This window comes from Escherichia sp. WS1118, assembly GCF_046487695.1.
GTDB classification, from domain to species: Bacteria; Pseudomonadota; Gammaproteobacteria; order Enterobacterales; family Enterobacteriaceae; genus Escherichia; species Escherichia coli.
Window position 1 is genome coordinate 1 of the sequence record NZ_JBJQIZ010000016.1, and the last position, 57,671, is coordinate 57,671.

A 57,671-nucleotide genomic window follows, 5' to 3' on the forward strand; every position below is an offset into this window, starting at 1 on the left:
CTGTATTTTGAGAAAGCTGTGTGAGTGGAAAAGTGTACGGATTCTGGAAGCTGAATGCTGTGCAGATCATATCCATATGCTTGTGGAGATCCCGCCCAAAATGAGCGTATCAGGCTTTATGGGATATCTGAAAGGGAAAAGCAGTCTGATGCCTTACGAGCAGTTTGGTGATTTGAAATTCAAATACAGGAACAGGGAGTTCTGGTGCAGAGGGTATTACGTCGATACGGTGGGTAAGAACACGGCGAAGATACAGGATTACATAAAGCACCAGCTTGAAGAGGATAAAATGGGAGAGCAGTTATCGATTCCCTATCCGGGCAGCCCGTTTACGGGCCGTAAGTAACGAAGTTGGATGCAAATGTCAGATCGTGTGCGCCTGTTAGGGCGCGGCTGGTAAGAGAGCCTTATAGGCGCATTTGAAAAACCTCCGGCTATGCCGGAGGATATTTATTTGCCCATTAAGTAAATCTTTTGGGGAATCGATATTTTTGATGACATAAGCAGGATTTAGCTCACACTTATCGACGGTGAAGTTGCATACTATCGATATATCCACAATTTTAATATGGCCTTGTTTAATTGCTGCAAAACGAGTCATAGCCAGTCTTTTAATTTGTGAAACTGGAGTTCGTATGTGTGAAGGATGTGTTGAAAAACCACTCTATTTGTTAATCGCCGAATGGATGATGGCTGAAAACCGGTGGGTGATAGCAAGAGAGATCTCTATTCATTTCGATATTGAACACAGCAAGGCGGTTAATACCCTGACTTATATTCTGTCGGAAGTCACAGAAATAAGCTGCGAAGTTAAGATGATCCCTAATAAGCTGGAAGGGCGGGGATGCCAGTGCCAGCGACTGGTAAAAGTGGTTGATATCGATGAGCAAATTTACGCGCGCCTGCGCAATAACAGCCGGGATAAATTAGTCGGCGTAAGAAAGACGCCGCGTATTCCTGCCGTTCCGCTCACGGAACTTAACCGCGAGCAGAAGTGGCAGATGATGTTGTCAAAGAGTATGCGTCGTTAATGTCATTTCGTTGATACCGTGCGACCTGGTCGCTGGATGCGATGCTGGCGCATCTTATCCGGCCTACGGTTGCTTTCCAGCCAGGTCGGATAAGGCGTTTACGCCGCATCCGGAAAGATCACCGTTTCGGCGTCACATCCGTCGTCCCCTGCAAACGGGGGCGATTTTCCTCCATTTGCCTCAGTGGCTGCGTTTCATGTAACGATGCATGACAGCGCCCGACAAGATCCTGATACTCTTTGGTATTCAACCGTTTCCAGTGTAACTCGTCGTCACTCACACTGCGTACAGCGCGGGCTGGCGTACCCATCAACAACTGGCGTTTCTCGCCGCGAAAGCCCGCTTTGACAAAGCTCATAGCGGCAACAATGCTCTCTTCGCCAATGACCGCGCCATCCATAATCACGCTGTTCATACCGACCAGTGCATCGCGACCAATTACACAACCATGCAGGATCGCTCCGTGCCCGATATGACCGTTTTCCCCAACGATGGTGTCAGTGTCGCAGTAGCCATGCATAATGCAGCCATCCTGAATATTGGCTCCCGCTTGCACGATCAACCGCCCGTAGTCACCACGCAGTGAGGCGAGTGGGCCGATGTAGACACCGGCTCCCACAATCACATCGCCAATCAATACTGCACTGGGATGGACAAACGCCGTCGGGTGAACAACCGGAATTAACCCCTCAAAGGCGTAATAGCTCACGGTTGTTAACGTCCTTTCCACACTGGATCGCGCTTCTCGGCAAACGCCAGCGGCCCTTCAATGGCATCCTCCGAATGCAGAACCGATGGATAGTGTTTCAACACGCCGCTGCGAATATAGCGATACGCTTCTTCTACCGGCATTTCACTGGTGGTGCGGTAGATCTCTTTCAGCGCCGCAATCGCCAGCGGAGCGCTGTTAACCAGCTGCTGCGCCAGTTCGCGGGCGTTATCCATCAGTTCCGCCTGGCTAACCACGCGGTTGACTACCCCCCAACGCAGCGCCTCTTCTGCGCCCATTCGTCTGCCGGTCATCACCATTTCATTGACGATGGCAGGCGGCAGGATCTTCGGCAGACGCAGCACGCCGCCGCTGTCAGGAACGATGCCCAGTTTGGCTTCCGGTAGGGCGAAGCTGGCGTTATCGGCACAAACAATAAAATCTGCCGCCAGCGCCAGTTCAAAGCCGCCGCCAAAGGCATAGCCGTTCACAGCGGCGATGACCGGTTTGTCGAGATTGAAAATTTCGGTTAATCCCGCAAAACCTCCCGGGCCAAAGTCAGCATCCGGTGCTTCGCCTTCTGCTGCCGCTTTTAAATCCCAGCCCGCGGAAAAGAATTTCTCTCCGGCACCGGTAATAATGGCGATACGTAATTGCGGATCGTCACGGAAATTTAGAAATACTTCGCCCATTTCAAAGCTGGTTTTTGCATCAATAGCATTCGCTTTTGGACGATCAAGGGTAATTTCCAGAATTGATCCATTGCGGGTCAGATGTAATGATTCACTCATTCCTTTTCTCCATTTTTGCTTTTTCAGGGACGACAACATCCCTGCAAAAAATGCATATTGTTTTAGAGCGTGATTATTAGCTGACAGGGTAGTTCCCTGCCGTTTCATTTATTTCAGATTCTTTCTAATTATTTTCCCCGAGCAATTACGTGGCAGATCTTTTCTGATCTCCAGATAAGAGGGCACTTTAAATTTCGCCATATTCTGTTCACAGAAGCAGAAGAATTCCTCTTCGCTCAATGTTTCACCTTCATTCAGCACCACAAATGCTTTGATGGCTTCATCGCGAATCGAATCTTTAATACCCACAACCACGATATCCTGAATTTTTGGATGGGTGGCGATGATATTTTCGAGCTCCACGCAGGAGACATTCTCGCCACCGCGTTTGATCATATTGCAGCGGCGATCGACGAAATAAAAAAAGCCCTCTTCGTCGCGGTATCCGGTATCGCCGGTATGTAGCCAGCCATCGGCTTCCAGCACTTTCGCAGTGGCTTTCGGGTTGAGAAAATACTCTTTGAAGATGGTTTTCCCTGGTACGCCTTTAATACAGATTTCACCGAGCTCACCAGCCGGGAGGGGACGATTGTGATCGTCGCGGATCTCCGCTTCGTAGCAAAAGCCCGCCCGACCAATCGACGGCCAGCGCCGTTTATCGCCAGGGCGATCGCCGATAATGCCCACAATGGTTTCCGTCATCCCATAAGACGTCAGCAAGCGAACGCTGAAGCGTTCACAAAACGCGTCTTTTTCCTGCTCCGACAGGTTGAGATAAAACATCACTTCCCGCAGGCGGTGTTGCTGATCGTTCGCTGAAGGCGGCTGCACCATCAACGTACGAATCATCATCGGAATACATTCGGTAATGGTGGCGCGGTACTTCTGCACCTGTCCCCAGAAGGCGCGGGCGCTGTATTTCTCGACCAGCACAAAGGTGGCCCCGGCAGAAAACGCCGCCATCGCCGCAGTACACTGGCAATCGATATGAAACGCAGGCATTACCGTCAGGTAGACGTCATCGTCACGCAGTGCACACTGCCAGGCGGAGTAATATCCAGCGAAGCGCAGGTTGTAATGAGTTATCACCACCCCTTTCGGTCGGGAGGTGGTGCCGGAGGTGAAGAGAATTTCCGCCGTATCGTCAGTCGATAGCGGCGGTGCATAGCACAAGGTGGCAGGTTGTTGATTTTTCAGTTGAGTAAACGAACTCACGCCATCATCAGCGGGAAGTGCCATATCTGTCAGGCAAATGTGCCGCAACTCAGAGGCATCTTCCTGCTGAATCTGTTGATACATAGGATAAAATTGCGCACTGGTCACCAGCAGGCACGCCTGGCTATTTTGCAGGATCCACGTGCTTTCTTCGCGCAACAGGCGGGCGTTAATCGGCACCATAATCGCGCCAATTTTTGCCAACCCGAACCAGCAAAAGATAAATTCCGGGCAGTTGTCGAGATGTAGAGCAACCTTGTCGCCTTTGCGAATCCCCAGCACATAAAACAGGTTTGCCGTGCGGTTAATCTCCTGATTTAACTCAAGATAACTATACCGGTTAACGACTCCGCTGCTGGATTCACAAATCAGCGCCGTTTTATGACCGTAAACGTCCGCCAGATCGTCCCACATTTGACGTAGATGTTGTCCGCCAATGATATCCATTGCACCTCTATCCATTTTGTTCGTTTGTTATTGAGCGGGCGCTAGTCAGGCAAGCTGACTGACGCCACGCGTTTAGTCCTCAACTTTGGCCAGACCTTTGCTGACCAACTCCTGAATGTCGTTTTCGCTGTAGCCGATATTTTTCAAAATGGCAGCCGTGTCCATGCCATGTGAGGGCATTCCGCGCCAGATTTGTCCGGGGTTATTTTTGAATTTCGGCATGATATTCGGCCCTTTGCAGGTGCGACCATCCATCGTTTGCCACTGAGTGATTGATTCGCGAGCCACATACTGTGGATTGCTTTCCAGTTCCGGCACGGTCAGTACTTTGGCACAGGCGATATTCAGTTCGGCAAAGCGTTCTTTAACTTCTGCGATGGTACGTGCCGCCAGCCAGGCATCGAGTTTCTCTTCTACCAGTGGGCCGTAAGGGCATTCGATACGGTGGATAAGCTGAGTGCCTTCCGGGATTTCCGGCGTACCGAGCAGGTGTGCGAGGCCAATATCTTTAAAGCACTCTGCAATTTGAGTAATGCCCACCAGTTCCATCACGATGTAGCCGTCGGCGCATTTATACAGACCGCAACCGGCGTAGTAGGGATCTTTACCTTTGGTCATGCGCGGGCACATTTCGCCGCCGTTGAAGTAATCCATCATGAAGTACTGGCCCATACGCAGCATCACTTCATACATGGCGATGTCGATGCTTTCGCCTTTGCCGGTTTCACGCACTTTATGCAGTGCTGCAAGCGCCGCCGTGGTGGCGGTCAGGCCAGAAAAGTAATCGGCGGTATACGGGAAGGCAGGCATTGGCTGGTCAACATCACCGTTCTGAATCAGGTAACCACTGAAGGCCTGGGCGATAGTGTTATAGGCCGGAAGATTGGTGTACTCCTCGGTGCCATACTGACCAAAACCGGAAAGGTGAGCGATAACCAGTTTTGGGTTGTGCTGCCACAGGACTTCATCGGTAATGCCACGACGGGCAAAGGCCGGACCTTTACTGGCTTCGATGAAGATATCGGTGGTTTCCATTAATTTCAGAAACGCTTCGCGCCCTTCATCTTTGAAAATATTTAACGACAGCGCATGCAAATTGCGGCGGGAGAGCTGCGGGTAGTTCGGTTGTACGCGAATGGTGTCGGCCCAGGCGACGTTCTCGATCCAGATAACTTCCGCCCCCCATTCTGCGAACATTTGTCCGGCGAACGGCCCGGCGATTTCGATACCGGAGAAGACAACGCGTAATCCGGCCAGCGGCCCGAATTTCGGCATGGGTAGATGATCCATTATTAGCTCCTGAAAAATTTATGTAGCGCATGACTGCCGGATGCGGCGTAAACGCCTTATCCGGCCATCTTCGTGCTCCCGTAGGCCTGATAAGACGCGTCAGCGTCGCATCAGGCAGCGCACGGACTTAACGGTATTGCTTCAGCACCGCGCGACCCAGCGTCAGGATCTGCATTTCGTCAGATCCTCCGGAAACGCGGTCTACACGCAGGTCACGCCAGAAGCGGCTGATGCGGTGGTTGCCCGCAATCCCGACACCGCCCAGCACCTGCATTGCGCTATCCACCACTTCAAATGCCGCATTGGCGCAGAAGTATTTGCACATCGCTGCATCGCCAGAGGTGATGGTGCCGTTGTCTGCTTTCCACGCTGCTTCATACAGCATGTTTTTCATGGAGTTTAATTTGATCGCCATGTGGGCGAATTTTTCCTGAATCAACTGGAAACGACCAATAGCCTCGCCAAACTGCACGCGCTGGTTGGCGTAGCGCGCCGCATCTTCAAAGGCGCACATCGCCGTACCGTAGTTGGTCAGGGCTACCAGGAAACGTTCATGGTCGAACTCTTCTTTGACGCGGTTAAAGCCGTTACCTTCCCGACCGAACATGTCTTTCTCGTCCAGTTCCACGTCGTCAAAAGTGATTTCACAGCAGCTATCCATACGCAGACCGAGCTTTTCAAGTTTGGTCACTTTGATGCCCGGTTTGCTCATATCAACAAACCATTCGGTGTAGACAGGTTTGTCCGGAGAAGCCCCGTCGCGTGCCATCACCACGATGTACGGGGTGTAGGCGCTACTGGTAATAAAACACTTACTACCATTAAGATAAATCTTACCATTTCTACGGGTATAAGTCGTTTTCAGGCTACCCACGTCGGAGCCTGCGCCCGGTTCGGTAATCGCTGAGTTCCACATCTGCTTACCGGTGCCGCGGAAAGCCATGATCTTGTCGATCTGCTCTTGCGTACCTTCACGCAGGAAGGTGTTAAACCCGCCCGGTAACTGATACAGCACGTAAGTTGGCGCTCCCAGACGACCCAGTTCCATCCACACGGCGGCGAGAGTAACAAACCCCGCGTCCAGACCACCGTGCTCTTCAGGGATCAGCAGACTGTCGATACCCATATCCGCCAGGGCTTTGACAAAACGTTCCGGGTAGACGCTGTCACGGTCGCACTCGGCAAAATAGGCTTCCCAGTTTTCGCTGGCCATCAGTTCGCGGATACCGGCGACAAACAGTTCCTGCTCATCATTTAAATTAAAATCCATCTTTCAACCTCTTGATATTTTGGGGGTTAATTAATCTTTCCAGTTCTGTTTCGCGTCTTTAATAAAGGAGAGCGTCACCATGATGTTGACGAAGAACAGCGGGCATCCTCCGGCGATAATGGCGGTTTGAATCGGTTTCAGGCCGCCGAGCGCCAGCAGAACAATACCGATAATGCCAACCAGAACTGACCAACCAATGCGCACCAGCAGCGGGGGTTCTTCGCCGTCACGCACTTCGCGGCAAGTGGACATCGCCAGGGTATAAGAGCAGGCGTTAACCAGCGTAACGGTGGCAATAAAGCAGAGGATGAAGAAGCCCCACATGGTGGCGGTGCTGAGTGGCAGAGCGGCCCAGGTTTCGATGATGGCGCGCGCCACACCGTACTGTTCGATCAGATTTGGAATGTTGATGATGTTTTTATCTATCAACAGCAGAGTGTTACTACCGAGTACAGTCCACAGGATCCATGTTGACGCTGTCAGCCCCAGCACCATGCCGAAGCACAGTTCACGCACGGTACGACCACGGGAGATTCGGGCGAGGAAGATACTCATCTGGATAGCGTAAATCACCCACCATGCCCAGTAGAACACGGTCCAGCCCTGCGGGAAGCCGCCTTTAGCGATGGGATCGGTATAGAACAACATGCGCGGCAGATACATCAGCAACATCCCCACCGAATCGGTGAAGTAGTTCATGATGAAGCTGGCACCGCTGACGATGAACACCCAACCCAGCATCAGGAAGCTCAGGTAACTACGCACGTCACTGGCGATACGTACCCCTTTTTGCAGACCGCAAGCGACGCAAATGGCGTTGAGGATAATCCAGCAGGTAATGATGATAGCGTCCAGTTGCAGGGTATGCGGAATGCCAAACAACCATTGCATACACTCGGTCACCAGCGGCGTGGCAAGGCCCAGACTGGTACCCATCGCGAAGATCAAGGCGACGAGATAGAAGTTGTCGACGATAGTGCCGAACAACCCTTTGGCGTGTTTTTCACCTACCAGCGGCACCAGGGTGGAGCTGGGGCGAATCACTTCCATTTTGCGGACAAAGAAGAAGTAAGCGAAGGCGACTGAAAGGAAGCTGTAAGTGGCCCACGGCAGAGGTCCCCAGTGGAACAAGCTGTAAGCCAGCCCCAACTCTTTCGCGCCTGTTGAGTTCGGTTCTAAGCCAAACGGCGGGGTGGAGATGTAGTAGTAGATCTCAATCGATCCCCAGAACAGTACGGCAGCAGACGTACAGGAGGCGAACATCATAAAGATCCAACTGGCGGTACTAAATTCTGGTGGTTCGTTACCTAAACGCTTTTTGGCATACGGGCCAAACACCAGCCAGAACCAGCCGAAAAGCATCACCACCATATACCATTCAAATGCCCATCCCCATACATTGGTGACGTAACTGAATACAGCATTAATAACGACATTCGCCGCATCCAGATCTCTGACTGTAAGCCAACAAAGTATGCCGACGATTATTAACGGCGGAAAGAAAACCTTCGGTTCTATTCCCGTTTTTCTCTTTTCATTCTTCATGAGTTAATTCCACTGTGAAAACGAACATTTATTTTGCGTTCCCGTTTGTTTTATTTTTGTTAACATTTAATATAATTATTATTAACCTCGTGGACGCGTTAATGGCTAACTCATAATGGGTATTCAATAAGCTGCATTCTGTGATTGTTATCACATTTTTGTTTCGGGTGAATAGAGGGCATTTTTTCGTTAATTTTGATTATTAATCAGTTTGTTATGTTCTGTTGTGAGTAAAAAAATAGCATCTGACTTTCAATATTGGTGATCCATAAAACAATATTGAAAATTTCTTTTTTCTACGCCATGTTTTCAATATTGGTGAGGAGCTTAACAATATTGAAAGTTGGATTTATCTGCGTGTGACATTTTCAATATTGGTGATTAAAGTTTTATTTCCAAATTAAAGGGCGTGATATCTGTAATTAACACCACCGATATGAACGACGTTTCCTTCATGATTTCTGGAGATGCAATGAAGATTATTACTTGCTATAAGTGCGTGCCTGATGAACAGGATATTGCGGTCAATAATGCTGATGGTTCGTTAGACTTCAGCAAAGCCGATGCCAAAATAAGCCAATACGATCTCAACGCTATTGAAGCGGCTTGCCAGCTAAAGCAACAGGCAGCAGAGGCGCAGGTGACGGCCTTAAGTGTGGGCGGTAAAGCCCTGACCAACGCCAAAGGGCGTAAAGATGTGCTATCGCGCGGTCCGGATGAACTGATTGTGGTGATTGATGACCAGTTCGAGCAGGCACTGCCGCAACAAACGGCGAGCGTACTGGCTGCAGCCGCTCAGAAAGCAGGCTTTGATTTGATCCTCTGTGGCGATGGTTCTTCCGACCTTTATGCCCAGCAGGTTGGTTTGCTGGTAGGCGAAATCCTTAATATTCCGGCAGTTAACGGCGTCAGCAAAATTATCTCCCTGACTGCAGATACCCTCACCGTTGAGCGCGAACTGGAAGATGAAACAGAAACCTTAAGCATTCCGCTGCCTGCGGTTGTTGCTGTTTCCACTGATATCAACTCCCCACAAATTCCTTCGATGAAAGCCATTCTCGGCGCGGCGAAAAAGCCAGTCCAGGTATGGTCGGCGGCGGATATCGGTTTTAACGCAGAGGCAGCCTGGTCAGAACAACAGGTTGCCGCGCCGAAACAGCGCGAGCGTCAGCGCATCGTGATTGAAGGCGACGGCGAAGAACAGATCGCCGCATTTGCTGAAAATCTTCGCAAAGTCATTTAATTACAGGGGATGCTATGAACACGTTTTCTCAAGTCTGGGTATTCAGCGATACCCCTTCTCGTCTGCCGGAACTGATGAACGGTGCGCAGGCTTTAGCTAATCAAATCAACACGTTCGTCCTCAATGATGCCGACGGCGCACAGGCAATCCAGCTCGGCGCTAATCATGTCTGGAAATTAAGCGGCAAACCGGACGATCGGATGATCGAAGATTACGCCGATGTCATGGCTGACACTATTCGCCAGCACGGCGCAGACGGTCTGGTGCTGTTGCCAAACACCCGTCGCGGCAAATTACTGGCGGCGAAACTGGGTTACCGCCTTAACGCGGCGGTGTCTAACGATGCCAGCGCTGTTAGCGTGCAGGACGGTAAAGCGACAGTGAAACACATGGTTTACGGCGGTCTGGCGATTGGCGAAGAACGCATTGCCACGCCGTATGCGGTACTGACCATCAGCAGCGGCACGTTCGATGTGGCTCAGCCAGACGCGTCACGCACTGGCGAAACGCACACCGTGGAGTGGCAGGCTCCGGCTGTGGCGATTACCCGCACGGCAACCCAGGCGCGTCAGAGCAACAGCGTCGATCTCGACAAAGCCCGCCTGGTGGTCAGCGTTGGTCGCGGTATTGGCAGCAAAGAGAACATTGCGCTGGCAGAACAGCTTTGCAAGGCGATAGGTGCGGAGTTGGCCTGTTCTCGTCCGGTGGCGGAAAACGAAAAATGGATGGAGCACGAACGCTATGTCGGTATCTCCAACCTGATGCTGAAACCTGAACTGTACCTGGCGGTGGGGATCTCCGGGCAGATCCAGCACATGGTTGGCGCTAATGCGTCGCAAACCATTTTCGCCATCAACAAAGATAAAAATGCGCCGATCTTCCAGTTCGCGGATTACGGCATTGTTGGCGACGCCGTGAAGATCCTTCCGGCACTGACCGCAGCTTTAGCGCGTTGATCCACTCTGGCAGGGAGCTCTTATGTCCGAAGATATCTTTGACGCCATCATCGTCGGTGCAGGGCTTGCCGGTTCGGTTGCCGCACTAGTGCTCGCCCGCGAAGGTGCGCAAGTGTTAGTTATCGAGCGAGGCAATTCCGCAGGTGCCAAGAACGTCACCGGCGGGCGTCTCTATGCCCACAGTCTGGAACACATTATTCCTGGTTTCGCTGACTCCGCCCCCGTAGAACGCCTGATCACCCATGAAAAACTCGCGTTTATGACGGAAAAGTCAGCGATGACTATGGACTACTGCAATGGCGACGAAACCTCGCCATCCCAGCGTTCTTACTCCGTTTTGCGCAGTAAATTTGATGCCTGGCTGATGGAGCAGGCTGAAGAAGCGGGCGCGCAGTTAATTACCGGGATCCGCGTCGATAACCTCGTACAGCGCGATGGCAAAGTCGTCGGTGTAGAAGCCGATGGCGATGTGATTGAAGCGAAAACGGTGATCCTTGCTGATGGGGTGAATTCCATCCTTGCCGAAAAGCTGGGGATGGCAAAACGCGTTAAACCGACGGATGTGGCGGTTGGCGTAAAGGAACTGATCGAGTTACCGAAGTCGGTTATCGAAGACCGTTTTCAGTTGCAGGGTAATCAGGGCGCGGCTTGCCTGTTTGCGGGATCACCCACCGATGGCCTGATGGGCGGTGGCTTCCTTTATACCAATGAAAATACCCTGTCGCTTGGGCTGGTTTGTGGTTTGCATCATCTGCATGACGCAAAAAAATCGGTGCCGCAAATGCTGGAAGATTTCAAACAACATCCGGCCGTTGCACCGCTGATCGCGGGCGGCAAGCTGGTGGAATATTCCGCTCACGTAGTGCCGGAAGCAGGTATCAACATGCTGCCGGAGTTGGTTGGTGACGGCGTATTGATTGCCGGTGATGCTGCCGGAATGTGTATGAACCTCGGTTTTACCATTCGCGGTATGGATCTGGCGATTGCCGCCGGGGAAGCAGCAGCAAAAACTGTGCTTTCAGCGATGAAAAGCGACGATTTCAGTAAGCAAAAACTCGCGGAATATCGTCAGCATCTTGAGAGTGGCCCGCTGCGCGATATGCGCATGTACCAGAAACTACCGGCGTTCCTTGATAACCCACGCATGTTTAGCGGCTACCCGGAACTGGCGGTGGGCGTGGCGCGTGACCTGTTCACCATTGACGGCAGTGCGCCGGAACTGATGCGCAAGAAAATCCTCCGCCACGGCAAGAAAGTGGGCTTCATCAATCTGATCAAGGATGGCATGAAAGGAGTGACCGTTTTATGACTTCTCCCGTCAATGTGGACGTCAAACTGGGCGTCAATAAATTCAATGTCGATGAAGAGCATCCGCACATCGTTGTGAAGGCCGATGCTGATAAACAGGCCCTGGAGCTGCTGGTGAAAGCGTGCCCCGCAGGTCTGTACAAGAAGCAGGATGACGGCAGTGTGCGCTTCGATTACGCCGGATGTCTGGAGTGCGGCACCTGTCGCATTCTGGGGCTGGGGTCGGCGCTGGAACAGTGGGAATACCCGCGCGGCACCTTTGGTGTGGAGTTCCGTTACGGCTGATGTTGGTTTGATACGTAATGCCGTACTGACTCTCATTGCAAAAAAACAGGAATAACCCATGCAACCGTCCAGAAACTTTGATGATCTTAAATTCTCCTCTATTCACCGCCGCATTTTGCTGTGGGGAAGCGGTGGTCCGTTTCTGGATGGTTATGTACTGGTAATGATTGGCGTGGCGCTGGAGCAACTGACTCCGGCGCTGAAACTGGACGCTGACTGGATTGGCTTGCTGGGCGCGGGAACGCTCGCCGGGCTGTTCGTTGGCACATCGCTGTTTGGCTATATCTCCGATAAAGTCGGACGGCGCAAAATGTTCCTCATTGATATCATCGCCATCGGCGTGATATCGGTGGCGACGATGTTTGTCTCATCCCCCGTCGAACTGTTGGTGATGCGGGTACTTATCGGCATTGTTATCGGTGCGGATTATCCCATCGCCACCTCAATGATCACCGAGTTCTCCAGTACCCGTCAGCGGGCGTTTTCCATCAGCTTTATCGCCGCGATGTGGTATGTCGGCGCGACCTGCGCCGATTTGGTCGGCTATTGGCTTTATGATGTGGAAGGCGGCTGGCGCTGGATGCTGGGTAGCGCAGCGATTCCCTGTTTATTGATTTTGATTGGTCGATTCGAACTGCCTGAATCTCCCCGCTGGTTGTTACGCAAAGGGCGAGTAAAAGAGTGCGAAGAGATGATGATAAAACTGTTTGGCGAACCGGTGGCTTTCGAGGAAGAGCAGCCGCAGCAAACCCGTTTTCGCGATCTGTTTAATCGCCGCCATTTTCCTTTTGTTCTGTTTGTTGCCGCCATCTGGACCTGCCAGGTGATCCCAATGTTCGCCATTTACACCTTTGGCCCGCAAATCGTTGGTTTGTTAGGATTGGGGGTTGGCAAAAACGCGGCGCTGGGGAACGTGGTGATTAGCCTGTTCTTTATGCTCGGCTGTATTCCGCCGATGCTGTGGCTAAACACTGCCGGACGGCGTCCATTGTTGATTGGCAGCTTTGCCATGATGACGCTGGCGCTGGCGGTTTTGGGGCTGATCCCGGATATGGGGATCTGGCTGGTAGTGATGGCCTTTGCGGTGTATGCCTTTTTCTCTGGCGGGCCGGGTAATTTGCAGTGGCTCTATCCTAATGAACTCTTCCCGACGGATATCCGCGCCTCTGCCGTGGGCGTGATTATGTCCTTAAGCCGTATTGGCACTATTGTATCGACCTGGGCACTGCCGATCTTTATCAATAATTACGGTATCAGTAACACGATGCTAATGGGGGCGGGTATCTCGCTGTTTGGCTTGTTGATTTCCGTAGCGTTTGCCCCGGAGACTCGAGGGATGTCACTGGCGCAGACCAGCAATATGACGATCCGCGGGCAGAGAATGGGGTAATTTGTTCAGATTTCTCTCTTTTCTGAATCAATATTATTGACTATAAGCTGCGTGAATATATGACTACACTTTGTGGGAAAACAAAGGCGTAATCACGCGGGCTACCTATGATTCTTATAATTTATGCGCATCCATATCCGCATCATTCCCATGCGAATAAACGGATGCTTGAACAGGCAAGGACGCTGGAAGGCGTCGAAATTCGCTCTCTTTATCAACTCTATCCTGACTTCAATATCGACATTGCCGCCGAACAGGAGGCGCTGTCTCGTGCCGATCTGATCGTCTGGCAGCACCCAATGCAGTGGTACAGCATTCCTCCGCTCCTCAAACTTTGGATCGATAAAGTTTTCTCGCACGGCTGGGCTTACGGTCACGGCGGCACGGCGCTGCACGGCAAACATTTGCTGTGGGCGGTGACGACCGGCGGCGGGGAAAGCCATTTTGAGATTGGTGCGCATCCGGGGTTTGATGTGCTGTCGCAGCCGCTACAGGCGACGGCAATCTACTGCGGGCTGAACTGGCTGCCACCGTTTGCCATGCACTGCACCTTTATTTGTGACGACGAAACCCTCGAAGGGCAGGCGCGGCACTATAAGCAACGTCTGCTGGAATGGCAGGAGGCACATCATGGATAGCCATACGCTTATTCAGGCGCTGATTTATCTCGGTTCGGCGGCGCTGATTGTTCCCATTGCGGTACGTCTCGGTCTGGGATCGGTTCTTGGCTACCTGATCGCCGGCTGCATTATTGGCCCGTGGGGGCTGCGACTGGTGACCGATGCCGAATCTATTCTGCACTTTGCAGAGATTGGCGTGGTGCTGATGCTGTTTATTATCGGCCTCGAACTCGATCCACAAAGGCTGTGGAAGCTGCGTGCGGCAGTGTTCGGCGGTGGCGCATTGCAGATGGTGATTTGCGGCGGCCTGCTGGGGCTGTTTTGTATGTTACTTGGGCTGCGCTGGCAGGTCGCAGAATTGATCGGCATGACGCTGGCGCTCTCCTCTACGGCGATTGCCATGCAGGCGATGAATGAACGCAATCTGATGGTGACGCAAATGGGCCGCAGTGCCTTTGCGGTGCTGCTGTTCCAGGATATCGCGGCGATCCCGCTGGTGGCGATGATCCCGCTACTGGCAGCGAGCAGTGCCTCGACGACGATGGGCGCATTTGTTCTCTCGGCGTTAAAAGTGGCGGGCGCGCTGGTGCTGGTGGTATTGCTGGGGCGCTATGTCACGCGTCCGGCACTGCGTTTTGTTGCCCGCTCTGGCTTGCGGGAAGTGTTTAGTGCCGTGGCGTTATTCCTCGTGTTTGGCTTTGGTTTGCTGCTGGAAGAGGTCGGCTTGTCGATGGCGATGGGCGCGTTTCTGGCGGGCGTACTGCTGGCAAGCTCGGAATACCGTCATGCGCTGGAAAGCGATATCGAACCATTTAAAGGTTTGCTGCTGGGGCTGTTTTTCATCGGCGTTGGCATGTCGATAGACTTTGGCACGCTGCTTGAAAATCCGTTGCGTATTGTCATTTTGCTGCTCGGTTTCCTCATCATCAAAATCGCCATGCTGTGGCTGATTGCCCGGCCGTTGCAGGTGCCAAATAAACAGCGTCGCTGGTTTGCGGTGCTATTAGGGCAGGGTAGTGAGTTTGCCTTTGTAGTATTTGGTGCGGCGCAGATGGCGAATGTGCTGGAGCCAGAGTGGGCGAAATCGCTGACCCTGGCGGTGGCACTGTCGATGGCGGCAACGCCGATTCTGCTGGTGATCCTCAATCGCCTTGAGCAATCTTCTACTGAAGAGGCGCGTGAAGCCGATGAGATCGACGAAGAACAGCCGCGGGTAATCATTGCCGGATTCGGTCGTTTTGGGCAGATAACCGGACGTTTACTGCTCTCCAGCGGGGTGAAAATGGTGGTGCTCGATCACGACCCGGACCATATCGAAACGCTGCGTAAATTCGGTATGAAAGTGTTTTATGGCGATGCCACGCGGATGGATTTACTGGAATCTGCCGGAGCGGCGAAAGCGGAAGTGCTGATTAACGCCATCGACGATCCGCAAACCAACCTGCAACTGACGGAGATGGTGAAAGAACATTTCCCACATTTGCAGATTATTGCCCGCGCCCGCGATGTCGACCACTACATTCGTTTGCGTCAGGCAGGCGTTGAAAAGCCGGAGCGTGAAACCTTCGAAGGTGCGCTGAAAACCGGGCGTCTGGCACTGGAAAGTTTAGGTCTGGGGCCGTATGAAGCGCGAGAACGCGCCGATGTGTTCCGCCGCTTTAATATTCAGATGGTGGAAGAGATGGCAATGGTTGAGAACGACACCAAAGCCCGTGCGGCGGTCTATAAACGCACCAGCGCGATGTTAAGTGAGATCATTACCGAAGACCGTGAACATCTGTCATTAATTCAACGACATGGCTGGCAGGGAACCGAAGAAGGGAAACATACTGGCAATATGGCGGATGAACCGGAAACGAAGCCCTCATCCTAATAAAGAGTGACGTAAATCACGCTTTACAGCTAACTGTTTGTTTTTGTTTCATTGTAATGCGGCGAGTCCAGGGAGAGAGCGTGGACTCGCCAGCAGAATATAAAATTTTCCTCAACATCATCCTCGCACCAGTCGACGACGGTTTACGCTTTACGTATAGTGGCGACAATTTTTTTTATCGGGAAATCTCAATGATCAGTCTGATTGCGGCGTTAGCGGTAGATCGCGTTATCGGCATGGAAAACGCCATGCCGTGGAACCTGCCTGCCGATCTCGCCTGGTTTAAACGCAACACTTTAAATAAACCCGTGATTATGGGCCGCCATACCTGGGAATCCATCGGTCGTCCGTTGCCAGGACGCAAAAATATTATCCTCAGCAGTCAACCGGGTACGGACGATCGCGTAACGTGGGTGAAGTCGGTGGATGAAGCCATTGCGGCGTGTGGTGACGTACCAGAAATCATGGTGATTGGCGGCGGTCGCGTTTATGAGCAGTTCCTGCCGAAAGCGCAAAAACTGTATCTGACGCATATCGACGCGGAAGTGGAAGGCGACACCCATTTCCCGGATTACGAGCCGGATGACTGGGAATCGGTATTCAGTGAATTCCACGACGCCGATGCGCAGAACTCTCATAGCTATTGCTTTGAGATTCTGGAGCGGCGGTAATTTTGTATATTAGAATTCCGGCATCACTGATACGTGCAGATATCCGTGTATACTAGACGCATAAATTGTACAGGAGCACGAGATCATGACTGCAAAACGTACCACACAAAGTGTGACCGTCACCGTCGACCGTGAGTTAGTCAATCGCGCTCGTGATGCAGGCTTAAATATGAGCGCCACCCTTACGGTTGCGCTCAATGCTGAACTTAAAAAACATGCAGCAACACGTTGGCGTGAAGAGAACGCAGAAGCTATCGCTGCGTTAAATCAATTGGCTGATGAAACCGGATGTTTCTCTGATGAGTACCGGAGCTTCTAGCGATGCAATTTACGGTATACCGCAGTCGCGGCAGGAACGCCGCGTTTCCCTTTGTTATTGATGTTACCAGCGACATTATTGGTGAGATTAATCGCCGTATCGTTATTCCATTAACACCTATTGAACGATTTAGCCGTATTCGCCCACCAGAACGGCTTAACCCAATCCTTTTACTGGTAGACGGCAAAGAATATGTGCTCATGACGCATGAGACTGCAACTGTTCCAGTTAACGCGCTGGGAACGAAATTTTGCGATGCCAGCGCGCACCGAACGTTGATTAAAGGAGCATTAGATTTTATGCTCGACGGGATTTAAGACGCTACCGCCTCTCCCTCACCCATATCTTTATGCCGGTTCGACGGCTGGACAAAATACTGTTTATCTTCCCAGCGCAGGCAGGTTAATGTACCACCCCAGCAGCAGCCGGTATCCAGCGCGTAAATACCTTCCGGCGTACCTTTGCCTTCCAGCGATGCCCAGTGACCAAAGGCGATGTTGTACTCTTCAGCGACGGGGCCAGGAATCGCAAACCACGGTTTCAGTGGGGCAGGGGCCTCTTCCGGCGATTCTTTGCTGTACATATCCAGTTGACCGTTCGGGAAGCAAAAACGCATACGGGTAAAGGCGTTGGTGATAAAACGCAGTCTTCCCAGCCCCCGCAATTCCGGTGACCAGTTATTTGGCATATCGCCGTACATGGCATCAAGGAAGAAGGGATAGGAGTCACTCGACAGCACCGCTTCTACATCGCGCGCGCACTCTTTGGCGGTCTGCAGATCCCACTGCGGCGTGATCCCGGCGTGGGCCATCACCAACTTTTTCTCTTCGTCGATTTGCAGCAAAGGCTGGCGACGCAGCCAGTTAAGCAGCTCGTCGGCATCCGGCGCTTCCAGCAGCGGTGTCAGGCGATCTTTCGGTTTATTGCGGCTGATCCCGGCAAATACCGCCAGCAGATGCAGATCGTGATTACCCAGCACCAGACGTACGCTGTCGCCTAAGGATTTCACATAGCGCAGAACATCCAGCGAACCCGGGCCGCGCGCGACCAGATCGCCCGTCAGCCAGAGGGTATCTTTCCCAGGGGTAAATTCTACTTTATGCAGCAATGCGATCAGTTCATCGTAACAACCATGAACGTCGCCAATAAGGTATGTCGCCATATTCTTTTAATGAATGAGTGTGGGAACGGCGAGTCGGAATACGGGAATGTCGATGCTGAAAGGGACGCCATTTTCATCGATCATTTCGTAGTGACCCTGCATGGTGCCCAGCGGGGTTTCAATGATTGCACCGCTGGTGTACTGGTACTCTTCGCCAGGCGCGATAAGTGGCTGGACGCCAACCACTCCTTCGCCCTGGACTTCGGTTTCACGGCCATTGCCATTGGTGATCAGCCAGTAACGCCCCAACAACTGCACTGGCGCTCGCCCCAGATTGCGTATGGTTACGGTATAAGCAAAAACGTAACGTTCATTATCAGGTGAAGATTGTGCCTCAATGTAGACGCTTTGAACCTGAATACACACTCGGGGCGAATTGATCATCGTTAACTCTCCTGCAAAGGCGCGTTCTCCGCCAGATAGTTCGCCATCTGGCAATATTGCGCGACAGAGATATTTTCCGCTCGCATCGCCGGGTCGATCCCCATTCCCGTTAACACCTCGACGCTAAACAGGTTGCCGAGGCTGTTACGAATGGTTTTACGACGCTGGTTAAAGGCTTCGGTGGTGATGCGGCTCAACACGCGAACATCTTTAACCGGGTGAGGCATCGTTGCATGAGGAACCAGGCGCACGACGGCGGAATCCACTTTGGGTGGTGGTGTAAAGGCTGACGGCGGTACTTCCAGCACCGGGATCACGTTGCAATAGTATTGCGCCATGACGCTTAATCGACCATACGCCTTGCTGTTCGGTCCTGCAACCAGACGATTCACCACTTCTTTTTGCAACATAAAGTGCATGTCGGCAATGGCATCAGTATAGCTAAACAGATGGAACATCAACGGCGTGGAGATGTTATAAGGCAGGTTGCCGAAAACACGCAGCGGCTGGCCCATTTTCGCGGCCAGTTCGCCAAAGTTAAAGGTCATCGCATCCTGCTGATAAATCGTCAGTTTCGGGCCTAAGAATGGATGCGTTTGCAGACGTGCCGCCAGATCGCGGTCAAGTTCGATGACCGTCAGCTGGTCCAGACGTTCGCCGACCGGTTCGGTCAATGCCGCCAGACCGGGGCCGATTTCGACCATCGCCTGGCCCTTCTGCGGGTTAATGGCAGAAACAATGCTGTCGATCACGAACTGATCGTTGAGAAAGTTTTGCCCGAAGCGTTTACGGGCTAAGTGGCCCTGGTGGACTCGATTATTCATTGGGTGTTAACAATCATTTTGATGGCGAGATTAAGCGCCGTAATAAAACTGCCGACATCGGCTTTACCACGTCCCGCCAGTTCAAGCGCGGTGCCGTGGTCCACTGATGTGCGAATAAAGGGCAGGCCCAGCGTAATGTTCACACCGCGCCCGAAGCCCTGGTATTTTAGCACGGGAAGACCCTGATCGTGGTACATCGCCAGCACGGCGTCGGCGTTATCGAGATATTTCGGCTGAAACAGGGTATCGGCAGGCAGCGGCCCGTTGAGTTTCATCCCCTGTTCCCGCAGCTCGTTGAGTACCGGAATAATGGTGTCTATCTCTTCCGTACCCATATGACCGCCTTCGCCCGCGTGCGGATTCAGCCCGCAGACCAGAATGCGCGGTTCGGCAATACCAAATTTTGTGCGCAAATCGTGATGCAAAATAGCAATCACTTCGTGCAAAAGGGCAGGGGTGATAGCATCTGCGATATCGCGCAGCGGTAAATGCGTCGTTGCCAGCGCCACGCGAAGTTCTTCGGTCGCCAGCATCATCACCACTTTTTTCGCCTGCGAACGCTCTTCGAAAAACTCGGTATGACCGGTAAACGGAATGCCTGCGTCGTTAATGACGCCTTTATGCACGGGGCCTGTGATCAGCGCAGCAAATTCACCGTTCAGACAGCCATCACACGCTCGCGCCAGCGTTTCCACCACATAGTGCCCATTTTCAACTGCTAACTGCCCCACAGTGACAGATTCACGTAGCGCGACAGGAAGTAGCGTTAATGTGCCCGCAGTTTGCGGTTGTGCAGGGGAGTTGGGGGAATAAGGGCGGAGGGTGAGCGGCAAACCGAGCATCGCTGCCCGGTCGGTAAGGAGAGTGGCATCGGCACAAACAACCAGTTCGACTGGCCACTCACGCTGTGCAAGCTGGACAATTAAGTCCGGGCCAATCCCGGCGGGCTCGCCGGGAGTGATCACAACACGTTGGGTTTTAACCATTAGTTGCTCAGGATTTTAACGTAGGCGCTGGCACGTTGTTCCTGCATCCAGCTTGCTGCTTCTTCCGAGAACTTACGGTTCATCAGCATGCGGTATGCACGATCTTTCTGTGCCGCGTCGGTTTTATCGACATTACGGGTATCCAGCAGTTCGATTAAATGCCAGCCGAATGAAGAGTGAACCGGTGCACTCATTTGACCTTTGTTCAGGCGGGTCAGGGCGTCACGGAAGGCCGGATCGAAAATATCTGGTGTAGCCCAGCCGAGATCACCGCCCTGGTTAGCAGAGCCTGGATCCTGAGAGAACTCTTTCGCTGCGGCAGCAAAAGTCGTTTTACCACTCTTGATATCGGCAGCAATCTGTTCCAGTTTCACGCGGGCCTGTTCGTCAGTCATGATCGGCGACGGTTTCAGCAGAATATGGCGAGCATGAACTTCGGTCACCGAGATATTTTTGCTTTCGCCGCGCAGGTCGTTAACTTTCAGAATATGGAAGCCAACGCCGGAACGAATCGGGCCAACAATGTCGCCTTTCTTCGCGGTGCTTAATGCCTGGGCGAAGATCCCCGGCAACTCCTGAATACGGCCCCAGCCCATCTGTCCGCCGTTCAGCGCCTGCTGGTCGGCAGAATGAGCAATCGCCAGCTTACCGAAATCAGCGCCGTTACGCGCCTGATCGACAATCGCGCGCGCCTGGCTTTCCGCTTCGTTCACCTGATCAGAGGTCGGGTTTTCCGGCAGTGGGATCAGGATGTGGCTCAGGTTCAGCTCAGTGCTGGCGTCGTTTTGGTTACCCACTTGCTGCGCCAGGGATTCGACTTCCTGCGGCAGGATGGTGATGCGACGACGCACCTCGTTGTTACGCACTTCAGAGATAATCATCTCTTTGCGGATCTGGTTACGATAGGTGTTGTAGTTCAGACCATCGTAAGCCAGACGGCTGCGCATCTGATCCAGCGTCATGTTGTTCTGTTTCGCGATGTTAGCAATCGCCTGATCCAGCTGCTCATCGGAGATTTTCACTCCCATTTTCTGCCCCATCTGCAGGATGATTTGATCCATGATCAAACGCTCCATGATTTGGTGGCGCAGCGTCGCGTCATCAGGAAGTTGTTGCCTTGCCTGAGCAGCGTTCAGTTTTACCGACTGCATTAATCCATCAACGTCGCTTTCCAGCACGACGCCGTTATTGACGACGGCTGCGACTTTATCGACTACCTGGGGGGCAGCGAAACTGGTATTCGCGATCATGGCGATACCGAGAAGCAGCGTTTTCCAGTTCTTCATACTTTTTCCATTTCAATTAACCGCACTGCGGATTACGTGGTAAATCAACAAATCACAAAGTGTTTTGATACGGCAGAATGTTCGAACGCAGCATCTCTTGCGTACCCAGACCGTAGTTGGAGCTCAGGCCGCGAAGTTCGATGTTAAAGCCGATTGCGTTGTCATATACCGCATGTTGTTTATCGTTATCCCAACCGTTCAGCTTCCGCTCGTAACCGACGCGAATCGCATAGCAGCAGGAGCTGTATTGCACACCTAACATAGAGTCGGCTTGCTTGTTCGCATTGGTGTCGTAGTAGTAGGCCCCAACAATGGACCAACGATCGGCAATTGGCCAGCTGGCGACGGCACCTACCTGCGAAATACCATTCTTATATTGCTCAGCAGTGGAATAGTACTTAGGCAGCGTTGCCTGAATATATTCCGGGCTGGCGTAACGGTAATTCAGCTGTACCAGACGGTCTTCATCCCGACGGTATTCAATGCTGGAGTTACTGGTCGCTACGTTATCCAGACGTGTATCGTACTGAATCCCGCCACGCAATCCCCAACGATCAGAGATGCGCCAGTAAGTATCGCCTGCCCATACCAGTGAGCCCGTTTTGTCGTCATTCTCCCATGTTATGTTGTCATCGCCAGTGCGAGACTCCGTGAAATAGTAGATTTGACCAACGGAAATATTAAAACGTTCAACGGCAGCATCATCATATATGCGAGATGTGACACCGGTCGTCACCTGGTTAGCGGAGGCAATACGGTCAAGACCGCCGTAAGTCCGGTCCCGGAACAGGCCGGAGTAGTCAGATTGCAGCAGCGAAGAGTCGTAGTTATAGATTTTGCTCTGATCGCGATATGGCACATACAGATACTGCGCGCGTGGTTCCAGTGTCTGGGTATAGCCCGGCGCCAGCATTTCCATATCACGCTCGAAGACCATTCTACCGTCTACCTTGAACTGCGGCATTACACGGTTAGCGGACTCTGCCAGCTTGGTCGTGTTTCTGGAGTTATACCAGTCAAGATTGGTTTGCTGATAATGGGTTGCCAGCAACTTCGCTTCAGTATTGATGCTGCCCCAGTTATTAGAGAGCGGCAGATTGATGGTCGGTTCCAGGTGAACACGAGTCGCCTCTGGCATGTCATCTCTGGTGTTAACAAAGTGCACCGCCTGGCCGTAAATTCGCGTATCGAAAGGACCGACATCGTTTTGATAGTAGTTAACGTCTAACTGCGGCTCTGCCGAGTAGCTACTGGTGTTCTGCTCGCTGAAGACCTGGAACTGCTTGGTTGAAACGGTGGCATTGAAGTTTTGCACCGCATAGCCAACGCTGAATTTTTGCGTTGCGTAGCCGTCGGTACTGGAACCGTATTTGTTATCGAAGTCATTGAAGTAGCTAGGATCGCTGACTTTGGTGTAGTCGACGTTGAAACGCCACACCTGATCCATGACCCCGGAGTGTTTCCAGTAGAACAACCAACGACGTGAACTGTCATCGTTCGGGTGTTCATCTTTATAGACTTTATCTGAAGGCAGATAGTCCAGTTCCATCAAGCCAGCGCCCGCCTGGGAGAGATAGCGGAATTCGTTCTCCCACATGATGTTGCCACGACGATGCATATAATGCGGCGTGATGGTGGCATCCATATTTGGCGCGATGTTCCAGTAATATGGCAGGTAGAACTCAAAGTAGTTGGTGGTGGTGTACTTGGCGTTCGGGATCAAGAAACCAGAGCGACGTTTGTCACCCACCGGCAACTGCAAATACGGGCTATAAAAGATCGGTACCGGACCCACCTTAAAGCGGGCGTTCCAGATCTCCGCAACTTGTTCTTCGCGGTCATGAATAATTTCGCTACCTACCACGCTCCAGGTGTCAGAACCCGGCAGACAGGAGGTAAAGCTACCGTTATCCAGAATGGTATAGCGGTTTTCGCCACGTTGTTTCATCAGGTCCGCTTTACCGCGACCCTGGCGACCTACCATCTGGTAATCACCTTCCCAGACGTTGGTATCTTTGGTGTTCAGATTCGCCCAGCCTTTCGGCCCTTTGAGGATCACCTGGTTATCGTCGTAATGGACATTACCGAGCGCATCAACGGTACGTACCGGCTCCGGTTGTCCTGGTGCCTCTTTTTGATGGAGCTGCACTTCGTCGGCCTGCAGACGGCTGTTACCCTGCATGATATCCACGCTGCCAGTAAACACGGCGTCATCCGGGTAGTCCCCTTTCGCGTGGTCAGCATTGATAGTCACGGGTAAGTCATTGGTATCGCCCTGTACCAGAGGACGGTCATAGCTTGGCACGCCCAACATGCACTGTGAGGCGAGGTCGGCTGCCAGTCCCTGTTGACTATAAAGGGCGGTGGCAATCATGGTGGCCAGGAGAGTGGGGATACGTTTTTTCATACGTTGATTTTATTGTTCCATCATCGGTAACGTTGCGCGTGACAAACGGTCAGAGACTAACGTACTCGTCATCTCTACGCTAGTGTTAATCCTGTCCGAATAGCGTCTGTGGTGTTAGGCACGGCATTGAATGACAGGTATGATAATGCAAATTATAGGCGATGTCTCACAATAGACCGCAGCCAGAAATGGGTAAAAGCGCCTTTATATTGTGGGAGATAGCCCTGATATCCGTGTGTCGATTTGGGGAATATATGCAGTATTGGGGAAAAATCATTGGCGTGGCCGTGGCCTTAATAATGGGCGGCGGCTTTTGGGGCGTAGTATTGGGCCTGTTAATTGGCCATATGTTTGATAAAGCCCGTAGCCGTAAAATGGCGTGGTTCGCCAACCAGCGTGAGCGTCAGGCGCTGTTTTTTGCCACCACTTTTGAAGTGATGGGGCATTTAACCAAATCCAAAGGTCGCGTCACGGAAGCTGATATTCATATCGCCAGCCAGTTGATGGACCGAATGAACCTTCATGGCGCTTCCCGTACTGCGGCGCAAAATGCGTTCCGGGTGGGAAAATCAGACAATTACCCGCTGCGCGAAAAGATGCGCCAGTTTCGCAGTGTCTGCTTTGGTCGTTTTGACTTAATTCGTATGTTTCTGGAGATCCAGATTCAGGCGGCGTTTGCTGATGGTTCACTGCACCCGAATGAACGGGCGGTGCTGTATGTCATTGCTGAAGAATTAGGGATCTCCCGCGCTCAGTTTGACCAGTTTTTGCGCATGATGCAGGGCGGTGCACAGTTTGGCGGCGGTTATCAGCAGCAATCTGGCGGTGGTAACTGGCAGCAAGCGCAGCGTGGCCCGACGCTGGAAGATGCCTGTAATGTGCTGGGCGTGAAGCCGACGGATGATGCGACCACCATCAAACGTGCCTACCGTAAGCTGATGAGTGAACACCATCCCGATAAGTTGGTGGCGAAAGGTTTGCCGCCAGAGATGATGGAGATGGCGAAGCAGAAAGCGCAGGAAATTCAGCAGGCCTATGAGCTGATAAAGCAGCAGAAAGGGTTTAAATAAGTTTCAACGTGTAGGCCTGATAAGACGCGGTAGGCCGGATAAGACGCGCCAGCGTCGCATCCGGCGAGCAGCATCAGACAATCGGCGCAAAATTGCCGGATGCGGCGTGAACGCCTTCTCCGGCCTACCGAACTTCGCCAGCGTGACTATTAAAAATCCGCTGGTGCTTTAAACGTCATACTATTGCCATACGCCGGATGGGTAATCGTCAGCATCTCTGCATGTAGCAACAAACGCGGTGCCATTGCTCTCGCTTCTGGTGATGCATAAAAACGATCGCCGAGAATCGGATGACCCAGCGCCAGCATATGCACACGCAGCTGATGCGAACGCCCGGTAATCGGTTTTAACACCACTCTTGCCGTGTTATCCGCCGCATATTCCACCACTTCATACTCCGTCTGCGCAGGTTTACCTGTTTCGTAACAGACTTTCTGTTTCGGGCGGTTTGGCCAGTCGCAAATCAGCGGCAGATCCACCAGACCTTCCGCAGGGGATGGATGCCCCCAGACGCGGGCCACATACTGTTTTTTCGGCTCGCGCTCGCGGAACTGGCGTTTTAACTCCCGCTCCGCGGCTTTGGTCAGCGCCACTACAATCACGCCGCTGGTAGCCATATCCAGACGATGCACCGATTCTGCCTGCGGATAATCACGCTGAATGCGCGTCATCACGCTGTCTTTGTGCTCTTCCAGACGCCCCGGCACAGACAACAAACCGCTCGGCTTGTTGACCACCATAATGTGGTCATCCTGATACAGGATAACCAGCCAGGGTTCCTGCGGCGGATTGTAGTTTTCCATCCCCATCTTCGGCTCCGTTACTGATGCGTCACAACGATCAAACGCAGGGCATCCAGACGCCAGCCTGCCTGATCCAGGCTTTCCATTACCTGCTGACGGTTGCTCTCAATGGCGGTCAGTTCGTCGTCCCGAATGTTCGGGTTAACTGCACGCAGCGCTTCCAGACGAGACAGCTCGGCAGACAGTTTTTCGTCGGCTTCGTTACGCGCTGCATCAATCAATGCACGGGCAGATTTCTCGATCTGCGCTTCCCCCAGCTGAAGGATAGCGTGAACATCCTGCTGCACCGCGTTAACCAGCTTGCTGCCGGTGTGACGGTTAACCGCGTTAAGCTGGCGGTTAAAGGTTTCAAACTCTACCTGCGCCGCCAGGTTGTTGCCGTTTTTATCCAGCAGCATACGTACCGGCGTCGGTGGCAGGAAGCGGTTGAGCTGCAACTGCTTCGGAGCCTGGGCTTCAACCACATAAATCAGTTCCACCAACAGCGTACCTACCGGCAACGCTTTGTTTTTCAACAGTGAAATCGTGCTGCTACCGGTATCGCCAGAAAGGATCAGATCCAGACCGTTGCGGATCAGCGGATGCTCCCAGGTAATAAACTGCGCATCTTCACGCGCCAGCGCCACTTCACGATCAAAGGTGATGGTAATACCGTCTTCCGACAGGCCAGGGAAGTCCGGCACCAGCATATGATCGGACGGCGTCAGTACGATCATGTTGTCGCCGCGATCGTCCTGATTGATACCGATAATATCGAACAGGTTCATGGCGAAGGCGATCAGGTTGGTATCGTCATCCTGCTCTTCAATGCTTTCTGCCAGTGCCTGGGCTTTTTCGCCACCGTTGGAGTGGATCTCCAACAGGCGGTCACGCCCCTGTTCCAGTTGTGCTTTCAGCGCTTCATGCTGCTCGCGGCAGTTTTTGATCAGATCGTCAAAGCCTTCGGTCTCATCCGGCGAGGCCAGATAGTTAATCAAATCGTTGTACACGCTATCGTAGATAGTGCGTCCGGTCGGGCAGGTGTGCTCGAATGCATCCAGACCTTCGTGATACCAGCGCACCAGCACCGACTGAGCCGTTTTTTCCAGATAAGGCACATGGATCTGAATATCGTGCGCCTGACCGATACGATCCAGACGACCAATACGCTGCTCCAGCAGATCCGGGTTGAATGGCAGGTCAAACATCACCATGTGGCTGGCGAACTGGAAGTTACGTCCTTCAGAACCGATTTCCGAGCACAGCAGTACCTGTGCGCCGGTGTCTTCTTCGGCAAACCAGGCGGCAGCGCGGTCACGTTCGATAATCGACATGCCTTCGTGGAACACTGCGGCGCGAATACCTTCACGTTCGCGCAGTACCTGCTCCAGTTGCAGCGCAGTGGCCGCTTTGGCGCAGATCACCAGCACTTTCTGAGAGCGATGGCTGGTCAGGTAGCCCATCAGCCATTCAACGCGCGGATCGAAGTTCCACCAGGTGGCGTTATCGCCTTCAAATTCCTGATAAATACGCTCCGGGTAGAGCATATCGCGAGCGCGATCTTCCGCACTTTTACGTGCGCCCATAATGCCGGAGACTTTAATAGCGGTCTGATACTGCGTCGGCAGTGGCAGCTTAATAGTATGCAGCTCGCGTTTCGGGAAGCCTTTCACACCGTTACGGGTGTTACGGAACAGCACGCGGCTGGTACCGTGGCGATCCATCAGCATCGAAACCAGTTCCTGACGGGCGCTCTGGGCATCTTCGCTGTCGCTGTTTGCTGCTTGCAACAGCGGCTCGATATCCTGCTCGCCGATCATCTCACCGAGCATGTTCAGTTCGTCATTGCTGAGTTTGTTACCAGCCAGCAGCATGGCAACGGCGTCCGCAACCGGACGATAATTTTTCTGCTCTTCAACGAATTGCGCAAAATCGTGGAAACGGTTCGGGTCCAGCAGACGCAGACGGGCGAAGTGGCTTTCCATCCCCAGTTGTTCCGGGGTTGCGGTCAGCAGCAGAACGCCGGGCACGTGCTCTGCCAGTTGTTCAATGGCCTGATATTCACGGCTCGGCGCATCTTCGCTCCACACCAGGTGATGCGCTTCATCGACCACCAGTAGATCCCATTCGGCTTCACAGAGATGTTCCAGACGCTGTTTGCTACGACGGGCAAAATCCAGCGAGCAAATAACCAGCTGTTCGGTGTCGAACGGGTTGTAAGCATCGTGCTGAGCTTCGGCATAACGCTCATCATCAAATAGCGCAAAGCGCAGGTTGAAACGGCGCAGCATTTCTACCAGCCACTGATGCTGTAAGGTTTCCGGGACGATAATCAGCACACGTTCAGCAGCGCCAGAGAGCAGTTGCTGATGCAGGATCATCCCGGCTTCAATGGTTTTCCCTAAACCCACTTCGTCAGCCAACAGGACGCGCGGCGCGTGGCGGCGACCAACATCATGAGCGATGTTGAGCTGATGGGGGATCAGGCTGGTACGCTGACCGCGCAGGCCGCTGTACGGCATACGGAACTGTTCGCTGGAATACTTACGCGCGCGATAACGCAGCGCAAAGCGGTCCATACGGTCAATCTGCCCGGCAAACAGACGGTCCTGCGGTTTGCTGAACACCAGTTTGCTATCAAGGAAAACTTCACGCAGGGCTACGCCGGACTCTTCAGTATCCAGGCGAGTACCGATATAGGTCAGCAAGCCATTTTCTTCTTTTACTTCTTCGACTTGCATCTGCCAGCCGTCATGGCTGGTAATGGTATCACCAGGGTTGAACATCACGCGGGTCACGGGGGAATCACTGCGTGCGTACAGACGGTTTTCACCAGTAGATGGGAAAAGTAAAGTGACAGTTCGCGCATCCACCGCGACAACGGTTCCAAGTCCCAATTCGCTTTCTGTATCGCTGATCCAGCGTTGACCAAGTGTAAAAGGCATATGTGTTCGGCTCTATATCTTTAATTGCAGGCAATAACCACCCGCTACCGTGCTTATGAGGTAGTGGTGTTATTCAGGTCCAGGAATGGAAAGGGCGCTATGGTACTGGATGGCAAAGCATTCGTCACGCATCAAAATGGTATCTGGCGAACTCTTTTTTTTGCTCAAAATAGCCCAAGTTGCCCGGTCATAAGTGTAGCAAAATTATCCTCAATAAAAGGGAGTATTCCCTCCGCCACGGGTTGTAGCTGGCGGGTCAGATAGTGTTCGTAATCCAGTGGTGAACGTTGGTAGTCCAGCGGCTCCGGGCCGTTGGTGGTCCATACGTACTTAATGGTGCCGCGGTTCTGATATTGCAAGGGGCGACCGCGCTTATGGTTTTCTTCATCGGCAAGGCGAGCGGCGCGTACATGAGGCGGAACATTACGCTGATATTCGCTCAGCGGACGGCGAAGGCGTTTACGGTAAACCAGCTGCGTGTCCAGTTCGCCCGCCATCAGCTTGTCGATGGTTTCGCGCACGTATTCCTGATATGGCTCGTTGCGGAAGATACGCAGGTACAGCTCCTGCTGAAACTGCTGGGCCAGCGGCGTCCAGTCCGTACGCACGGTTTCCAGCCCTTTAAACACCATCCGCTGTTTGTCGCCCTCCTGAATCAGTCCGGCGTAGCGCTTTTTGCTGCCGGTATCGGCCCCGCGAATGGTTGGCATCAGAAAACGGCAGAAATGGGTTTCATACTCCAGTTCCAGTGCGCTGGTCAGCCGTTGTTTTTGCAGCGTTTCCGCCCACCAGGCGTTAACGTGCTGCACCAGTGCACGACCGATTTTCGCTGCTTCTTCTTCCGAATGTGCACCTTTCAGCCAGACAAACGTTGAGTCGGTATCGCCGTAGATAACATCATAGCCCTGCGCTTCAATCAACGTTTTGGTTTGCCGCATGATCTGATGACCACGCATGGTGATCGACGATGCCAGGCGTGGATCGAAGAAACGGCAGGCGGTGGTGCCGAGCACACCATAAAAGGCATTCATAATGATCTTCAGCGCCTGCGAAAGCGGCTTATTACTCTGACGTTTGGCTTCATCGCGCCCGTGCCAGATGTTAGTCACAATCTCCGGCAGGCAATGTTTCTCCCGTGAGAACCAGGCATCGAGAAAACCTTCGGTACTGTGCTCTGGATCAGGCTGCGCCATGCCTTCCACCAGTCCGACGGGATCAATCAGAAAGGTGCGGATGATCGACGGGTACAGGCTTTTGTAGTCCAGCACCAGCACCGAATCATAAAGCCCAGGTCGCGAATCCATCACGTAGCCGCCAGGGCTGGCGTGCGGCGGCACTTCGCCGAGATTAGGCGCGACATAACCAGCGCGATGCATACGGGGAAAATAGAGATGACCAAACGCTGCCACCGAACCGCCGTGTCGATCTACCGGCAGGCCGTTCACCGTCGCCCGTTCGAGCAAAAACGGCATGATTTCAGTTTTGTGGAAGATCTGCGTCACCAGCTCGCAATCTTTCAGGTTATAAGTTGCCAGCGCAGGCTTATCTTCGGCGAAACGGCGGTCAATTTCGTCCATTCGATCCCACGGGTTATCGATAGATTTTCCTTCGCCTAATAACTCCTGAGCGACGGTTTCCAGCGAGAATGAAGAGAAATTCCAGAACGCGGATTTCAGCGCCTCGATACCGTCGATAATCAGTCGCCCTTTGGCCTGAGCAAAAAAGACGCCGTTTTTAAAGCCGTGCTCGCGCCACTCCAGCTCGCTGTTATCACGCCCCAGACGCAGCGGAATACGGTAACGCTCGGCATGTTTTTGCAGCATTCGCAGATCGAACTGCACCACGTTCCAACCGATGATCACATCAGGATCATGAGTCGCAAACCAGGCGTTAAGTTTTTCCAGTAGCAGCGGGCGGCTGGCGACGTATTCCAGTTCAAAATCGAGCGCGGAGGCGTCGCCATTCTCTGGCCCCAGCATATAAACGATACGCTGCCCGCAACCTTCCAGGCCGATGCAGTACAGCTCACCGTGGCGGGTGGTTTCAATATCAATAGAAACCCACTTGAGCGGCGGACGATAGTCGGGATGCGGTTTCAGACGGGCATTAACGATAGCGCCATTGCGTATATCACCCTCGACCCACACCGGTGAGGTGATAAACCGCTCCATCAGATAGCGTTCTGGCGGGCGCACATCGGCCTCGTAGACGGTAACGCCACCTTCACGCAGGCGCTTTTCGTAATTCATCAACTGGCGATGGGCGCGACAGTAAAGGCCATATACCGGCTGGCGGTGAAAATCTTTTAACGCCAGCGGCGTCAGGCGAAAGCCTTGTTCACCCTGCAAAATATGCTGAGCGCGGGGAACCTGATCGGCGGGAATAAATGCCACGGACTCTTGCGGCGCAAGCGTAACCTGCAACGGCCCGTTGTCCGTTGCCAGCCAGAAGGAGACCTCTGTTCCTTGCGGGGTGTCCCGCCAGTGTCGGGTTAAGATAAAACCTGCCTGCGCCACGCTGAAAATCCAATAAAAAACCAGGCTTGATTATAGCCTGGTTTCGTTTGATTGGCTGTGGTTTTATACAGTCATTACTGCCCGTAATATGCCTTCGCACCATGCTTACGCAGATAGTGTTTATCCAGCAGCGTTTGCTGCATATCCGGTAACTGCGGCGCTAACTGACGGCAGAATATCCCCATATAAGCGACTTCTTCCAGCACGATGGCGTTGTGCACCGCATCTTCGGCATTTTTGCCCCATGCAAACGGGCCGTGAGAATGGACCAGAACGCCGGGCATTTGTGCTGCGTCGATCCCCTGTTTTTCGAAGGTTTCTACGATGACGTTACCGGTTTCCCACTCATATTCACCGTTGATTTCTGCGTCGGTCATTTTGCGGGTGCAGGGAATGGTGCCGTAGAAATAGTCGGCGTGGGTGGTACCGGTTGCCGGAATTGACTGGCCCGCCTGCGCCCAGATGGTGGCGTGGCGCGAGTGTGTGTGCACAATGCCGCCAATAGACGGGAATGCCTGATAGAGCAGCCGGTGAGTTGGCGTGTCGGAGGAGGGCTTTTTCGTACCTTCAACCACTTCACCGGTTTCGATGCTGACCACGACCATATCGTCAGCGGTCATGATGCTGTAGTCGACGCCGGAAGGTTTGATCACCAGGACGCCGCGCCCGCGATCAACGGCGCTGACATTGCCCCAGGTGAGCGTGACCAGGTTGTGTTTTGGCAGCGCCAGGTTGGCTTCTAATACCTGGCGTTTGAGATCTTCTAACATGTTGACTCCTTCGTGCCGGATGCGCTTTGCTTATCCGGCCTACAAAATCGCAGCGTGTAGGCCTGATAAGACGCGTCGGCGTCGCATCAGGCGGTGAATGCCGGATGCGCTTTGCTTATCCGGCCTACAAATCCGGAACGCGTAGGCCTGATAAGACGCGCCAGCGCCGCATCAGGCGGTGAATGCCGGATGCGCTTTGCTTATCTGGCCTACAAAATCGCAGCGTGTAGGCCTGATAAGACGCGTCGGCGTCGCATCAGGCGTTACATACCTGATGCGGCTACTTAGCGACGAAATCCGTAATACACTTCGTTCCAGCGCAGCGCGTCTTTAAACGCTGGAAGGCGGGTATCGTTATCAATCACTGTGATTTCAATGTCGTGCATCTCGGCGAACTGGCGCATATCGTTGAGGTTCAGCGCATGGCTGAAGACGGTATGGTGCGCGCCACCGGCAAGGATCCACGCTTCGGAAGCGGTCGGCAGATCCGGTTGCGCTTTCCACAGCGCATTCGCCACCGGCAGTTTCGGCAGGGAGTGCGGTGTTTTCACCGTGTCGATGCAGTTAACCAGCAGACGGTAACGATCGCCGAGATCAATCAGGCTGGCGACAATGGCTGGACCGGTTTGAGTGTTGAAGATCAGGCGGGCAGGATCGTCTTTACCGCCAATACCGAGATGCTGAACGTCGAGGATCGGTTTCTCTTCCACAGCGATCGACGGACAGACTTCCAGCATATGGGAGCCGAGTACCAGGTCATTACCTTTCTCGAAGTGATAGGTGTAGTCCTCCATAAAGGAGGTGCCGCCCTGCAGACCGGTTGACATCACCTTCATGATGCGAAGCAGGGCGGCAGTTTTCCAGTCGCCTTCGCCCGCAAAGCCGTAGCCCTGCTGCATCAGACGCTGTACGGCCAGACCCGGAAGCTGTTTCAGGCCGTGCAAATCTTCAAAGGTAGTTGTGAAAGCGTGGAAGCCACCTTGTTCCAGGAAACGCTTCATCCCCAGCTCAATACGCGCCGCTTCCAGCACGTTCTGTCGTTTTTCGCCGTGGATTTGTGTGGCAGGTGTCATGGTGTAGCAGCTTTCGTACTCATCGACCAGCGCGTTAACATCGCCGTCGCTGATGGAGTTCACCACCTGCACCAGATCGCCAACCGCCCAGGTATTGACGGAGAAACCGAACTTGATCTGTGCGGCAACTTTATCGCCATCGGTGACCGCTACTTCACGCATGTTATCGCCAAAACGGCAGACTTTCAGATGACGGGTATCCTGTTTAGAGACCGCCTGACGCATCCAGGAGCCGATACGCTCATGTGCTTGTTTATCCTGCCAGTGACCGGTAACGACGGCATGTTGTTGACGCATACGCGCGCCGATGAAGCCGAACTCGCGACCGCCATGCGCGGTCTGGTTCAGGTTCATAAAGTCCATGTCGATGCTGTCCCACGGCAGCGCCGCGTTGAACTGGGTGTGGAATTGCAGCAACGGTTTGTTGAGCATGGTCAGGCCGTTGATCCACATTTTGGCCGGGGAGAAAGTGTGCAGCCACACTACCAGCCCGGCGCAACGATCGTCGTAATTCGCGTCGCGGCAAATAGCGGTGATTTCATCCGGCGTGGTGCCCAGCGGTTTCAGCACCAGTTTGCAGGGCAACTTCGCTTCTGTATTCAGTGCATTAACAACGTGTTCCGCATGTTGCGTCACCTGGCGCAGAGTCTCCGGGCCGTAAAGATGCTGGCTGCCAATTACAAACCACACTTCATAATTATCAAAAATCGTCATTGTCGTGTCCTTATAGAGTCGGAACGGCCTGGGCAGCCTGTGCCGGGGCGGAAGTTGGAAGATAGTGTTGTTCGGCGCTCATCGCCCATTGCTGATAGCGGCGATAAAGCTGTTCAAAGCGTTGTGCCTGTTCGCTGCGCGGTTGCAGGGTTTTCTCTACCGCACTGGCCATTTTTTGCTGGGCTGATGGGATGTCTGCGTGCACTTTCGCGGCGACAGCAGCAAAAATCGCCGCACCGAGCGCACAGCACTGGTCAGAGGCAACAATTTGCAGCGGGCGATTCAGCACGTCGCAGCAGGCCTGCATAATGACCTGGTTTTTCCGCGCGATGCCGCCCAGCGCCATCACGTTATTGACGGCGATCCCCTGATCGGTGAAGCACTCCATAATTGCGCGTGCGCCAAAGGCGGTGGCGGCAATTAAACCGCCGAACAGCAGCGGAGCGTCGGTGGCGAGGTTCAGATCGGTAATCACTCCTTTCAGGCGTTGGTTAGCGTTTGGCGTGCGGCGACCGTTAAACCAGTCGAGCACCACCGGCAGGTGATCCAGAGACGGATTTTTGGCCCATGCTTCGGTCAGCGCCGGAAGCAGTGGTTTCTGGCTGGCGTTGATTTGCTCTTTCAGTTCCGGATGCTGGGCGGCAAGCTGTTCCAGCGGCCAGCTGAGTATGCGTCCAAACCAGGCGTAGATATCCCCAAATGCCGATTGGCCTGCTTCCAGACCGATAAATCCAGGCACCACGCTGCCATCAACCTGACCGCAAATACCTTTCACTGCCCGCTCGCCAACGCTCTGTTTGTCGGCAATCAGAATGTCGCAGGTGGAAGTACCGATAACTTTTACCAGTGCGTTAGGCTGTGCGCCTGCGCCAACTGCGCCCATATGGCAGTCAAACGCGCCGCCGGAAATCACCACGCTTTCAGGCAGGCCGAGACGCTGCGCCCATTCCGGGCATAAGGTGCCCACCGGAATATCGGCAGTCCAGGTTTCAGTGAACAGCGGGGAAGGTAAATGGCGATTGAGGATTGGGTCCAGCTCATCAAAGAAACTGGCTGGCGGCAGGCCGCCCCAGCTTTCGTGCCACAGCGATTTATGTCCGGCGCTGCAACGTCCGCGACGAATATCCTGCGGGCGCGTGGTGCCACTGAGCAGGGCGGGCACCCAGTCGCACAGCTCAATCCATGATGCGGCAGATTGTGCCACGGCGTTGTCCTGGCGAGTTACATGCAGGATTTTTGCCCAGAACCATTCGCTGGAATAAATACCGCCAATATAGCGGGAGTAGTCAACGTTGCCCGGCGTGTGACATAAGCGGGTAATCTCTTCCGCTTCTTCAACCGCGGTGTGGTCTTTCCACAATACGAACATCGCGTTCGGGTTTTCTGCAAACTCCGGGCGCAGCGCCAGCACGTTACCGTCGGCGTCAATCGGTGCGGGCGTCGAGCCGGTTGTGTCAACGCCAATCCCGACCACAGCTGCGCGCTGTTCGACGCTAAGCTCTGCAAGCACAGTTTTCAGCGCCGCTTCCATTGACTCAATGTAGTCACGCGGATGATGACGGAACTGGTTATTCGGGGCATCACAAAATTGCCCGTTCTGCCAACGGGGATACCACTCTACGCTGGTGGCGATCTCTTCACCGGTGGCACATTCCACCGCCAAAGCTCGCACAGAATCACTGCCAAAATCGAGGCCAATTGCAATCGCCATCGTTTCACTCCATCCAAAAAAACGGGTATGGAGAAACAGTAGAGAGTTGCGAAAAAAAACGTCAGGCTGGATCCGCTAATATTATGGATAAAAATGCTATGGCATAGCAAAGTGTGACGCCGTGCAAATAATCAATGTGGACTTTTCTGCCGTGATTATAGACACTTTTGTTACGCGTTTTTGTCATGGCTTTGGTCCCGCTTTGTTACAGAATGCTTTTAATAAGCGGGGTTACCGGTTGGGTTAGCGAGAAGAGCCAGTAAAAGACGCAGTGACGGCAATGTCTGATGCAATATGGACAATTGGTTTCTTCTCTGAATGGCGGGAGTATGAAAAGTATGGCTGAAGCGCAAAATGATCCCCTGCTGCCGGGATACTCGTTTAACGCCCATCTGGTGGCGGGTTTAACGCCGATTGAGGCCAACGGTTATCTCGATTTTTTTATCGACCGACCGCTGGGAATGAAAGGTTATATTCTCAATCTCACCATTCGCGGTCAGGGGGTGGTGAAAAATCAGGGACGAGAATTTGTCTGCCGACCGGGTGATATTTTGCTGTTCCCGCCTGGAGAGATTCATCACTACGGTCGTCATCCGGAGGCTCGCGAATGGTATCACCAGTGGGTTTACTTTCGTCCGCGCGCCTACTGGCATGAATGGCTTAACTGGCCGTCGATATTTGCCAATACCGGTTTCTTTCGCCCGGATGAAGCGCACCAGCCGCATTTCAGCGACCTGTTTGGGCAAATCATTAATGCCGGACAAGGGGAAGGGCGCTATTCGGAATTGCTGGCGATAAATCTGCTTGAGCAATTGTTACTGCGGCGCATGGAAGCGATTAACGAGTCGCTTCATCCGCCGATGGATAATCGGGTACGCGAGGCTTGTCAGTACATCAGCGATCACCTGGCAGACAGTAATTTTGATATCGCCAGCGTCGCACAGCATGTCTGCCTGTCGCCGTCGCGTCTGTCGCATTTGTTCCGCCAGCAGTTAGGGATTAGCGTATTAAGCTGGCGCGAGGACCAGCGCATCAGTCAGGCGAAGCTGCTTTTGAGCACCACCCGGATGCCTATCGCCACCGTCGGTCGCAATGTCGGTTTTGATGATCAACTCTATTTCTCGCGAGTATTTAAAAAATGCACCGGGGCCAGCCCGAGCGAGTTCCGTGCCGGTTGTGAAGAAAAAGTGAATGATGTAGCCGCCAAGTTGTCATAATTGGTAACGAATCAGATAATTGACGGCTTGACGGAGTAGCATAGGGTTTGCAGAATCCCTGCTTCGTCCATTTGACAGGCACATTATGCAAGCATTGCTGGAACACTTTATTACCCAATCCACCGTGTATTCATTGATGGCGGTGGTGTTGGTGGCCTTTCTGGAGTCGCTGGCGCTGGTCGGTTTGATTCTGCCCGGTACGGTGCTGATGGCGGGGCTGGGAGCGCTGATTGGTAGCGGTGAGTTAAGTTTCTGGTACGCCTGGCTGGCGGGGATTATTGGCTGCCTGATGGGCGACTGGATCTCCTTCTGGCTGGGCTGGCGTTTTAAAAAGCCGTTGCATCGCTGGTCATTTCTGAAGAAGAACAAAGCATTACTCGATAAAACCGAACATGCGCTGCATCAGCACAGCATGTTCACCATTCTGGTCGGTCGTTTTGTCGGCCCGACGCGTCCGCTGGTACCAATGGTGGCGGGAATGCTGGATCTCCCGGTGGCAAAATTTATTACGCCGAATATTATCGGCTGCTTGCTGTGGCCACCGTTTTACTTCCTGCCGGGGATTCTGGCGGGTGCGGCGATCGATATTCCTGCCGGGATGCAGAGCGGTGAGTTTAAATGGTTGCTGCTGGCAACAGCGGTGTTTTTGTGGGTTGGAGGCTGGCTGTGCTGGCGGTTATGGCGCAGCGGTAAAGCGACTGACCGTTTGAGTCATTATTTGTCCCGCGGTCGTTTGTTGTGGCTGACTCCGTTGATTTCTGCCATCGGCGTGGTGGCGCTGGTGGTGTTAATTCGCCACCCGTTGATGCCGGTGTATATCGATATTTTGCGTAAAGTGGTTGGGGTTTAGAGGATAGCTTTGTGCGGGTTGCCTGATGCGACGCTTGCCGCGTCTTATCAGGCCTACAAAACGCACTACCTGTAGGTCGGATAAGGCGTTCACGCCGCATCCGACAGTGCATATTAACCTTTAATTCCCAACAGCGCCGAAGCACTCGCCTTACCGCTCAACAACTCATCGGTCTTACCCTGCCAGGCGATACGCCCGTCGGCGACCACCACCGAGCGCGTGGCGATCCGCGCCGCATCTTCCACACTGTGCGACACCATCAAGAGCGTCATTTTTTGCTGTTGGCAGCTCGAACTCACCAGCGTCAGCATCTCCTGACGTAGCGCCGGATCGAGTGCGGAAAACGGTTCATCGAGCAATAAAATGGGCTGTTCGCGTACCAGACAACGCGCTAACGCCACGCGCTGTCGCTGACCGCCGGAAAGCTCGCCAGGTAACCGCGCCATTAAATTATCAATCCCCATCTGGTGGGCAATCGCGTGCATTTTCTTCTGCTGCGCCGCATTTAGTTTCAACCCCGGATTTAGCCCCAGCCCGATGTTCTGCGCGACCGTCAGGTGGCTGAACAGGTTGTTCTCCTGAAACAGCATCGACACCGGACGGCGTGACGGCGGCGTCGTGGTGTGATCTACGCCGTCGATAGTCAGCGAACCGCTGGCTGGCGTCAGAAAACCGGCGATCAAATTAAGCAGGGTACTTTTACCCGCGCCGCTTGGCCCGAGGATAGCCACCTGCTCGCCGCGTTCCACCGTTAAGCTAAAACGCATCGGCAAATGGTGGTAAAGCCAGGTGATATCAGTCAGTTTTAACATTTCGCCCCGGTATTTTTTCAATCACGGTAAACAGCAGAAAACAGAGCAGCAGCAGAATTAACGCGGTGACCGCGCCGTCCTGGCTGCGATAGGAGCCAATTTGCTGGTAGAGATAAAACGGCAGGGTACGGAAATCATCGTTACCGAACAATGCCACCACGCCAAAATCACCAATCGACAGCACACAAGCAAAGGCCAGCGCCTGCGCCAGTGGACGTTTCAGGGCGCGCAGCTCCACCACTTTTAAGCGTGACCAGCCTTCAATGCCCAGCGACTGACACAACATGCTGTAGCGGGCGGTGATATCGCGCATCGGGTTTTCCAGCACTTTCAGCGCATAAGGGATTGCCATTAACGCATTGGTGAAAATCACAATGCCGTCAGCAGATTGTGGCAGGCCGATAGTGTTGTTGAGCAGTAAAAAGAAGCCCGTAGCCAGCACAATCCCCGGCATGGCGAGGATCAACATGCCGCTCATCTCCAGCGCCTGACCCGCCAGCATTTTCTGCCGCGCCCGAAGTTCGCGACTGCTCCATAGCAGCATCATGGTCAGCACTACGCACAATACGCCTGCCGCCAGCGCAATACGCAACGAGGTCCACAGCGCCTGCCACAGCACCGGTTGTGCCAGCACTTCCGGCAACTGGCGATTTACCCCATCGACGATCACCGCCAGTAACGGTGGCAGCAACAGCAGCAGCGCCAGCACAATTAACGCCGTGTCGCAAATGCGACTATGCAGACGATCGTCCGGGTCGCGCCAGCCTTGCAGCAGTGTGGTACCAGGCGCAATGGCCTTACTCAATCGCTGACTCAACAGCACCAGCCCGAGGCAGCACACCATCTGGATCAGCGCCAGCATTGCCGCGCGGGCAGGATCGTAGTCGTAACTCAGTGCCTGATAGATTGCCAGCTCGATAGTGGTCGCCTGCGGACCGCCGCCCAGCGATAGCACGGTGGCGAAGCTGGCGAAACAGAGCATAAAGATTAGTGCGGCAACCGGCGGGATTTGTCGCCGTAACCACGGCCATTCGACGAAACGGAAAAAATGCCAGCCGCGCATCCCAAGTTGGGCGGCAAGCTGACGTTGTTCGCCGGGAATGTTTTCCAGTGCCTGGAGTAATAAACGGCTAGCCATCGGCAGATTAAAAAACACATGGGCCAGCAAAATGCCTTGCAGGCCGTAGGGCGAAAAGGTCCACTCCAGACCAAGTGATTGCCAGAGCGAGGCCAGCCAGCCCTGGCGACCATAGACGCTAAGAATGCCGAAAACAGCAACCAGCACCGGGAGGATCAAGGTCATTGCGCACAGACGCAACAGCATCTGTCGCCCAGGAAAGCGCCTGCGATAGAGGGCGCGGGCGAGGAATATTGCGGGTACGACAGAGAGCAGCGCCGAGAGAAACGCCTGCCAGAAGGAGAAGCGCACCACATGCCACAGGTAGCTGTCCTGCCAGACTGCCACCCAGTCACCCTGCGGCGCGTTCCACCACAGGGCGAGAAACGCCGCCAGTGCAACCGCTACCACCAGCGTGGCGGCGCTTACGCCTGGAATTAACCAGCCGGGAATTAACGGCTGACGGCGCGTTGCCATTCGCTAATCCATGCCTGACGTTGTGCCGCCACTTCGGCGGGTGTGAACTCTAGCGTGGTGGCTGGTTTGGTCAATTGTTCAAATCCTGCAGGCAGAGTGACGTTTGCTACCGGATACATCCAGTTGCCGGTTGGGATCGCATTCTGAAAAGCCGGAGAAACCATAAACTGGAGGAATTTTTGCGCCAGCTCTGGCTGCTTGCTGGCAGCGGTGCGGGCGGCAACTTCCACCTGCAGATAGTGACCTTCGCTAAAGTTTGTGGCGGCGTAGTTATCTTTCTTCTCTTCGAGAATGTGATAAGCCGGAGAGGTGGTGTAACTCAGTACCAGATCGCTTTCGCCTTTTAAAAACAGGCCGTAGGCTTCGCTCCAGCCTTTGGTGACCGTGACAGTTTTCTTCGCCAGTTTCTGCCAGGCTTGCGGGGCGTTATCGCCATAGACTTTTTGCATCCATAGCAACAGACCCAGCCCCGGCGTACTGGTACGTGGATCTTCATAAATCACCCGCCAGTTCTGATCGCTCTCAACCAGTTCTTTCAGGCTTTGCGGCGGATTTTTCAGTTTGTTCTTGTCATAGACGAAGGCGAAATAGCCGTAATCAAACGGTACGAAAGTGTCATTATTCCAGCCGCCGGGAACGTTTACAGCCTCTGTCGCTACGCCGCTTTTGGCAAACAACCCGGTTTTGCTGGCGGCGTCCAGCAGGTTGTTATCCAGCCCCAGCACCACATCGGCTTTGCTGTTTTTGCCTTCCATCCGTAGACGGTTGAGCAGCGAAACGCCATCTTCCAGCGCCACCAGTTTCAGTTCGCAATTACAGTCTGCTTCAAAGGCTTTTTTGACTACCGGACCAGGTCCCCAGTCAGCGGCAAAGGAATCGTAGGTATAAACAGTCAGAACAGGTTTAGCGAAAACAGGCGCTGTGCACAGCAACAGCAGGGGAAGACATTTTTTTAACACTTTGCACCTCACAAAAGAGTGGCAAAGGACTTGAGAAGGAGCCTCAAATCCCTTCGCCGGCGTTATCCGGATCAGGTTCGACGGGTATTTTCTCAGCGCACGCGGCTGCGTGGCACCCCGTTGAGAACGGCGTTAGTGTAGTGATTTTGTTATCAACCAGCAATCATGGATCCGGTGGTGCAAACCACGCTGATTTAAAATCGAACCAGCCGAGGGTGTTCATGCGCAGGCCGCGCATACTACGTTGCCCCTGAATGATCAGCCAGTGGTGGATAAGTGGCACCATTGCTTTGCTGGCGACCAGTTGCTGGCACCAGTTCGCCAGGTTCATTTCGCCATTGCGCCAGCGGGCGGCGTCGGCTTGCCAGTCGATCGGAATACAGTGTTGGAGCAGCGGCACCTCGCACAAGTGCGCGAACAGCGAAAAATCCAGCGGCAGCGTAAAGTTGGCGCTGTTAAGCCAGATATCGCTCTCGATCTCTCCTTCATGCCACTGATCGTAGCTGATCTCTTTGATTTTCAGCGTGACCTGGTGACTTGCCAGAATCTGCTGCATGATCCCGGCAATCACCCGATGTTCAATATGATCCTGATAAAAGGTCAGGGTAAGGTTTTCCAGCCCCGCGGGTTTTTCGCAATGTGTCGGGCGGGCATGGTGCCAACGGGGGAGCAGTCCATAAGCCGGGAACCACAGTTGCTGGTACTGTTCCTCAGCGAAATAGACCAGATTCGTCGGAGAAAGCACATAGCTTACCCAGTCTCTGACTTGCTGATTCGCCCCTCGATGGGTGCGGCTGTCGAACAGTAAATAGTAGCAACCTTCCTCCAGGCGGCTTTCAATCTCTTTTTCCTCGCCCTGTGGACCTTTTAGCATCAGCCCTCCGGCTGGCTCGTCGGCAATTTCCGGCAGAACCCAGACGTTAACTTCGTCGATTAATGCCCGGTAACCGAAGAAGTCATCGAATGCCTGAATTTTCAGTTGATTGGTGCTGTTGCGGATCACCGCATACGGACCGGTGCCGATGGGATGGCTGGCAAAGTTACTGAGGGTTTCCCATTCGCGCGGCAGGATCATTGCCGGAACTTGCCCCAGCAGTAACGGCAACCAGCGGTCCGGTTGCGTGAGATGGATATCCAGCGTCCAGGGCGTCGGCGACACAATGTCAGCAATATGCGAATAGAGCGGAAGCGTATTGATTCGTTTTAAAGAGGAGATCACATCGTCCATTTCCAGTTCACGACCATGGTGAAAATGGACTCCTGGACGCAAAAAGAAACGCCAGTGAAGCGGTGATATTTGCTGCCAGTGGTGTGCGATGTCTGCTTCCAGTTCCCCATTTTCCTCATTTATGCGCGTTAGCGAACTGAAGATTTGCCGGGCGATATGGGTTTCAGAACGGCGCAATGCGCTGCCAGGTAGCAGATTACGCAACGGACGATAGTAGAGCACGCGCAGGATGTGCCGTCCCTGGCGGAAGCTGCGGCCCAGATGAGAAACCAGCATTTGCCGCACAGTCGCTTTGTCGCCAACCAACTGCACTAGTTGGTCGATACGATCCTGCTCCAGCAGGTCTTCCGCCCGCTGTTGCTGAAGCGCCAGCCCGGTATAGAGGAATGTCAGGCGTGAACGTTTACCGCGCCCGACTTCCGCTTCCCACGTCAGCCAGCCGCGATCCTGCATGGTGTTGAGCAGGGTGCGCATATGACGACGCGAGCAACTCAGTAACGCTGCCAGTTCGTTGAGAGTGGTCTCCTGAGATTTACCCTCGCAGCATTGCCACAGGCGGATGAACTGTTGTTGCAGACGAGCAGATGGCATAAAAGGGGAACTCCTGCGCAAAAGACAGCAATTTTATTTTCCCTATATTAAGTCAATAATTCCTAACGATGAAGCAAGGAGGTGCCCCATGCGTCAGTTTTATCAGCACTATTTTACCGCGACAGCGAAGTTGTGCTGGTTGCGTTGGTTAAGCGTCCCACAACGATTAACCATGCTTGAAGAGCTGATGCAGTGGGAGGGGAGTCATTCTGACTACTGATTTGCGGACATCATGTGTGACTGAGTATTGGTGTTAATCGCCACGCCAGCAGTGATTATCTGCTGGCTTTTTTCTTTTTGGCGATTGAGTGCCGGACGGTGTACAAACTAACGCATAAACGCCGGTTGCTTCTCTTCATAAGACGCAATAGCATCGTCGTGCTGCAGAGTCAGGCCGATGCTGTCCAGACCGTTCATCATGCAGTGGCGGCGGAAGGCATCGATGGTAAAGCGATAAGTTTTCTCTCCCGCTTTCACCTCTTGCGCTTCCAGGTCTACATCAAAATGAATCCCCGGATTGGCTTTCACCAGCGCAAACAGCTCATCCACTTCTGCATCGCTTAATTTCACCGGCAGCAGCTGGTTGTTAAAGCTATTGCCGTAGAAGATGTCAGCAAAACTCGGCGCAATCACCACCTTAAAACCGTAATCGGTCAATGCCCACGGCGCGTGCTCACGCGAGGAACCGCAGCCGAAGTTTTCTCGTGCCAGCAAAATGGAAGCGCCCTGATACTGCGGGAAGTTCAGCACGAAGTCCGGGTTTGGCTGTTGGCCTTTTTCATCCAGAAAACGCCAGTCGTTAAACAGATGCGCGCCAAAACCCGTACGCGTGACTTTCTGCAAAAACTGTTTCGGGATAATGGCATCTGTGTCGACATTAGCGGCATCCAGCGGAACGACCAGGCCGGTGTGTTTGATAAATTTCTCTGCCATGGTGTGCTCCTTATTTAATGTTGCGAATGTCGGCGAAATGTCCGGTCACAGCCGCGGCGGCAGCCATTGCCGGACTGACCAGATGCGTGCGCCCGCCGCGCCCCTGGCGGCCTTCAAAGTTACGGTTGCTGGTGGAGGCGCAACGTTCGCCCGGATTCAGGCGGTCGTTGTTCATCGCCAGGCACATTGAACAACCTGGCAAGCGCCATTCAAAACCAGCTTCGATAAAAATTTTGTCCAGACCTTCCGCTTCCGCCTGGGCTTTAACCGGACCGGAGCCGGGAACCACCAGCGCTTGTACGCCTGGCGCGACTTTCCGGCCTTTGGCGATTTCCGCTGCCGCGCGTAAATCTTCAATACGCGAGTTAGTACAGGAACCAATAAACACTTTGTCGATAGCCACTTCTGTCAGCGGAATACCCGGTTTCAGCCCCATATAGGCCAGCGCTTTTTCTGCCGACGCGCGTTCAACCGGATCGGCAAACGAAGCCGGATCGGGAATATTGTCGTTCACAGAAATCACCTGGCCTGGATTGGTGCCCCAGGTGACCTGCGGCGAAATCTCTTCTGCTTGCAGAGTGACAACGGTATCGAAAGTTGCTCCTTCGTCGGTTTGCAGGGTTTTCCAGTAGGCAACGGCGTCGTCGAAATCTTTGCCTTTCGGCGCATGCAGACGGCCTTTGACATAGTTAAAGGTGGTTTCGTCCGGTGCAACCAGACCGGCTTTTGCGCCCATTTCGATTGCCATATTGCACAGGGTCATACGACCTTCCATGCTTAAATCACGGATTGCTTCGCCGCAAAATTCCACCACATGCCCGGTACCGCCTGCGCTGCCGGTTTTACCAATAATTGCCAGCACGATATCTTTTGCGGTAATGCCCGGCGCGGCTTTGCCCTGGACTTCAATTTTCATGGTCTTCGCCCGGCCCTGTTTCAGGGTTTGCGTTGCCAGTACGTGTTCAACTTCGGAAGTGCCGATACCAAAGGCCAGTGCGCCAAACGCGCCGTGGGTGGCGGTATGTGAGTCGCCGCAGACAATGGTCATCCCCGGCAAGGTCACGCCCTGTTCCGGCCCCATTACGTGGACGATCCCCTGATACGGGTGATTCAGGTCATACAGCTCGACGCCAAATTCTTTGCAGTTTTTGATCAGCTCCTGCATCTGGATGCGCGCCATTTCACCGCAGGCATTAATGTCTTTCGTCTGGGTAGAGACGTTGTGATCCATGGTGGCGAAGGTTTTGCCCGGCTGACGTACCGGGCGACCGTGGGCGCGCAGACCATCGAACGCCTGCGGTGAGGTCACTTCATGCACCAGGTGGCGGTCGATATATAACAGCGGGGTTTCGTTTTCGGCTTCGTACACTACGTGAGCGTCGAATAATTTTTCGTATAACGTCTTAGCCATGATTACACCCCTTCTGCCACATAGCGGGCAATGATATCGCCCATTTCATCGGTACTAACGGCGGCAGCGCCACGGGCTAAATCCCCGGTGCGAATGCCTTCTTCTAATGCGCGGTTAATGGCGCGTTCAATGGCGGAAGCCGCATCATCGGCATCCAGGCTGTAACGCAGCAGCAGCGCCAGCGACAGAATTTGTGCAATCGGGTTGGCGATATTTTTACCTGCGATATCGGGTGCCGAGCCGCCCGCCGGTTCATACAGACCAAAACCTTGCTCGTTCAGGCTGGCGGAAGGCAACATCCCCATTGAGCCAGTGATCATTGCGCACTCATCAGACAGAATGTCGCCAAACAGGTTGGAGCACAGCAAGACGTCAAACTGTGATGGATCTTTAATCAGCTGCATGGTGGCGTTGTCGATGTACATATGCGTCAGTTCGACGTCCGGGTATTCCGTGGCGATCTCGTTAACGATCTCCCGCCATAAAATAGAGGATTGCAGCACGTTGGCTTTGTCGATTGAGGTGACTTTGTGGCGACGCTTGCGGGCAGATTCAAATGCGATGCGGGCAATACGCTCGATCTCAAAACGGTGGTACACCTCGGTATCAAACGCTTTTTCATATTGTCCGCTACCTTCGCGGCCTTTTGGCTGACCGAAATAGATGCCGCCGGTCAGTTCGCGCACACACAGGATGTCAAAGCCGTTTGCGGCAATGTCAGCACGCAGTGGGCAGAACGCTTCCAGCCCCTGATACAGTTTTGCCGGACGCAGATTGCTGAATAATTTGAAGTGTTTACGCAAAGGCAGCAGTGCGCCACGTTCCGGTTGTTGGTCTGGTGGTAAATGTTCCCATTTGGGGCCACCTACCGAGCCAAACAACACGGCATCGGCTTGCTCGCAACCTTCAACTGTCGCAGGCGGCAGTGGCTGCCCGTGGTTATCAATGGCGGCGCCGCCTACATCGTAATGGCTGGTGGTGATACGCATCGCAAATCGGTTGCGCACGGCATCCAGCACTTTCAGCGCCTGGGTCATCACTTCCGGACCAATACCGTCCCCCGGCAATACGGCAATATGGTAATTCTTCGACATCACACGGTTTCCTTGTTGTTTTCGTTGTGTTGAGCTTTGCGTTGCAACTCTTTTTCGACTTCTGCGGCACGCCAGATATTGTTCAGTACGTGCACCATGGCTTTGGCGGAGGACTCGACAATATCGGTGGCCAGGCCGACGCCGTGGAAGCGGCGACCGTTGTAGTTGGCGACAATATCCACCTGACCCAGCGCATCTTTACCGTGGCCTTTGGCGGTCAGGCTGTATTTCACCAGTTCGACGTTATAGTCAGTGATGCGGTTTATCGCCTGGTAGACGGCATCGACCGGACCGTTACCGTTGGCAGCTTCTGCTTTGACTTCTTCGCCACAGGCCAGTTTGACGGCGGCAGTGGCAATATCGTTAGAACCTGACTGCACGCTGAAGTAATCCAGACGGAAATGCTCCGGCTCTTCTTGCTGCTTACCGATGAAGGCCAGCGCCTCCAGATCGTAATCAAACACCTGGCCTTTTTTGTCCGCCAGCTTCAGGAAAGCGTCGTACAGGTTGTCTAAATTATATTCACTTTCTTTATATCCCATCTCATCCATGCGATGTTTCACCGCCGCACGCCCCGAACGAGAGGTCAGATTCAGCTGGATTTGGTTCAGACCAATAGATTCTGGTGTCATGATTTCGTAGTTTTCGCGGTTTTTCAGTACACCATCCTGGTGGATACCGGAGGAGTGTGCGAATGCGCCGCTGCCAACAATGGCTTTGTTTGCCGGGATCGGCATATTACAAATCTGGCTAACTAACTGGCTGGTGCGCCATATCTCCTGGTGATTGATGGCGGTGTGGACGTTGAGAATATCCTTACGAACTTTGATCGCCATGATGACTTCTTCAAGGGAACAGTTACCGGCACGCTCGCCGATCCCGTTCATTGCGCCTTCTATCTGCCGTGCTCCGGCATGTACCGCCGCCAGTGAGTTGCCGACCGCCAGGCCCAAATCGTCGTGGGTATGTACGGAAATAATGGCTTTGTCGATGTTGGGTACGCGTTCATACAGGCCGCTGATGATTCCGGCGAACTCAAATGGCATGGTGTAGCCCACGGTGTCTGGAATGTTGATGGTGGTGGCACCGGCATTAATCGCCGCTTCGACCACTCGCGCCAGATCGGCAATTGGGGTGCGTCCGGCATCTTCGCAAGAAAATTCAACATCATCGGTGTAATTACGGGCGCGTTTCACCATATAGATAGCGCGTTCGATCACTTCGTCCAGCGTGCTGCGCAGCTTGGTGGCGATGTGCATTGGCGAAGTGGCAATAAAAGTATGGATACGGAAGGCTTCGGCGACTTTCAGGGATTCGGCTGCCACGTCAATATCTTTTTCCACGCAGCGAGCTAACGCGCATACACGGCTGTTTTTAACCTGGCGAGCGATGGTCTGCACTGATTCAAAATCACCCGGCGAAGAGACGGGGAAACCGACTTCCATCACGTCAACACCCATACGCTCAAGGGCCAGCGCAATTTGCAGTTTTTCTTTCACACTCAAGCTTGCCTGTAACGCCTGTTCACCGTCGCGCAATGTGGTATCGAAAATAATGACTTGCTGGCTCATGGTTTGGGTCCTTGTCTCTTTTTGAGCGCCTCGCTTCGGGCATAAAAAAACCCGCGCAATGGCGCGGGTTTTTGTTTGACTGCGTGCTGGCTTAATGCTGGATGCCGCTCACTCGTCTACCGCGCAAAAAAGATGCGTTTAGTAGTAGTAGACCGATAAAGCGAACGATGTGAGTCATTAAATCAGCTCCAGATGAATGCGATATGCTTTTAGAGTTACTGGATACAAAAACGGATGTCAACCCTGAAGCAATAAAAACGTCACGCCATTGTGAGTTCGGCATCCGTAAAATTAGCTAATTGTGCTGCGGTGGTTAAAACAAGCGATATTAATTTCTGCTTAACCGCCGATGCTTTTCATCGGTTGACATATTTCAGAATAATTTTTTGCATCTAATCAACGAGGGAAAGGGGGATAAAATGCACGCGTTACAAAACCTATCCTGATGATTTGTATTGAATTATATGTTTTGCGAATTTTTTGATATTCATTTGCTGAATATTATTGATCAATTAATGTTAAGAATTAATGCATTAAACATATAAATTAATTATTAAAAAGCACATTTAATCCATTTTGTGGATGATTGAGTATTCGTGGTAGTTATGATTAGATTGTTTTCGCAACAAAAACATTATGGATTATTATGCTGTAGTAAATAACTCTTTGCTCGGCAGTGGATTCTGTTTTTATCAGAACCTGTATCTTTATGTTTTCCTAATTTTACTCATTTTGCTTTTTCTTATTTTATATGCATGATAAATCATATTCTCGAGGATTATTTCTCTGCATTCCAATAAGGGAAAGGGAGTTAAGTGTGACAGTGGAGTTAAGTATGCCAGAGGTACAAACAGATCATCCAGAGACGGCGGAGTTAAGCAAGCCACAGCTACGCATGGTCGATCTCAACTTATTAACCGTTTTCGATGCCGTGATGCAGGAGCAAAACATCACCCGTGCCGCTCATGCTCTGGGAATGTCGCAACCTGCGGTCAGTAACGCTGTTGCACGCCTGAAGGTGATGTTTAATGACGAGCTTTTTGTTCGTTATGGCCGTGGTATTCAACCGACTGCTCGCGCATTTCAACTTTTTGGCTCAGTTCGTCAGGCATTGCAACTAGTACAAAATGAATTGCCTGGTTCAGGTTTTGAACCCGCGAGCAGTGAACGTGTATTTCATCTTTGTGTTTGCAGCCCGTTAGACAGCATTCTGACCTCGCAGATTTATAATCACATTGAGCAGATTGCGCCAAATATACATGTTATGTTCAAGTCTTCATTAAATCAGAACACTGAACATCAGCTGCGTTATCAGGAAACGGAGTTTGTGATTAGTTATGAAGACTTCCATCGCCCTGAATTTACCAGTGTGCCATTATTTAAAGATGAAATGGTGTTGGTAGCCAGCAAAAATCATCCAACAATTAAAGGCCCGTTACTGAAGCATGATGTTTATAACGAACAACACGCTGCGGTTTCGCTCGATCGTTTCGCATCATTTAGTCAAACCTGGTATGACACGGTAGATAAGCAAGCCAGTATCGCGTATCAGGGCATGGCAATGATGAGCGTACTTAGCGTGGTGTCGCAAACGCATCTGGTCGCTATTGCGCCGCGTTGGTTGGCTGAAGAGTTCGCTGAATCCTTAGAGTTACAGGTATTACCGCTGCCGTTAAAACAAAACAGCAGAACCTGTTATCTCTCCTGGCATGAAGCTGCCGGGCGCGATAAAGGCCATCAGTGGATGGAAGAGCAATTAGTCTCAATTTGCAAACGCTAACTGAATGCAGAATAGGTCAGACATCAATGTCTGGTTTATTCTGCATTTTTTATTGAATGTAGAATTTTATTCTGAATGTTTGTGCTCTCTATTTTAGGATTAATTAAAAAAATAGAGAAATTGCTGTAAGTTGTAGGATTCAGCCGATTTATTATCAATTTCATCCTCTGTAATGGAGGATTTTATCGTTTCTTTTCACCTTTCCTCCTGTTTATTCTTATTACCCCGTGTTTATGTCTCTGTCTGCCAATTGCTTAAGCAAGATCGGACGGTTAATGTGTTTTACACATTTTTTCCGTCAAACAGTGAGGCAGGCCATGGAGATGTTGTCTGGAGCCGAGATGGTCGTCCGATCGCTTATCGATCAGGGCGTTAAACAAGTATTCGGTTATCCTGGAGGCGCGGTCCTTGATATTTACGATGCATTGCATACCGTGGGTGGTATCGATCATGTTTTAGTTCGCCATGAGCAGGCGGCGGTGCATATGGCCGATGGTCTGGCGCGCGCGACCGGGGAAGTCGGCGTCGTGCTGGTAACGTCGGGTCCAGGGGCGACCAATGCGATTACTGGCATTGCCACCGCTTATATGGATTCCATTCCATTAGTTGTCCTTTCCGGGCAGGTAGCGACCTCGTTGATAGGTTATGATGCCTTTCAGGAGTGCGACATGGTGGGGATTTCTCGCCCGGTGGTTAAACACAGTTTTCTGGTTAAGCAAACGGAAGACATTCCGCAGGTGCTGAAAAAGGCTTTCTGGCTAGCGGCAAGTGGTCGTCCTGGACCCGTGGTCGTTGATTTACCGAAAGATATTCTAAATGCGGCGAACAAATTACCCTATGTCTGGCCGGAGTCGGTCAGTATGCGTTCTTACAATCCCACGACCTCCGGGCATAAAGGGCAAATTAAGCGCGCTCTGCAAACGCTGGTGGCGGCAAAAAAACCGGTTGTCTACGTAGGCGGTGGGGCAATCACGGCGGGCTGCCATCTGCAGTTGAAAGAAGCGGTGGAGGTGTTGAATCTGCCCGTTGTTTCCTCTTTGATGGGGCTGGGGGCGTTTCCGGCAACGCATCGCCAGGCACTGGGCATGTTGGGAATGCACGGTACCTACGAAGCCAATATGACGATGCATAACGCGGATGTGATTTTCGCCGTCGGGGTACGTTTTGATGACCGAACGACGAACAATCTGGCAAAGTACTGCCCAAATGCCACTGTTCTGCATATCGATATTGATCCAACCTCAATTTCTAAAACCGTGACTGCTGATATCCCGATTGTGGGGGATGCTCGCCAGGTCCTAGAACAAATGCTTGAACTCCTGTCGCAAGAATCCGCCCATCAACCGCTGGATGAGATCCGCGACTGGTGGCAGCAGATTGAACAGTGGCGCGCTCGTCAGTGCCTGAAATATGACACTCACAGTGAAAAGATTAAACCGCAGGCGGTGATCGAGACTCTTTGGCGGTTGACTCATGGGGACGCTTACGTGACGTCCGATGTCGGGCAGCACCAGATGTTTGCTGCGCTTTATTATCCATTCGACAAACCGCGTCGCTGGATCAACTCTGGCGGCCTCGGCACGATGGGTTTTGGTTTACCTGCGGCACTGGGCGTCAAAATGGCGTTGCCAGAAGAAACCGTGGTTTGCGTCACTGGTGACGGCAGTATTCAGATGAACATCCAGGAACTGTCTACCGCGTTGCAATATGAGTTGCCCGTACTGGTGGTGAATCTCAATAACCGCTATCTGGGGATGGTGAAGCAGTGGCAGGACATGATCTATTCCGGCCGTCATTCACAATCTTATATGCAGTCCTTACCAGACTTCGTCCGTCTGGCGGAAGCCTATGGTCACGTCGGGATCCAGATCTCTCATCCGCAAGAACTGGAAAGCAAACTTAGCGAGGCGCTGGAACAGGTGCGCAATAATCGCCTGGTGTTTGTTGATGTTACCGTCGATGGCAGTGAGCACGTCTACCCGATGCAGATTCGCGGGGGCGGAATGGATGAAATGTGGTTAAGCAAAACGGAGAGAACCTGATTATGCGCCGGATATTATCAGTCTTACTCGAAAATGAATCAGGCGCGTTATCCCGCGTGATTGGCCTTTTTTCCCAGCGTGGCTACAACATTGAAAGCCTGACCGTTGCGCCAACCGACGATCCGACATTATCGCGTATGACCATCCAGACCGTGGGCGATGAAAAAGTGCTTGAGCAAATCGAAAAGCAATTACACAAGCTGGTCGATGTCTTGCGCGTGAGCGAGTTGGGGCAGGGCGCGCACGTTGAGCGGGAAATCATGCTGGTGAAAATTCAGGCCAGCGGTTACGGGCGTGACGAAGTGAAACGTAATACGGAAATATTCCGTGGGCAAATTATCGATGTCACACCCTCGCTTTATACCGTTCAATTAGCAGGCACCAGCGATAAGCTTGATGCATTTTTAGCATCGATTCGCGATGTGGCGAAAATTGTGGAAGTTGCTCGCTCTGGTGTGGTCGGACTTTCGCGCGGCGATAAAATAATGCGTTGAGAATGATCTCAATGCGCAATTTGCAGCCCAACATGTCACGTTGGGCTTTTTTTGCGAAATCAGTGGGAACCTGGAATAAAAGCAGTTGCCGCAGTTAATTTTCTGCGCTTAGATGTTAATGAATTTAATCCATACCAGTACAATGGCTATGGTTTTTACATTTTACGCAAGGGGCAATTGTGAAACTGGATGAAATCGCTCGGCTGGCGGGAGTGTCGCGGACCACTGCAAGCTATGTTATTAACGGCAAAGCGAAGCAATACCGTGTGAGCGACAAAACCGTTGAAAAAGTCATGGCTGTGGTGCGTGAGCACAATTACCACCCGAACGCCGTGGCAGCTGGGCTTCGTGCTGGACGCACACGTTCTATTGGTCTTGTGATCCCCGATCTGGAGAACACCAGCTATACCCGCATCGCTAACTATCTTGAACGCCAGGCGCGGCAACGGGGTTATCAACTGCTGATTGCCTGCTCGGAAGATCAGCCCGACAACGAAATGCGCTGCATTGAGCACCTTTTACAGCGTCAGGTTGATGCCATTATTGTTTCGACGTCGTTGCCACCTGAGCATCCTTTTTATCAACGCTGGGCTAACGACCCGTTCCCGATTGTCGCGCTGGACCGCGCCCTCGATCGTGAACACTTCACCAGCGTGGTTGGTGCCGATCAGGATGATGCCGAAATGCTGGCGGAAGAGTTACGTAAGTTTCCCGCCGAGACGGTGCTTTATCTTGGCGCGCTGCCGGAGCTTTCTGTCAGCTTCCTGCGTGAACAAGGCTTCCGTACTGCCTGGAAAGATGATCCGCGCGAAGTGCATTTCCTTTATGCCAACAGCTATGAGCGGGAGGCAGCTGCCCAGTTATTCGAAAAATGGCTGGAAACGCATCCGATGCCGCAGGCGCTGTTCACAACGTCGTTTGCGCTGTTGCAAGGGGTGATGGATGTCACGCTACGTCGCGACGGCAAACTGCCTTCTGACCTGGCAATTGCCACCTTTGGCGATAACGAACTGCTCGACTTCTTACAGTGCCCGGTGCTGGCAGTGGCTCAACGTCACCGCGATGTCGCAGAACGTGTGCTGGAGATTGTCCTGGCGAGCCTCGATGAACCGCGTAAGCCAAAACCTGGTTTAACGCGCATTAAACGTAATCTCTATCGCCGCGGCGTGCTCAGCCGTAGCTAAGCCGCGAACAAAAGTACGCGCCAGGTGAATTTCTCTCTGGCGCGTTGAGTACGGGAATGGACATCAATATCCTTAAAGTAAATAAGACTATTCCTGGCTATTATTGATAAATGCTTTTAAACCCGCCCGTTAATTAACTCACCTGCTGAAATTCACAATAATTAAATGATATTGACAGCGCGTTTTTGCATTATTTTGTTACATGCAGAGATGAATTGCCGATTTAACAAACACTTTTCTTTGTTTTTGCGCAAACCTGCTGGCATCAAGCGCCACACAGACGCAACAGGGACTGTTAACCAGAGAAGATATGTCCTAAAATGCCGCTCGCGTCGCAAACTGACACTTTATATTTGCTGTGGAAAATAGTGAGTCATTTTAAAACGGTGATGACGATGAGGGATTTTTTCTTACAGCTATTCATAACGTTAATTTGCTTCGCACGTTGGACGTAAAATAAACAACGCTGATATTAGCCGTAAACATCGGGTTTTTTACCTCGGTATGCCTTGTGACTGGCTTGACAAGCTTTTCCTCCGCTCCGTAAACTCCTTTCAGTGGGAAATTGTGGGGCAAAGTGGGAATAAGGGGTGAGGCTGGCATGTTCCGGGGAGCAACGTTAGTCAATCTCGACAGCAAAGGGCGCTTATCAGTGCCTACCCGTTATCGGGAACAGCTGCTTGAGAACGCTGCCGGTCAAATGGTTTGCACCATTGACATTCATCACCCGTGCCTGCTGCTTTACCCCCTGCCTGAATGGGAAATTATCGAGCAAAAATTATCGCGTCTGTCGAGCATGAACCCGGTTGAGCGCCGTGTGCAGCGCCTACTGTTAGGTCATGCCAGCGAATGTCAGATGGATGGCGCAGGTCGATTGTTAATCGCGCCAGTACTGCGGCAACATGCCGGGCTGACAAAAGAAGTGATGCTGGTTGGACAGTTCAACAAGTTTGAGCTGTGGGATGAAACAACCTGGCATCAACAGGTCAAGGAAGATATCGACGCAGAGCAGTTGGCTACCGGAGACTTATCGGAGCGACTGCAGGACTTGTCTCTATAAAATGATGGAAAACTATAAACATACTACGGTGCTGCTGGATGAAGCCGTTAATGGCCTCAATATCCGTCCTGATGGCATCTACATTGATGGGACTTTTGGTCGCGGTGGTCACTCACGTCTGATCCTCTCGCAGCTTGGCGAAGAGGGGCGTTTGCTGGCGATCGATCGCGACCCGCAGGCTATCGCCGTTGCGAAGACTATTGATGATCCGCGCTTCTCCATCATCCACGGACCTTTCTCCGCGCTGGGCGAATACGTTGCCGAGCGCGATCTTATCGGCAAGATCGACGGCATTCTCCTCGATCTTGGCGTCTCTTCACCGCAACTTGATGATGCTGAGCGCGGCTTTTCCTTTATGCGCGATGGTCCGCTGGACATGCGTATGGACCCAACCCGTGGGCAGTCAGCCGCTGAATGGCTACAAACCGCAGAAGAAGCCGATATCGCCTGGGTATTGAAAACCTATGGTGAAGAGCGTTTTGCCAAACGCATTGCCCGCGCCATTGTCGAGCGTAACCGCGAACAGCCGATGACCCGCACCAAAGAACTGGCGGAAGTCGTGGCTGCCGCAACGCCGGTGAAAGATAAGTTTAAACATCCCGCGACCCGTACCTTCCAGGCGGTGCGCATTTGGGTAAACAGTGAACTGGAGGAGATAGAGCAGGCGCTAAAAAGCTCGCTCAATGTGCTGGCCCCGGGTGGGCGGCTTTCGATCATCAGCTTCCACTCACTTGAAGACCGCATTGTGAAACGTTTTATGCGTGAAAACAGCCGCGGTCCGCAAGTTCCGGCAGGGTTACCGATGACAGAAGAGCAGCTCAAAAAACTGGGGGGCCGTCAGTTGCGAGCACTAGGTAAGTTGATGCCGGGCGAAGAAGAGGTGGCTGAGAACCCTCGTGCCCGTAGTTCAGTTCTGCGTATTGCAGAGAGGACGAACGCATGATCAGCAGAGTGACAGAAGCTCTAAGCAAAGTTAAAGGATCGATGGGAAGCCACGAGCGCCATGCATTGCCTGGTGTTATCGGTGACGATCTTTTGCGATTTGGGAAGCTGCCACTCTGCCTGTTCATTTGCATTATTTTGACGGCGGTGACCGTGGTAACCACGGCGCACCATACCCGTTTACTGACCGCTCAGCGCGAACAACTGGTGCTGGAGCGAGATGCTTTAGACATTGAATGGCGCAACCTGATCCTTGAAGAGAATGCGCTCGGCGACCATAGCCGGGTGGAAAGGATAGCCACGGAAAAGCTGCAAATGCAGCATGTTGATCCGTCACAAGAAAATATCGTAGTGCAAAAATAAGGATAAACGCGACGCATGAAAGCAGCGGCGAAAACGCAGAAACCAAAACGTCAGGAAGAACATGCCAACTTTATCAGTTGGCGTTTTGCGTTGTTATGCGGCTGTATTCTCCTGGCGCTGGCTTTTCTGCTCGGACGCGTAGCGTGGTTACAAGTTATCTCCCCGGATATGCTGGTGAAAGAGGGCGACATGCGTTCTCTTCGCGTTCAGCAAGTTTCCACCTCCCGCGGCATGATTACTGACCGTTCTGGTCGCCCGTTAGCGGTGAGCGTGCCGGTTAAAGCGATTTGGGCTGACCCGAAAGAAGTGCATGACGCTGGCGGTATCAGCGTCGGTGATCGCTGGAAGGCGCTGGCTAACGCGCTCAATATTCCGCTGGATCAGCTCTCAGCCCGCATTAACGCCAACCCGAAAGGGCGCTTTATTTATCTGGCGCGTCAGGTAAACCCTGACATGGCGGACTACATCAAAAAACTGAAACTGCCGGGGATTCATCTGCGTGAAGAATCTCGCCGTTATTATCCATCCGGCGAAGTGACTGCTCACCTCATCGGTTTTACTAACGTCGATAGCCAAGGGATTGAGGGTGTCGAGAAGAGTTTCGATAAATGGCTTACCGGGCAGCCGGGTGAGCGCATTGTGCGTAAAGACCGCTATGGTCGCGTAATTGAAGATATTTCTTCTACTGACAGCCAGGCAGCGCACAACCTGACGCTGAGTATTGATGAACGCCTGCAGGCGCTGGTTTATCGCGAACTGAACAACGCAGTGGCCTTTAACAAGGCTGAATCTGGTAGCGCCGTGCTGGTGGATGTCAACACCGGTGAAGTGCTGGCGATGGCTAACAGCCCGTCATACAACCCAAATAATCTGAGCGGCACGCCGAAAGAAGCGATGCGTAACCGTACCATCACCGACGTGTTTGAACCGGGCTCAACGGTTAAACCGATGGTGGTGATGACCGCGTTGCAACGTGGCGTGGTGCGGGAAAACTCGGTACTCAATACCGTTCCTTATCGAATTAACGGCCACGAAATCAAAGACGTGGCGCGCTACAGCGAATTAACCCTGACCGGGGTATTACAGAAGTCGAGTAACGTCGGTGTTTCCAAACTGGCGTTAGCGATGCCGTCCTCAGCGTTAGTAGATACTTACTCACGTTTTGGACTGGGAAAAGCGACCAATTTGGGGTTGGTCGGAGAACGCAGTGGCTTATATCCTCAAAAACAACGGTGGTCTGACATAGAGAGGGCCACCTTCTCTTTCGGCTACGGGCTAATGGTAACACCGTTACAGTTAGCGCGAGTCTACGCAACTATCGGCAGCTACGGCATTTATCGCCCACTGTCGATTACCAAAGTTGACCCCCCGGTTCCCGGTGAACGTGTCTTCCCGGAATCCATTGTTCGCACCGTGGTGCATATGATGGAAAGCGTGGCGCTACCGGGCGGCGGCGGCGTGAAGGCGGCGATTAAAGGCTATCGTATCGCCATTAAAACCGGTACCGCGAAAAAGGTCGGGCCGGACGGTCGCTACATCAATAAATATATTGCTTATACCGCAGGCGTTGCGCCTGCGAGTCAGCCGCGCTTCGCGCTGGTTGTTGTTATCAACGATCCGCAGGCGGGTAAATACTACGGCGGCGCCGTTTCCGCGCCGGTCTTTGGTGCCATCATGGGCGGCGTATTGCGTACCATGAACATCGAGCCGGATGCGCTGACAACGGGCGATAAAAATGAATTTGTGATTAATCAAGGCGAGGGTACAGGTGGCAGATCGTAATTTGCGCGACCTTCTTGCTCCGTGGGTGCCAGACGCACCTTCGCGAGCACTGCGAGAGATGACACTCGACAGCCGTGTGGCTGCGGCGGGCGATCTCTTTGTAGCTGTAGTAGGTCATCAGGCGGACGGGCGTCGATATATCCCGCAGGCGATAGCGCAAGGTGTGGCTGC

General features: G+C 52.9%; 53 protein-coding genes, 1 pseudogene and 1 riboswitch (1 of these 55 running past the window's edge). Of the genes and pseudogenes, 26 read left to right on the top strand and 28 right to left on the bottom strand.

The genetic code is table 11. The features are described 5' to 3' along the window. Both tnpA and caiF read left to right on the top strand, forming a co-directional pair. A partial coding sequence (gene tnpA, locus ACJHYO_RS20820) for an IS200/IS605-like element IS200C family transposase (RefSeq protein WP_119121240.1) occupies nucleotides 1–346 on the top strand: 346 nt, incomplete at its 5' end. 289 nt (nucleotides 347–635) lie between these two features. Beyond that, entirely contained in the window at nucleotides 636–1,031 is a 396-nt protein-coding gene (caiF, locus tag ACJHYO_RS20825) for a carnitine metabolism transcriptional regulator CaiF (protein ID WP_000333104.1), read from the top strand. 118 nt (nucleotides 1,032–1,149) lie between these two features. On the opposite strand, the gene caiE is transcribed toward caiF, so the two are convergent. The 6 genes from caiE to caiT form a co-directional block, all read right to left on the bottom strand. Then, nucleotides 1,150–1,740, bottom strand: coding sequence for a carnitine operon protein CaiE (gene caiE / locus ACJHYO_RS20830; protein ID WP_000122882.1), 591 nt, complete (start codon nucleotides 1,738–1,740; stop codon nucleotides 1,150–1,152). A 5-nt stretch (nucleotides 1,741–1,745) separates the two neighbouring features. Beyond that, entirely contained in the window at nucleotides 1,746–2,531 is a 786-nt protein-coding gene (gene caiD / locus ACJHYO_RS20835; protein WP_024211601.1) for a crotonobetainyl-CoA hydratase, read from the bottom strand. A gap of 108 nt (nucleotides 2,532–2,639) precedes the next feature. Beyond that, nucleotides 2,640–4,193 carry a crotonobetaine/carnitine-CoA ligase gene (gene caiC / locus ACJHYO_RS20840; RefSeq protein WP_085455676.1) on the bottom strand — a complete coding sequence of 518 codons (1,554 nt, stop codon included), beginning with the start codon at nucleotides 4,191–4,193 and terminating at the stop codon, nucleotides 2,640–2,642. Between the two features lie 72 nt (nucleotides 4,194–4,265). After that, nucleotides 4,266–5,483: an L-carnitine CoA-transferase gene (gene caiB / locus ACJHYO_RS20845; RefSeq protein ID WP_000349944.1), complete on the bottom strand. Its 1,218-nt coding sequence runs from the start codon at nucleotides 5,481–5,483 to the stop codon at nucleotides 4,266–4,268. A gap of 127 nt (nucleotides 5,484–5,610) precedes the next feature. After that, nucleotides 5,611–6,753, bottom strand: coding sequence for a crotonobetainyl-CoA dehydrogenase (gene caiA, locus ACJHYO_RS20850; RefSeq protein WP_000347117.1), 1,143 nt, complete (start codon nucleotides 6,751–6,753; stop codon nucleotides 5,611–5,613). Between the two features lie 30 nt (nucleotides 6,754–6,783). Further along, on the bottom strand, nucleotides 6,784–8,298 hold the full coding sequence (caiT, locus tag ACJHYO_RS20855; RefSeq protein WP_000787104.1) for an L-carnitine/gamma-butyrobetaine antiporter: 1,515 nt from the start codon (nucleotides 8,296–8,298) through the stop codon (nucleotides 6,784–6,786). 472 nt (nucleotides 8,299–8,770) lie between these two features. On the opposite strand from caiT, the gene ACJHYO_RS20860 reads away from it, so the two are divergent. From ACJHYO_RS20860 to ACJHYO_RS20905, 10 genes are all read left to right on the top strand, one after another. Then, complete coding sequence (locus ACJHYO_RS20860; protein ID WP_000692217.1) at nucleotides 8,771–9,541, top strand: electron transfer flavoprotein FixA; 771 nt, start codon at nucleotides 8,771–8,773, stop codon at nucleotides 9,539–9,541. 14 nt (nucleotides 9,542–9,555) lie between these two features. Continuing rightward, entirely contained in the window at nucleotides 9,556–10,497 is a 942-nt protein-coding gene (locus tag ACJHYO_RS20865) for an electron transfer flavoprotein subunit alpha/FixB family protein (RefSeq protein WP_001091509.1), read from the top strand. 22 nt (nucleotides 10,498–10,519) lie between these two features. Then, nucleotides 10,520–11,806: an FAD-dependent oxidoreductase gene (locus tag ACJHYO_RS20870; protein ID WP_001287715.1), complete on the top strand. Its 1,287-nt coding sequence runs from the start codon at nucleotides 10,520–10,522 to the stop codon at nucleotides 11,804–11,806. Next, nucleotides 11,803–12,090 (top strand): ferredoxin-like protein FixX, encoded by a 288-nt coding sequence (gene fixX / locus ACJHYO_RS20875; protein ID WP_000203741.1) that lies wholly within the window; start codon nucleotides 11,803–11,805, stop codon nucleotides 12,088–12,090. Before ACJHYO_RS20870 ends, fixX begins: the two co-directional genes overlap by 4 nt. Nucleotides 12,091–12,148: 58 nt before the next feature. Beyond that, nucleotides 12,149–13,480 carry an MFS transporter gene (locus ACJHYO_RS20880; RefSeq protein WP_001183207.1) on the top strand — a complete coding sequence of 444 codons (1,332 nt, stop codon included), beginning with the start codon at nucleotides 12,149–12,151 and terminating at the stop codon, nucleotides 13,478–13,480. Nucleotides 13,481–13,587: 107 nt separating this feature from the next. Next, nucleotides 13,588–14,118: a glutathione-regulated potassium-efflux system oxidoreductase KefF gene (gene kefF / locus ACJHYO_RS20885; protein ID WP_000600725.1), complete on the top strand. Its 531-nt coding sequence runs from the start codon at nucleotides 13,588–13,590 to the stop codon at nucleotides 14,116–14,118. Further along, complete coding sequence (gene kefC, locus ACJHYO_RS20890; protein WP_000377124.1) at nucleotides 14,111–15,973, top strand: glutathione-regulated potassium-efflux system protein KefC; 1,863 nt, start codon at nucleotides 14,111–14,113, stop codon at nucleotides 15,971–15,973. Before kefF ends, kefC begins: the two co-directional genes overlap by 8 nt. Before the next feature lie 191 nt (nucleotides 15,974–16,164). Next, the gene (folA, locus tag ACJHYO_RS20895; protein ID WP_000624375.1) at nucleotides 16,165–16,644 is read left to right on the top strand and encodes a type 3 dihydrofolate reductase; all 480 of its coding nucleotides are present in this window, start codon (nucleotides 16,165–16,167) and stop codon (nucleotides 16,642–16,644) included. A gap of 85 nt (nucleotides 16,645–16,729) precedes the next feature. After that, a complete protein-coding gene (locus ACJHYO_RS20900) occupies nucleotides 16,730–16,963 on the top strand; it encodes a type II toxin-antitoxin system CcdA family antitoxin (protein ID WP_000125566.1) in 234 nt (77 codons plus the stop codon). Nucleotides 16,964–16,965: 2 nt separating this feature from the next. Further along, entirely contained in the window at nucleotides 16,966–17,280 is a 315-nt protein-coding gene (locus ACJHYO_RS20905; RefSeq protein WP_001160966.1) for a CcdB family protein, read from the top strand. On the opposite strand, the gene apaH is transcribed toward ACJHYO_RS20905, so the two are convergent. From apaH to lptD, 6 genes are read right to left on the bottom strand one after another with little or no spacing between them, the layout of a single operon-like run. Beyond that, a complete protein-coding gene (gene apaH / locus ACJHYO_RS20910; RefSeq protein WP_000257182.1) occupies nucleotides 17,277–18,125 on the bottom strand; it encodes a bis(5'-nucleosyl)-tetraphosphatase (symmetrical) ApaH in 849 nt (282 codons plus the stop codon). The two genes, ACJHYO_RS20905 and apaH, sit on opposite strands and share 4 nt — an antisense overlap. 6 nt (nucleotides 18,126–18,131) lie before the next feature. Then, the gene (apaG, locus tag ACJHYO_RS20915; protein ID WP_000610901.1) at nucleotides 18,132–18,509 is read right to left on the bottom strand and encodes a Co2+/Mg2+ efflux protein ApaG; all 378 of its coding nucleotides are present in this window, start codon (nucleotides 18,507–18,509) and stop codon (nucleotides 18,132–18,134) included. Nucleotides 18,510–18,511: 2 nt separating this feature from the next. After that, a complete protein-coding gene (rsmA, locus tag ACJHYO_RS20920) occupies nucleotides 18,512–19,333 on the bottom strand; it encodes a 16S rRNA (adenine(1518)-N(6)/adenine(1519)-N(6))-dimethyltransferase RsmA (protein ID WP_001065363.1) in 822 nt (273 codons plus the stop codon). Then, nucleotides 19,330–20,319, bottom strand: coding sequence for a 4-hydroxythreonine-4-phosphate dehydrogenase PdxA (gene pdxA / locus ACJHYO_RS20925; protein ID WP_000241229.1), 990 nt, complete (start codon nucleotides 20,317–20,319; stop codon nucleotides 19,330–19,332). The genes rsmA and pdxA overlap by 4 nt, the downstream gene beginning before the upstream one ends. Then, nucleotides 20,319–21,605 carry a peptidylprolyl isomerase SurA gene (gene surA / locus ACJHYO_RS20930; RefSeq protein ID WP_000800457.1) on the bottom strand — a complete coding sequence of 429 codons (1,287 nt, stop codon included), beginning with the start codon at nucleotides 21,603–21,605 and terminating at the stop codon, nucleotides 20,319–20,321. The genes pdxA and surA overlap by 1 nt, the downstream gene beginning before the upstream one ends. A gap of 52 nt (nucleotides 21,606–21,657) precedes the next feature. Next, nucleotides 21,658–24,012 carry an LPS assembly protein LptD gene (gene lptD / locus ACJHYO_RS20935; protein WP_021523580.1) on the bottom strand — a complete coding sequence of 785 codons (2,355 nt, stop codon included), beginning with the start codon at nucleotides 24,010–24,012 and terminating at the stop codon, nucleotides 21,658–21,660. Between the two features lie 254 nt (nucleotides 24,013–24,266). Here lptD and djlA point away from each other — a divergent pair, with 254 nt between their 5' ends. Then, nucleotides 24,267–25,082 carry a co-chaperone DjlA gene (djlA, locus tag ACJHYO_RS20940; protein WP_001200560.1) on the top strand — a complete coding sequence of 272 codons (816 nt, stop codon included), beginning with the start codon at nucleotides 24,267–24,269 and terminating at the stop codon, nucleotides 25,080–25,082. A 149-nt stretch (nucleotides 25,083–25,231) separates the two neighbouring features. Here djlA and rluA read toward each other — a convergent pair whose 3' ends face one another. The 6 genes from rluA to araB all read right to left on the bottom strand — a co-directional run bounded on the left by rluA (nucleotide 25,232) and on the right by araB (nucleotide 35,593). Then, nucleotides 25,232–25,891, bottom strand: coding sequence for a bifunctional tRNA pseudouridine(32) synthase/23S rRNA pseudouridine(746) synthase RluA (rluA, locus tag ACJHYO_RS20945; RefSeq protein ID WP_000525176.1), 660 nt, complete (start codon nucleotides 25,889–25,891; stop codon nucleotides 25,232–25,234). 11 nt (nucleotides 25,892–25,902) lie between these two features. Beyond that, nucleotides 25,903–28,809, bottom strand: coding sequence for an RNA polymerase-associated protein RapA (rapA, locus tag ACJHYO_RS20950; protein WP_001117001.1), 2,907 nt, complete (start codon nucleotides 28,807–28,809; stop codon nucleotides 25,903–25,905). A gap of 164 nt (nucleotides 28,810–28,973) precedes the next feature. After that, nucleotides 28,974–31,325, bottom strand: coding sequence for a DNA polymerase II (gene polB, locus ACJHYO_RS20955; protein ID WP_085455677.1), 2,352 nt, complete (start codon nucleotides 31,323–31,325; stop codon nucleotides 28,974–28,976). Nucleotides 31,326–31,399: 74 nt separating this feature from the next. After that, nucleotides 31,400–32,095, bottom strand: a complete 696-nt coding sequence (gene araD / locus ACJHYO_RS20960; protein WP_000888698.1) for an L-ribulose-5-phosphate 4-epimerase — start codon at nucleotides 32,093–32,095, stop codon at nucleotides 31,400–31,402. 284 nt (nucleotides 32,096–32,379) lie between these two features. Beyond that, entirely contained in the window at nucleotides 32,380–33,882 is a 1,503-nt protein-coding gene (araA, locus tag ACJHYO_RS20965; RefSeq protein WP_000151734.1) for an L-arabinose isomerase, read from the bottom strand. A gap of 10 nt (nucleotides 33,883–33,892) precedes the next feature. Then, nucleotides 33,893–35,593, bottom strand: a complete 1,701-nt coding sequence (gene araB, locus ACJHYO_RS20970) for a ribulokinase (RefSeq protein ID WP_085455678.1) — start codon at nucleotides 35,591–35,593, stop codon at nucleotides 33,893–33,895. 338 nt (nucleotides 35,594–35,931) lie between these two features. Between araB and araC the strand changes: the two genes are divergently transcribed. Beyond that, nucleotides 35,932–36,810, top strand: a complete 879-nt coding sequence (gene araC, locus ACJHYO_RS20975) for an arabinose operon transcriptional regulator AraC (protein ID WP_001561401.1) — start codon at nucleotides 35,932–35,934, stop codon at nucleotides 36,808–36,810. A gap of 85 nt (nucleotides 36,811–36,895) precedes the next feature. Continuing rightward, nucleotides 36,896–37,660: a DedA family protein gene (locus ACJHYO_RS20980; RefSeq protein WP_001148423.1), complete on the top strand. Its 765-nt coding sequence runs from the start codon at nucleotides 36,896–36,898 to the stop codon at nucleotides 37,658–37,660. 113 nt (nucleotides 37,661–37,773) lie between these two features. Here ACJHYO_RS20980 and thiQ read toward each other — a convergent pair whose 3' ends face one another. The 4 genes from thiQ to sgrR form a co-directional block, all read right to left on the bottom strand. Next, nucleotides 37,774–38,472 carry a thiamine ABC transporter ATP-binding protein ThiQ gene (gene thiQ, locus ACJHYO_RS20985; RefSeq protein ID WP_000916297.1) on the bottom strand — a complete coding sequence of 233 codons (699 nt, stop codon included), beginning with the start codon at nucleotides 38,470–38,472 and terminating at the stop codon, nucleotides 37,774–37,776. After that, nucleotides 38,456–40,066 carry a thiamine/thiamine pyrophosphate ABC transporter permease ThiP gene (gene thiP, locus ACJHYO_RS20990; RefSeq protein ID WP_001682559.1) on the bottom strand — a complete coding sequence of 537 codons (1,611 nt, stop codon included), beginning with the start codon at nucleotides 40,064–40,066 and terminating at the stop codon, nucleotides 38,456–38,458. The genes thiQ and thiP overlap by 17 nt, the downstream gene beginning before the upstream one ends. Continuing rightward, nucleotides 40,042–41,025 (bottom strand): thiamine ABC transporter substrate binding subunit, encoded by a 984-nt coding sequence (gene thiB / locus ACJHYO_RS20995; RefSeq protein ID WP_001591521.1) that lies wholly within the window; start codon nucleotides 41,023–41,025, stop codon nucleotides 40,042–40,044. The genes thiP and thiB overlap by 25 nt, the downstream gene beginning before the upstream one ends. 30 nt (nucleotides 41,026–41,055) lie before the next feature. Further along, nucleotides 41,056–41,155, bottom strand: a riboswitch (TPP riboswitch). A gap of 33 nt (nucleotides 41,156–41,188) precedes the next feature. Continuing rightward, nucleotides 41,189–42,844, bottom strand: coding sequence for a DNA-binding transcriptional regulator SgrR (gene sgrR / locus ACJHYO_RS21000; RefSeq protein ID WP_001468141.1), 1,656 nt, complete (start codon nucleotides 42,842–42,844; stop codon nucleotides 41,189–41,191). An 88-nt stretch (nucleotides 42,845–42,932) separates the two neighbouring features. Between sgrR and sgrT the strand changes: the two genes are divergently transcribed. Further along, the gene (gene sgrT, locus ACJHYO_RS21005) at nucleotides 42,933–43,064 is read left to right on the top strand and encodes a glucose uptake inhibitor SgrT (RefSeq protein WP_001248768.1); all 132 of its coding nucleotides are present in this window, start codon (nucleotides 42,933–42,935) and stop codon (nucleotides 43,062–43,064) included. A 107-nt stretch (nucleotides 43,065–43,171) separates the two neighbouring features. On the opposite strand, the gene leuD is transcribed toward sgrT, so the two are convergent. The 5 genes from leuD to leuL all read right to left on the bottom strand — a co-directional run bounded on the left by leuD (nucleotide 43,172) and on the right by leuL (nucleotide 48,031). Then, nucleotides 43,172–43,777: a 3-isopropylmalate dehydratase small subunit gene (gene leuD / locus ACJHYO_RS21010; protein WP_000818231.1), complete on the bottom strand. Its 606-nt coding sequence runs from the start codon at nucleotides 43,775–43,777 to the stop codon at nucleotides 43,172–43,174. Nucleotides 43,778–43,787: 10 nt separating this feature from the next. Beyond that, the gene (leuC, locus tag ACJHYO_RS21015; RefSeq protein WP_001140652.1) at nucleotides 43,788–45,188 is read right to left on the bottom strand and encodes a 3-isopropylmalate dehydratase large subunit; all 1,401 of its coding nucleotides are present in this window, start codon (nucleotides 45,186–45,188) and stop codon (nucleotides 43,788–43,790) included. A gap of 2 nt (nucleotides 45,189–45,190) precedes the next feature. Next, nucleotides 45,191–46,282 (bottom strand): 3-isopropylmalate dehydrogenase, encoded by a 1,092-nt coding sequence (gene leuB, locus ACJHYO_RS21020; RefSeq protein ID WP_000042365.1) that lies wholly within the window; start codon nucleotides 46,280–46,282, stop codon nucleotides 45,191–45,193. Beyond that, a complete protein-coding gene (gene leuA / locus ACJHYO_RS21025; RefSeq protein WP_000082831.1) occupies nucleotides 46,282–47,853 on the bottom strand; it encodes a 2-isopropylmalate synthase in 1,572 nt (523 codons plus the stop codon). The genes leuB and leuA overlap by 1 nt, the downstream gene beginning before the upstream one ends. 91 nt (nucleotides 47,854–47,944) lie before the next feature. Further along, the gene (gene leuL, locus ACJHYO_RS21030; RefSeq protein WP_001374869.1) at nucleotides 47,945–48,031 is read right to left on the bottom strand and encodes a leu operon leader peptide; all 87 of its coding nucleotides are present in this window, start codon (nucleotides 48,029–48,031) and stop codon (nucleotides 47,945–47,947) included. Nucleotides 48,032–48,688: 657 nt separating this feature from the next. On the opposite strand from leuL, the gene leuO reads away from it, so the two are divergent. Then, a complete protein-coding gene (leuO, locus tag ACJHYO_RS21035; RefSeq protein ID WP_001295767.1) occupies nucleotides 48,689–49,633 on the top strand; it encodes a transcriptional regulator LeuO in 945 nt (314 codons plus the stop codon). A gap of 160 nt (nucleotides 49,634–49,793) precedes the next feature. Here the strand turns inward: leuO and ACJHYO_RS21040 are convergent. Then, a pseudogene (locus tag ACJHYO_RS21040) lies at nucleotides 49,794–49,832 on the bottom strand (hypothetical protein). 118 nt (nucleotides 49,833–49,950) lie between these two features. Between ACJHYO_RS21040 and ilvI the strand changes: the two are divergent. From ilvI to murE, 9 genes are all read left to right on the top strand, one after another. Next, on the top strand, nucleotides 49,951–51,675 hold the full coding sequence (ilvI, locus tag ACJHYO_RS21045) for an acetolactate synthase 3 large subunit (protein WP_085455679.1): 1,725 nt from the start codon (nucleotides 49,951–49,953) through the stop codon (nucleotides 51,673–51,675). A gap of 2 nt (nucleotides 51,676–51,677) precedes the next feature. Further along, nucleotides 51,678–52,169, top strand: coding sequence for an acetolactate synthase small subunit (ilvN, locus tag ACJHYO_RS21050; RefSeq protein WP_001252744.1), 492 nt, complete (start codon nucleotides 51,678–51,680; stop codon nucleotides 52,167–52,169). Between the two features lie 11 nt (nucleotides 52,170–52,180). Continuing rightward, a complete protein-coding gene (locus ACJHYO_RS21055; RefSeq protein ID WP_001303787.1) occupies nucleotides 52,181–52,267 on the top strand; it encodes a fruR/shl operon leader peptide in 87 nt (28 codons plus the stop codon). 81 nt (nucleotides 52,268–52,348) lie between these two features. Then, a complete protein-coding gene (gene cra, locus ACJHYO_RS21060; protein ID WP_000762401.1) occupies nucleotides 52,349–53,353 on the top strand; it encodes a catabolite repressor/activator in 1,005 nt (334 codons plus the stop codon). Between the two features lie 601 nt (nucleotides 53,354–53,954). Then, the gene (gene mraZ / locus ACJHYO_RS21065) at nucleotides 53,955–54,413 is read left to right on the top strand and encodes a division/cell wall cluster transcriptional repressor MraZ (RefSeq protein ID WP_001295770.1); all 459 of its coding nucleotides are present in this window, start codon (nucleotides 53,955–53,957) and stop codon (nucleotides 54,411–54,413) included. Between the two features lies 1 nt (nucleotide 54,414). After that, nucleotides 54,415–55,356 (top strand): 16S rRNA (cytosine(1402)-N(4))-methyltransferase RsmH, encoded by a 942-nt coding sequence (gene rsmH / locus ACJHYO_RS21070; RefSeq protein ID WP_000970479.1) that lies wholly within the window; start codon nucleotides 54,415–54,417, stop codon nucleotides 55,354–55,356. Next, nucleotides 55,353–55,718 (top strand): cell division protein FtsL, encoded by a 366-nt coding sequence (gene ftsL / locus ACJHYO_RS21075; RefSeq protein ID WP_000625658.1) that lies wholly within the window; start codon nucleotides 55,353–55,355, stop codon nucleotides 55,716–55,718. The genes rsmH and ftsL overlap by 4 nt, the downstream gene beginning before the upstream one ends. A gap of 15 nt (nucleotides 55,719–55,733) precedes the next feature. Then, on the top strand, nucleotides 55,734–57,500 hold the full coding sequence (ftsI, locus tag ACJHYO_RS21080) for a peptidoglycan glycosyltransferase FtsI (protein WP_000642208.1): 1,767 nt from the start codon (nucleotides 55,734–55,736) through the stop codon (nucleotides 57,498–57,500). Beyond that, on the top strand, nucleotides 57,487–57,671 hold the 5' portion of the coding sequence (gene murE, locus ACJHYO_RS21085) for a UDP-N-acetylmuramoyl-L-alanyl-D-glutamate--2,6-diaminopimelate ligase (RefSeq protein WP_000775100.1). The gene runs 1,303 nt beyond the window's last position; 185 of the gene's 1,488 nt are visible here — the first part of the coding sequence; its start codon is at nucleotides 57,487–57,489; its stop codon lies off the right edge, out of view. Before ftsI ends, murE begins: the two co-directional genes overlap by 14 nt.

Bases quoted from the DNA above. Each gene is read 5' to 3' on its own strand.
- apaG (WP_000610901.1), bottom strand. From the start codon at position 18,509: ATGATCAATTCGCCCCGAGTGTGTATTCAGGTTCAAAGCGTCTACATT.
- kefC (WP_000377124.1), top strand. From the start codon at position 14,111: ATGGATAGCCATACGCTTATTCAGGCGCTGATTTATCTCGGTTCGGCG.
- araA (WP_000151734.1), bottom strand. From the start codon at position 33,882: ATGACGATTTTTGATAATTATGAAGTGTGGTTTGTAATTGGCAGCCAG.
- fixX (WP_000203741.1), top strand. From the start codon at position 11,803: ATGACTTCTCCCGTCAATGTGGACGTCAAACTGGGCGTCAATAAATTC.
- ilvI (WP_085455679.1), top strand. From the start codon at position 49,951: ATGGAGATGTTGTCTGGAGCCGAGATGGTCGTCCGATCGCTTATCGAT.
- sgrT (WP_001248768.1), top strand. From the start codon at position 42,933: ATGCGTCAGTTTTATCAGCACTATTTTACCGCGACAGCGAAGTTGTGC.
- rsmH (WP_000970479.1), top strand. From the start codon at position 54,415: ATGATGGAAAACTATAAACATACTACGGTGCTGCTGGATGAAGCCGTT.
- folA (WP_000624375.1), top strand. From the start codon at position 16,165: ATGATCAGTCTGATTGCGGCGTTAGCGGTAGATCGCGTTATCGGCATG.
- caiB (WP_000349944.1), bottom strand. From the start codon at position 5,483: ATGGATCATCTACCCATGCCGAAATTCGGGCCGCTGGCCGGATTACGC.
- thiQ (WP_000916297.1), bottom strand. From the start codon at position 38,472: ATGTTAAAACTGACTGATATCACCTGGCTTTACCACCATTTGCCGATG.
- ACJHYO_RS20905 (WP_001160966.1), top strand. From the start codon at position 16,966: ATGCAATTTACGGTATACCGCAGTCGCGGCAGGAACGCCGCGTTTCCC.
- ftsI (WP_000642208.1), top strand. From the start codon at position 55,734: ATGAAAGCAGCGGCGAAAACGCAGAAACCAAAACGTCAGGAAGAACAT.
- surA (WP_000800457.1), bottom strand. From the start codon at position 21,605: ATGAAGAACTGGAAAACGCTGCTTCTCGGTATCGCCATGATCGCGAAT.
- araB (WP_085455678.1), bottom strand. From the start codon at position 35,593: ATGGCGATTGCAATTGGCCTCGATTTTGGCAGTGATTCTGTGCGAGCT.
- kefF (WP_000600725.1), top strand. From the start codon at position 13,588: ATGATTCTTATAATTTATGCGCATCCATATCCGCATCATTCCCATGCG.
- ilvN (WP_001252744.1), top strand. From the start codon at position 51,678: ATGCGCCGGATATTATCAGTCTTACTCGAAAATGAATCAGGCGCGTTA.
- leuC (WP_001140652.1), bottom strand. From the start codon at position 45,188: ATGGCTAAGACGTTATACGAAAAATTATTCGACGCTCACGTAGTGTAC.
- ACJHYO_RS20865 (WP_001091509.1), top strand. From the start codon at position 9,556: ATGAACACGTTTTCTCAAGTCTGGGTATTCAGCGATACCCCTTCTCGT.
- apaH (WP_000257182.1), bottom strand. From the start codon at position 18,125: ATGGCGACATACCTTATTGGCGACGTTCATGGTTGTTACGATGAACTG.
- caiD (WP_024211601.1), bottom strand. From the start codon at position 2,531: ATGAGTGAATCATTACATCTGACCCGCAATGGATCAATTCTGGAAATT.
- caiT (WP_000787104.1), bottom strand. From the start codon at position 8,298: ATGAAGAATGAAAAGAGAAAAACGGGAATAGAACCGAAGGTTTTCTTT.
- leuO (WP_001295767.1), top strand. From the start codon at position 48,689: ATGCCAGAGGTACAAACAGATCATCCAGAGACGGCGGAGTTAAGCAAG.
- ACJHYO_RS20980 (WP_001148423.1), top strand. From the start codon at position 36,896: ATGCAAGCATTGCTGGAACACTTTATTACCCAATCCACCGTGTATTCA.
- caiA (WP_000347117.1), bottom strand. From the start codon at position 6,753: ATGGATTTTAATTTAAATGATGAGCAGGAACTGTTTGTCGCCGGTATC.
- pdxA (WP_000241229.1), bottom strand. From the start codon at position 20,319: ATGGTTAAAACCCAACGTGTTGTGATCACTCCCGGCGAGCCCGCCGGG.
- ACJHYO_RS20870 (WP_001287715.1), top strand. From the start codon at position 10,520: ATGTCCGAAGATATCTTTGACGCCATCATCGTCGGTGCAGGGCTTGCC.
- ACJHYO_RS20900 (WP_000125566.1), top strand. From the start codon at position 16,730: ATGACTGCAAAACGTACCACACAAAGTGTGACCGTCACCGTCGACCGT.
- leuB (WP_000042365.1), bottom strand. From the start codon at position 46,282: ATGTCGAAGAATTACCATATTGCCGTATTGCCGGGGGACGGTATTGGT.
- lptD (WP_021523580.1), bottom strand. From the start codon at position 24,012: ATGAAAAAACGTATCCCCACTCTCCTGGCCACCATGATTGCCACCGCC.
- ACJHYO_RS21055 (WP_001303787.1), top strand. From the start codon at position 52,181: ATGCGCAATTTGCAGCCCAACATGTCACGTTGGGCTTTTTTTGCGAAA.
- rsmA (WP_001065363.1), bottom strand. From the start codon at position 19,333: ATGAATAATCGAGTCCACCAGGGCCACTTAGCCCGTAAACGCTTCGGG.
- araC (WP_001561401.1), top strand. From the start codon at position 35,932: ATGGCTGAAGCGCAAAATGATCCCCTGCTGCCGGGATACTCGTTTAAC.
- rluA (WP_000525176.1), bottom strand. From the start codon at position 25,891: ATGGGGATGGAAAACTACAATCCGCCGCAGGAACCCTGGCTGGTTATC.
- thiP (WP_001682559.1), bottom strand. From the start codon at position 40,066: ATGGCAACGCGCCGTCAGCCGTTAATTCCCGGCTGGTTAATTCCAGGC.
- caiC (WP_085455676.1), bottom strand. From the start codon at position 4,193: ATGGATATCATTGGCGGACAACATCTACGTCAAATGTGGGACGATCTG.
- leuD (WP_000818231.1), bottom strand. From the start codon at position 43,777: ATGGCAGAGAAATTTATCAAACACACCGGCCTGGTCGTTCCGCTGGAT.
- rapA (WP_001117001.1), bottom strand. From the start codon at position 28,809: ATGCCTTTTACACTTGGTCAACGCTGGATCAGCGATACAGAAAGCGAA.
- sgrR (WP_001468141.1), bottom strand. From the start codon at position 42,844: ATGCCATCTGCTCGTCTGCAACAACAGTTCATCCGCCTGTGGCAATGC.
- ftsL (WP_000625658.1), top strand. From the start codon at position 55,353: ATGATCAGCAGAGTGACAGAAGCTCTAAGCAAAGTTAAAGGATCGATG.
- leuL (WP_001374869.1), bottom strand. From the start codon at position 48,031: ATGACTCACATCGTTCGCTTTATCGGTCTACTACTACTAAACGCATCT.
- djlA (WP_001200560.1), top strand. From the start codon at position 24,267: ATGCAGTATTGGGGAAAAATCATTGGCGTGGCCGTGGCCTTAATAATG.
- ACJHYO_RS20880 (WP_001183207.1), top strand. From the start codon at position 12,149: ATGCAACCGTCCAGAAACTTTGATGATCTTAAATTCTCCTCTATTCAC.
- caiF (WP_000333104.1), top strand. From the start codon at position 636: ATGTGTGAAGGATGTGTTGAAAAACCACTCTATTTGTTAATCGCCGAA.
- leuA (WP_000082831.1), bottom strand. From the start codon at position 47,853: ATGAGCCAGCAAGTCATTATTTTCGATACCACATTGCGCGACGGTGAA.
- araD (WP_000888698.1), bottom strand. From the start codon at position 32,095: ATGTTAGAAGATCTCAAACGCCAGGTATTAGAAGCCAACCTGGCGCTG.
- mraZ (WP_001295770.1), top strand. From the start codon at position 53,955: ATGTTCCGGGGAGCAACGTTAGTCAATCTCGACAGCAAAGGGCGCTTA.
- ACJHYO_RS20860 (WP_000692217.1), top strand. From the start codon at position 8,771: ATGAAGATTATTACTTGCTATAAGTGCGTGCCTGATGAACAGGATATT.